This is a genomic window from Hyphomonas sp., from assembly GCF_013823385.1.
GTDB lineage: Bacteria > Pseudomonadota > Alphaproteobacteria > Caulobacterales > Hyphomonadaceae > Hyphomonas.
Genome location: NZ_PNMA01000002.1, coordinates 56,499 through 110,028 on the forward strand (window position 1 = coordinate 56,499; position 53,530 = coordinate 110,028).

Below are 53,530 nucleotides of genomic sequence, written 5' to 3' on the forward strand. Positions count from 1 at the left end.
AACTCCAGATCGAGTTCAACTTCCGGCGCAATGATCAGCCGGAAGCGATGCTCATTCGAGTCGGCCTCAACAAATTTGAAGCTAGGGAAATTCTGTTTCACAAAACGCTTCAATGCGCTCGGAAGGTTTACTCGACCTACACCGCGTCCGCCAAACACGGCGTCCATGCGTTTGCCGCTACTGTCACTTGTCAGGTTGGGAAAATCCGCCCGACGATACTCCAGTTTTCGCATTTCCGCACAAACTGCAGCGTGTATCTCCAAGCAAACGGATTCGCCCAGCTCCACGCCCATGCTTTCCCCCAGTCCGAAAGGTCATATCGCTAAACTAGACGCAATCGCGAGTTGCGCAACTCCGCGCGATGGGAGTCAAGCGGCACCGGCGTTGCCATGATCGACGGCAAGATGCAGGACGACGCCACCTGGAAACAGGCCAAGGTGATCTCCGATCTGGCCGATCTGGTGGCCGCGAAAGACCCCGACCTTGCCGCCGCCTATGCGGGCTGAATTGGCCCTCGCCAAACGCCGCAGAGACGCATAGCTTCACCCTGACAAACCCTGCCCAGACGGGTCAGGAGCAGACAGGAGCATGCCATGTTGAGGACACTCGCGGGACTTTTCGGAACAATCCTGGTCATTTCAGGACACGCTCAGGCCGATGAAGTCTGGACGACGCCCGTGGGCGAGATTGTCTATGAGGCTGACCTTGAGACGGGTGAAGCGGTCCTCTCCTTTCCGGGCGAGAGCGGCGAGCGCCTGCTGGGTATCTTTCCCGGCCTGGCGGGGGTCAGCGAGGGCCGCGGCTATTTTGCTGGCATCTGGATCGATCCGGATGCCGCCACCGAAGGCCCCTGCCCCGGCGCGATGGCCGACCCGGTGAATGGCGGAATAACCTATAGCTGGGGCCGGATGGACCTGATCTTCACCGAGCCGGACTTTCCGGCTGGGTTCGTCGTTGTGAAAGGGGCCTGTTTCGACCCCCCGACAGACTATCTGATCGCAGAACCGATGGTGGGAGAGTAGCGCGATGACGGGTTCCGGTCACACGATTGCCCTGAGCGGCTGGTCTCCCAACACGCAGGCCTGGTTGGACTGGATGCTGACCGACCATTCTGCACAAGGCCTCGCGAAGATCCTCGCCGAAAGCGTGGTCTTCAAAAGCCCCGTCGTCCACACGCCGCAGGAGGGCAAGGCCATCACCATGGCCTATTTGCTCGCCGCCGGCGAGACGCTGGGCAATGACAGCTTCCGCTACACCCGCGTGTTCGATTGCGGCGACCGCGCCGTTCTGGAATTCGAGACGATGATGGACGGCATCCTCGTCAACGGCGTGGATATGATGGAATGGAACACCGAGGGCCAGATCACGGATTTCAAGGTGATGGTCCGCCCACTGAAGGCCATCCAGATGGTTCACGCCGCGATGGGCGCGATGCTGGCGAAGATGAAAGCGGGTGCATGAAGGCGCCTGTGCTTGAGACCGGGCGTCTGGTACTGAGAGCCGCCGAGCCCCGTGACATTGACGCCTCGGCTGCCATGTGGGGCTCTGACGAGGTTACCCGTTTTATCGGCGGCAAGCCGCGCTCGCGTCAGGATGCCTGGTTTGGCCTGCTGCGCGGCATTGGCCTCTGGGAGATGAAAGGCTTCGGCTACTGGGTGGTCACCGACAAGGCGACCGGCGCCTATCTCGGCGAAGCCGGCTTTGCCGATTTCGAGCGCGGCTTGCCAAGGGATCTCATCTGGGGGCCGGAGGCAGGCTGGGCCTTCGGGCCGCAGGCCTGGGGCAAGGGCTTTGCCACCGAAGCCGTCCGCGCGATCCATGACTGGCTGGACGGAACAGAGTTCACCAGCAGCTGCTGTGTGATCGAACCGGACAATTCCGGATCAAGGCGCGTGGCAGAAAAGCTCGGCTACACCCATACCGGCGAAACCCTGCTGGGCGGGGTGACCGTCTACACCTACCGGCGCGGGGCCTGAAAGGCTTCGGGGCTGCCGGTCTCGTCATTGGCGCCCAGCGGCTTCCACGCGCGCAGAAGTTCGAGGAAGGCCTGGTCCGGCAGGCCGGGGCTGTAGAGGAAGCCCTGCGCCATGGTGCATCCGCGCCGCCGCAGGAAGTCTGCCTGCTTGGTCGTCTCCACGCCTTCAGCCACCGTTTTCAGCCCCAGCGTTTCGGCCATCGCCAGGATCATCTCGACAATCGCCGGGGCCTGACGGTCTGTCTCCAGCGCGGAGACAAACTGCCGGTCGATCTTGAACACATCGAAGGGCAGCTGGGTCAGCGTGGCGAGGTTTGAGTGGCCGGTGCCGAAATCATCGATGGCGAGTTTGGTGCCCATCGCCCGCAGCGGCGAGATGAATTCGGCCACGCGCGCCGGATCAGACACCGCCATGCTTTCGGTGATCTCCAGCTCCAGCCGCCGGGGATGAAGGCCGGAGCGGCGCAGCGCGCCCATCACGGTTTCGGTCAGGTCATTGCGCTGGAACTGGCTGGGCGAGACGTTGACGGCGACAGTCACGTCATGGCCCTCAAGTTCCCAGGTACGCGCCGCTTCACAGGCCGCTTCGAGGATCTGCTTGCCGATCTCTTCGATCAGGCCAGCTTCCTCCGCCACCGGAATGAACGCAGCCGGCGAGATCAGCTTGCCATTCGAGCGCCGCCAGCGCGCCAGCGCCTCGGCGCCGACAATCCGGCCCGTGGCAAAATCGATCTTCGGCTGGAACACAGCCTTGAACTCGCGGTTCTCCACCGCGTCGCGCAGCTCTGCCTCAAACCGGTAGCGCCCCTGCACGATGCGGGTGAGGCGCGGGGTGAAGAAGCGGAAGCCAGACTGGGATTCGTTCCGTACAAGGCGCAAAGCGAGCTTGGCATTCTGCATCAGCTTCTGCGGCGAATCGGCGTCTTCCGGCGCCATCACGATCCCGCCCGAGAGCGACATGGTGACCGGGCGGCCAAGGATCGTGAACGGCTCATTGAAGGCATTGCGGATGGCGCGGGCAATTGCGATCACATGTTCACGGCTGCCGGCATTCGGCATGAACAGGGTGAACTGATCTGCCGTCAGCGCCGCCAGCATGGAGCCGCGCAGCGCCGAGGCGGAAGGATCGGGCACATCGCTCAGCGCCTTGGAAATCCGCTGGGCGGCGGCATGGATCATCATGTCGCCATGCCCTGCCCCCACCTGTTCCACCAGATGCGCAAACCGGTCGATATCCAGGAGAATGAAAGCAGCCGGCCGCTCGAAGCTGGCGCTGGGGAGGAGTTCCCCGATGCGTTTCTCCGCGGCGATGGCATTAGGCAGGCCGGTGCGGCTGTCGCGATAGGCGATCTTGCGAAGGTAGTCATTCTCCCGTTTCAGCTTGCGCACCGTGCGCGTGGTGGCCACGCGCAGGCGCCGCAGCTCCGGAAACTGCAGGGAGTAGAGGTCTGCGTCTACATCCCCGCGGGTCGACAACATGTAAGCGGTAAAGCGCAGGAACACGTCCTGCAGAGGCCGCGCCAGCAGGTAGCAGACGCTGGCCGATGTGATGATCGTGAACAGCAGCATGGCGATGATGACTGGCACAGGCACCGAGAAGCCCACCGGCGTATTCTCGCCTCTTGTGCGGAAAATCACCTCAATCGCAACGATGAGGACGAACAGGAAAATGGATAAAACCCCGCCCGCGATCCCGGCAAATGCCGGAATGGTGAGGCTGCCGGTCAAACGGCCGATGAGGCTTGCCTGCTTCAATCCATTGCCCGCCACGGGTGCCCACTCAGTAATTCCCGCAGAAACTGCCCTATAGATGTTTAGGAATCCGTGAACATTGATGCGCTAGCTGTAGCGCCTCCGGCAGTTTATATGGCCTTCCATGACCCAGACCCGCACCGCAGACGTCACCCGCAGCACAAAGGAAACCGATATCTCGGTTTCTGTTAACCTCGATGGCACCGGCAAGGCCGACATCGAGACGGGAATCGGCTTTTTCGATCACATGCTGGACAGCCTGGCGCGCCACTCGCTGATCGACCTGAAAGTACGCTGCAAGGGCGACACCCACATAGACTTCCACCACTCGGTCGAGGACACCGGCATCGTCATCGGCCAGGCGATTTCAAAAGCCCTCGGCGATTTTGGCGGCATCACGCGCTTTGGCCATGCCTATATCCCGATGGACGAGACGCTGACCCGCGCCTCGATCGACCTGTGCAAGCGGCCCTATCTGGTCTGGAAGGTCGACTTCCGCCGCGACAAGATCGGCGAGATGGACACCGAACTCTTCAAGGAGTTCTTCCATGCCCTGGCGGGCAATGGCGGCATGTGCCTGCACATCGAGAACATCTATGGCGAGAACAACCACCACATCGCCGAAAGCTGCTTCAAGGCCACCGCCCGCGCCCTGCGCAAGGCAATCACGGTAGACCCGCGCCTTGGCGGCAAGCCTGCCAGCACCAAGGGCAGTTTGTAGTCCATGCCTACCATGCATGGACATATTGCGGGCGTGATCTAAGCGACGCGCGCTGAGGTGCTTGTTTCGACGAGAGCAGGCATCCGGTCGCGCGCGCAGGCGCCGTCTTCGGGTCGGAAACGACTGCGCAAACCGGGCTGCCGTCCGCGCCGCTTGCAACACCTCAGTTTCACTGCGCGACATCATGAAGATGTCGCGATCATTCGCAGGTAGAGGTTCAATGCCTCCGCTGCTGCTTGTCGAGGGTCACCGCTAACGCGCCATTCGCGGAAGTGGCGATCAACAGCCATGCGAGCAAGTCCATAGACGAAAGCACGCGCGTTCACGACAAGGTCATGGGCGGACGCGTCGCCGCGAATCGCGCCGGCAGCTTGGCCGATTGTCACTTGCTCGAGCATCAATTTGTAGATGGCGTCGTTCTGCTCGACCAGCGTCTTTGAACTATGGAAATCAATGAGCGTTCGCGAGCTGATGATCTGGAAATGGGTTGGGTTGCTGAGCGCCCAGTTCAGATAGCCCCGACCGATGGCGCCCAGCAGCGCCACTGGGTCACCGCTCGTCTGCGCTGCCAACGAAGCGTTCACCGCCTGAGTCAACCGCAGCATGGATTGCTCAGCGACTGCCTTCAGGAGTTCGGATTTAGTCTTGAAGTGCCGGAACGGGGCTCCGGGCGATACACCGACCTTCTTCGAGACCGCGCGCAGCGAGAGCTTCTCAACACCGTACACCTCTATAAGTTCGACTGCCGCATGGACGAGTGCGTCCACCAGACTGCCATGATGGTAGCTGCGATCAGTTTGCCTATCGGTCGGTGCGGGCGACTTGTCCATAATCAACCATACCACCTCGCTGTATGTAATCATCGATTATTTTTCATTGACAGTCGCTCAACCGCGAAGTAATCACCGATTACACTCAAACCGTGGATCATAAGACATGCCCGAAGCGCCCCCGTCCGCAAGGCTGCCTGAAACCGGCTTCTGGCTGTCAGGCGTGCTTTCATTGGTTCTCGTCGGCGCTTGCCTAGCCGCCTATTTGCAAGGGGGTGGCTCGCTCGAAGCGGTCCGGTTCATCGGACGGTGGACCATTCGGGTTGCGGTCGTCCTATTTTCGCTGGCTTTCATGGCGGCAGCGTTGGCTTCCTTGTTGCCAGGTCGAACCACGAAGTGGCTGCTCGAAAACCACCGAAACATCATGGTCGCGTTCTCGGTTGCTTTCGCCCTGCACCTATGTGCGATCGCTAGGTTCTTTTCGCTGGATCAAGGACTGTTTTGGTCGGTTAGCCCTGTTTTCTTGATCGTACTGCGAGGCATCGGCGTCGCTTTCATAGTGCTCACATTGTTCGCATCTCTAGGAGGCGGGCGGCGCGAGCGTTGGACTTGGCTGACCGCGCTCGGGTACTATTACGTCTGTGGCGCATTTTTGGCCGGCTTTGCCAAGCGGATACCACAAGATCATTTCTACATTGCGCCGGTCGCACTGTTGTCGTTGGCGTTGGTGGTGAATTTGCTGTCGGTGGTCAAGCAGCGCAATATGCGAGCGTCACAGCGGTCAATCGGGTCCAGCGACCACGAATGAGCTGCTTTCAGCGAAGTCGGATCGACGGCACATATCCATTCCGGCCCGCCGCTTAGCGCCTCAAAGTACCGACGCGTCCACCACGGCGTCGATCAGCGCAGGCTCGGCCGGCACCTGTCCGTCGAGCATCAACATGGCGAGGCCATGCACCAGCGCCCAGGATTTCAGCCGCCGCATCTCCCGCAGGCGCGCGGGCATATCCGGGCCATAGAGATCATCCAGCGCGCGCACCAGCATCGTCATGCCGTCTTCAGGTCTGCCTTCGGCGCAGGGCTCCGGAGCGCGGACAGGGCCCGCTCCCGGCTGTGCCATCATCAGCCGGAACAGCGCAGGATGGGCGAGCGCAAACTGCACATAGGCCCGCCCCATGGCCACAAAGGCCGACAGGGAATCCCCCTTGCCAGTCATCGCCTCCCGGAACGCTCCGGCCATCATCCCATGGCCTTCCATGCAGAGGGCGCCCAGAAGGGCCGCCTTGTCCGGAAAGTGGCGATACACCGCCGTCGCCGACACCCCGGCATTCCGCGCAATCTCGCGCAGGCTGAGCGCGTCTGCCGGGCCTGACCCGATCAGCTTCAGCCCTTCCGCGACCAGCGCCGCCCGCAGGTCGCCATGATGGTAGCGGTTTTTCTCCGCGCCCATGTTGACAGTGTTATCATTCTCGGTCATGTTGTCACCGTAAACATTGTTCCCGTCATCCGCAACCTGTCTGCTTCAGAGGAGCCCCCCATGCCCAGCCCCGTCGAGACCGCCATCCGCAGCGTTGTTACCAAAGGCATCATGGGTGTGGCGGGCTTCAACCGCGCGCACCGCAAATCCAGCGCGCCCAATCCTTACCTCACCGGCATCCATCAGCCGATGGAAGCCGAATACACCCTGACAGACCTGAAAGTGACCGGGGCCATCCCGCCTGCGCTGAATGGTCTCTACCTGCGCAATGGCCCCAACCCTTTCAGCCCGCCCAATCCGGCCACCCATCACTGGTTTGTGGGCGACGGGATGCTGCATGGCGTGCGCCTGGAGGGCGGCAAGGCGCTCTGGTATCGCAACCGCTGGGTCCGCTCACCGGAGATCAGCGAGGCTCTGGGCGAGCCGCCCGCCCCCGGCCCGCGCACACCCGCTGGTTCTGAAAGTCCGAACACGAATGTCGTCGCCATGGCCGGGCGCATCTGGGCACTGGTTGAGGCCGGCGGCCTGCCGGTGGAAGTGTCCGACACGCTGGAAACCCGTCTGCGCAGCGATTTTGGCGGCCTGCTGCGCAAGGGCTTCACCGCCCACCCCCACCTTGATCCGCTGACCGGCGAAACCCACGCCATCTGCTATGGCGCGCAGGACCACACCACGGTCTGGCATACCGTCATCTCCGCAGATGGCACCGTCCGGCGGCACGAACCCATCGCCGTGGAAAACGGCCCCTCGATCCATGACTGCATGATCACCCGCAACTATGTGATCGTGATGGACCTGCCGGTCACCTTCTCCATGGCCGCGCTGATCGGCGGGGCGTCCTTCCCCTATCGCTGGAACCCGAAGCATACCGCCCGCATCGGCCTCCTCCCCCGCGAGGGCAAGGGCAGCGACATCATCTGGTGCGCCGTGGAGCCCTGCTACATCTTCCACCCGGCAAACGCCTATGAAACCGAAGACGGCAAGGTGATCATGGATGCCTGCGTGCATCAGGATATGTTCGTGGACGGAAAAACTGGCCCCGACGGCAGCATCAGCGCCTTTGAGAGCCTGGAGATCGATCCCGCCAGCCGCAGCGTCACCCGCAGGATCATCGACGACGCCCCGCAGGAATTTCCGCGCCCGGATGAACGCCGCATCGGCCAGCCCTACCGCTATGCCTACACCGTCGCCCTGCCCGCCCATGGCGATCCGGGCTTCCTGGGCGACCCGCGCCTCTTCAAGCATGACCTTGGCGCCGGCACGCGCGAGGTCCACGATTTCGGCCCCGGCCACATGCCCGGCGAATTTGTCTTCGTGCCCGCCCATGAAACCGCCGCCGAGGATGAAGGCTGGCTCATCGGCTATGTCATCGACACCGCGGCAGACACCACCGACCTCGTGATCCTCGACGCGCAGGACTTCACCGGCCCGCCGGTGGCCAGCATCACCCTGCCCCACCGGATTCCCCCCGGCTTCCATGGCAACTGGGTGCCGCTCGGCTGACAGCGCCCGGCGCCTGTGTCGCAAACGCGCTTGATTGCCATGGCCCCCCGCCCCCGCTAAGAGCGCGGCCATGACCCGCGTGGCCCTCATCGATTACGGTTCCGGCAACCTGCATTCCTGCGCGCGCGCGCTCGCCGCCGCCGCAGGCGACGCCGCCGCCGTAGAGGTCACCGCCCGCCCCGAAGACATCCTCGCGGCCGAGCGCATCGTGCTGCCGGGCGTTGGCCACTTTGCCGATTGCGCGGGCGCGCTGCGCGCCATTCCGGGCATGGTTGAGGCCCTGGAAGAGGCCGTACTGCGCAAGGGCCGGCCTTTCCTCGGCATCTGCGTCGGCATGCAGCTGATGGCAGACACCGGCCTTGAGGATGGCGAAACCGCCGGTCTTGGCTGGGTGCATGGCATTGTCGAGGCGCTGGAGCCGGCGCCCGGCCTGCCCGTGCCGCATGTCGGCTGGAACGAGCTGATGATCCCCGCGCCCCACCCCGTTCTCTCGGGCCTCGGCGAGCGGCCCCACGCCTATTTCACCCATTCCTACGCCTTCCGCCCCGAAGACCAGGGAGAGGTCGCCGCCTGGACTGACTACGGCGCCCCGCTCGCCGCCGCCATCGCCCGCGACAACCTCTTCGGCACGCAATTCCACCCCGAAAAAAGCCAGCGCCTCGGCCTGACGCTGCTGGCAAACTTCCTGGAGTGGAAACCTTGACCTTCTAGCCCCCTCTCCCCTGGGAGAGGGGGTTGGGGGTGAGGGCGCGCAACACCGCCCCGCCGCCCCCGGCCAGACTGTACCACCCCCTCACCCCTGCCCCTCTCCCGAGGGAGAGGGGTTCAAGCAGAAGACGCACCCCATGACCTTCACCCTCTATCCCGCCATTGACCTCAAGGACGGCGCCTGCGTGCGCCTGCTGCGCGGGGAGATGGACGCGGCCACCGTGTTCAACACCGATCCCGGCGCCCAGGCCCGCGCCTTCCATGAGATGGGCTTCACTCATCTGCATGTGGTGGACCTCAACGGCGCCTTCGCCGGCGAACCGGTGAACAGGGCGGCCGTCGAGAGCATCCTCAAATCCACCCCCGCCCCGGTTCAGCTTGGCGGCGGCATCCGCACGCGCGCGCAGATCGACGCCTGGCTCGAGGCGGGCATCTCCCGCGTCATCCTCGGCACCATTGCCCTGCGCGATCCTCAGCTCGTCAAGGACGCCGCCCGCGCCCTGCCCGGCCGCATCGTCGTCGGCATAGACGCGAAGGATGGCATGGTCGCCGTGGAAGGCTGGGCCGAAACCAGCGACATGCGCGCCACCGAGCTCGCCAAGGCCTTCGAAGGCTGCGGCGTCGCCGCCATCGTGGCGACAGACATCGGCCGCGACGGCCTCAAGACCGGCGTCAATGTTCCGTTCACGGCAGAACTCGCAAACGCCGTCTCCATCCCCGTCATCGCCTCCGGCGGCGTCAAAAGCGTAGACGACATCCGTGCCCTGAAGGCCAGCGGCGCCCCCATCGCGGGCACGATTTTGGGGCGGGCGCTTTATGATGGGGACATTGTGGCGAGTGAGGCGATTGGGGCGGCTTCACATTAAACACTAGTCAAGATTTGAGAGAGCTTCTTTTATCGCTGGAACGTTCTTCAATCTGATGGCTTCATTCAGAGCTTTCCATTCTGCCGCCTTATCTCCAAACCAGCCAGTTTCTCCTATTGCCTCGATCATCTGCTCCACTGTTCGAGATTTACGAAGCGGCCTTGGAGCAAAAAGCTGGATTCGCTGGATTGCAGCTTTGATGCCATCCGTATCTGCGGCCTCAGCCTGCAGCATTGGCCCTTGAGCAACTTGTAGAAGTTTTCTCTTCACTCGCTCCAATCGACCGAGATCCTCCTGAGAAAACTCTGGGGATGGGCGCACCGACCTAAAGCCGAACCGCTTTGTATTTGTCCAATTTGAATTCAGTTCGGTTAGAAGAACACTGTCACGAACTGATAAGTAAGTCTTATAAAGATCACCGAATTCTTGGCGGAGCCGCGCTGCCTCCTCCTGCGCAGCAAGCCCAGCTACAAATGCAAAAGTCCTCTGCGCTTGAAGACGTCGCCAGTTCTGAGAGAATGCAAATATTATCGGAGTAACTACCAAGACCGCAAAGGCAGTCGAGAAGTTTGAACTTAGCACGAACCAGCCCATCGCACGCGCGGTGCTTAGTTCAAAATCGTTTATGGACGCATCGCAAAACAAAAGCCAAATGGTCATAGCAAGAGAGGCTATCAGAAGCCCCCACGCCAACCATTTGAGAATTTGCCTATCTGCCTCTTTGAAGGCACTCCATGTTTTTATCTGACCGCGGAGATCGCTGGCGTTCTCAGGTCTGGTTAAAAGCACGCGTTCGTTCTCTTGAATAAGACCCGAATGATGCTCAAAGTCTTTCGCACGAAGACCGTCTCTTGAGCCAAACACCCCTGAAGCTGCGCAAACGATCATTGTGATGAACAGCCAAAGCCAGCGCTCAAAAAGTCCCGCTTCATCCCATTTTGACTTGCTATGTGTGTCAGAGATTTTTTCAGCGGTTATCTCTTTTCCATCCTGTTCCTTCGCCCTGTCGACACACGTCGCCAAGCTTTCTGTAACCGGATCATTTCCCACAGGTAGTATCTGCACGTTCAAATTGGCGCGCGGCAATAACTCTCGAGCCACAGAGCAGAAATCTAGGCCGCAGTCGGGTGTTTGGTGCCCGTCTGTAATGATGAAAACATCAGCGGGATTGTCGCCTATCTGCGTAACAGCAGATGCGAGAGCATTCCCCAACGGGGTGTAATCGTTGTTTCCAGAAACAACGAATTCCCGAACACTGTCTGATGCAGGCACCGGGTTTGCGATTGTGATCGGATGAGAGCAGAAATCCCGATTAGGAGCTTTGAAATAGGTTCTCGAAACTGGGGCGTTGGGGTTGATCGCTTTTATTTTTTCTAGGGTTTTGGAGACTTCCAATTCAGCCTTGTTTGCAATCGTCCGTTCATTCATCGAGCCACTTGCATCTATGAGAAAGTAAGTGACCCTCTCCGCAGGCGCGTGTGCATCAACTACCTGCGCCAGCGAAACCGAAGAGAATGCCGCGACAACAGCGACAAGTAGGGCGAACCTGCGCATGTAACACTCCGAATACGGAATCATGTTCGCAGAATGTTCTGGCCGATTCCTGGATTCGTTCAAGTGGAATCTGCTGCTAGCTATTATCGAAGACGGCGCGACTGAGGAGGGCGGAGAGGCTTTCCTGGCCCGTTTCGCGGCAGAGGCCGAGGCTGATGGTGACCCTGCGGGTCAACACGTTAGCAAGCCCCTTCGTAGGGTGGGTTAGGCGAAGCCGTAACCCACCATCAGATCGTGCGGCTTGAAAACGGTGGGTTACGGCTTCGCCTAACCCACCCTACGGGCACGGAACAGCCCCTCCCCTCAACCTTGGCACGCATCTCGCATAGCGCCTGCCATGACCCCGCAGCGCCCCAAACGCCCGTCTGAGAAAACCGCGCAGGATCTGGCGCAGGAGGCCGGGTTTCAACTGCTGGTGGGCCAGATGCGCCAGGCCCGCGCCGCGCAGGCGCGCTTTGCCGGGCGGATGGCGGCGGTCTTCACCGGTGCCGGCATCGCCGCTGTTTACCTCTTCGTCTCCAGCCTCTCCAAATAGGCCGCGCCCCCACGCCGCCTTGCCAGGCGCGCGCTTTTCTGGTGCCCTCCCCTGCCTCCCCCTGAAGTTGTCCGCAGGTTTGCCAGTGAAACGTCCCCTCGCCTTCCTGATGGCCGCCGCGCTGCTGGCGATGCCGCTTGCCGCCCCCGCCGGGGCGCAGGGCGTGCTGGTCGCCACAGCGGCGGAGTTGACCGCGCAGGCAGAGACGCTCCAGCCGGGAGACTGGGTCTGGGCGCCTGCCCTCTCCCCGGCCGGCCCGGTCACCGTCTTCGTGGACCTCACCCGCCAGACCGCCACCGTCTATCGCAATGGCGTGCGCATCGGCGTCTCCACCATCTCCTCGGGCAAGCCCGGCCATGAAACGCCCACCGGCGTGTTCGTCATCCTCCAGAAGGACGCTGACCACCGGTCAAACCTCTATGACAACGCGCCCATGCCCTATCAGCAGCGCCTCACCTGGGATGGCATCGCCCTGCATGCCGGCGGCCTGCCCGGCTATCCGCAAAGCCATGGCTGCATCCGCCTGCCGCTGGAATTTGCCAAACGCCTCTTCGGCGTCACCGAAATGGGCGGCACGGTCATCGTTTCCGGCATCGCCGGAGAGCCCGCGATCACGCCCGCCGCGGGCCTGCTGGCGGCCGAAGGCCCCGGCGGCGTGCCGCTGGACCATGCCCCGCTGGCCGGCGACGAGCTTTACCGCTGGATGCCGGAAACCGCCGCCGATGGCCCGCTCACCCTCGTCATCTCGCGCCGGGATCAAACCCTGGTCGCCCTGCGCGGGGGCGCCGAAATCGGCCGCGCGCGCGTCTATGTCCCGCAGGAAGAAACCGCCACCCATGTGCTGATGCTCAGCCAGGCCCCCGGCGGCGTGCTACACTGGATCCAGTTGGAATTGCCCGAAGGCAAGCCCGGCGCGCCGGTGGCGGTCCTGCCTCCTCCGTCGCCGGATGAACTGGCCGATCAGACGCTGCTGCCGCCCGCCTTTGCCGCGCTGCTGGAACCCCTGCTGCTGCCGGGCACAACCATCCTGATAACGCCTGACGCCCTCGAGGAAGGCTCCGGCGGCCAGCAGCTCACCATTGTGGATGCCATCGGCTGAGCGCCGGCAAATTCGGCCAGCGCCCGAAAGTCTTCCTCAGCGCGCCGAAGAAAGCGGCCGCCGCAGCCGGCGCCGCGTGCGCAGGGCGTGCGCCATGTCGCTTTCCCCGCTACTGGGCACGCTGCTGCCCACATCCAGCCGGGACAATCCCGCCGCCAGCCGGGCGAGCGTTTCGGCCTCGTCATTCTGCAGTCTTGCGGCGGTTTTCCGCTCTGTCTGTTTCATGTCCATGTCTGTCTCCTGGTGCTTACTTCGTCAGTTCGCTCGGTCGAGATCAGCCTCCCGTGACGTCAATATAGGTCAGCGCGCCGCCCCTTCCCACCCCGCACAACCTTAAGGATTGTTTGCATTCGCCCCGCTTTGGCGGCAAAGGAGCGCCATGCTGAAAACGCGCATCATCCCCTGCCTCGATGTCAAAGACGGGCGCACCGTGAAGGGCGTCAACTTCGTCGACCTGAAAGACGCCGGAGACCCCGTCGCCCTTGCCCGCGCCTATGACGCGGCCGGCGCCGACGAGCTCTGCTTCCTCGACATCACCGCCAGCCATGAAGGCCGCGGCACGCTGCTGGAAACCGTCAGCCGCACGGCCGAGGCCTGCTTCATGCCGCTCACCGTGGGCGGCGGCGTGCGCTCAGTGGAGGATATGGTCGCCCTGCTGCGCGCGGGCGCCGACAAGGTGGCGATCAATTCGGCCGCCGTGGCAGACCCGGCGCTGATTTCCGCCTGCGCCGCCAAGGCGGGCCGCCAATGCGTCGTCGTCGCGATTGATGCTCGCGCGGTGGATGACCACTGGGAAATCTTCACCCATGGCGGGCGCAAGGCCACCGGCATCAACGCCGTGGAGTTTGCCCGCGAAGCGGCCAGGCGCGGCGCCGGCGAAATCCTGCTCACCTCGATGGACCGGGACGGCACAAAGTCCGGCTATGACATCCCGCTCCTCAAAGCGGTGTCCTCCGCCGTCACCATCCCCGTCATCGCCAGCGGCGGCGCGGGCAGCGTGGCAGACTTCGCCCCCGCCGTACTTGAAGGCGGCGCCAGCGCCGTCCTCGCCGCCTCCATCTTCCACTTTGGCGAAGCCACCCTGGCAGACGCCCGCGCGGCGCTGGCCGACGCGGGCGCGCCGGTGCGCACCCTCTAAGCCCCTCTCCCGCGGGAGAGGGGTTGGGGTGAGGGCATCCCGCCCCATCCGCCCTGCACAAACTTTAGAGCTCAGCTCCCCCTCATCCCCAACCCCTTCTCCCCGAGGGGAGAAGGGGCTTTGAGGGTTACTCCGAAAACACCGGCTTGCGTTTCTGCATTTCCGCCATCACCGCTTCCATCTGGTTGGGTGTACGGATCACTTTCTTCTGCTCGTCGCTTTCCATCTGCAGCAGCTCGGCATCGGTGCTGTCGGCCATCGCGTTGAGCAGGCGTTTGGCGCCCTGCATGGCAGCGGGGTTCTTGCTCGCCATCAGCTTGGCCAGCCACAGCGCGTCTTCCAGCGGCGTCTCGGAAACCTTGGTGGCAAAGCCCAGCGCATGGGCCTCGGTGCCCTTGAACTCGCGGTTGGTGTACGTCAGCTCACGGAGCACATCGTCACGCACATTGCCGCGCCAGAGCGGGAAACCTGCCATGTCCGGCACCAGGCCCCATTTCATTTCCATAATCGCGCAGCGCGTATCGGGGTGAATGATGCGAATGTCGGCGCCCGAGAGAATCTGGAAGCCACCGCCAAACGCCACGCCATGGGCCGCCGCGATCACCGGCACCGGCAGCTCGCGCCAGCCCCAGGCCACATATTGGGCGAGGTTGGCAATGCCATGGCTGCGGTCGCCCAGATTGGAGGTCACATTCCCCTGCCCCGGCTTCTTGTCCTCGCTCGCGGCAAAGTTCGAAAGGTCGAGGCCGGCACAGAAGGCCCGCCCCTCGCCCGACAGCACCACCACACGCAGGCCCTTGGTGGCCTTCAGCGTGTCGATGGCTTCGGCAATGCCGGCAAACATCGCGCTGTCGAGCGCATTCATCTTGTCGGTACGAGTCAGGCGCACATCGGCAACGCCGTCATCCAGCAGGGTAATCGAAACGCGGTCTTTCATCTGGGCTTCCTCCGGAACTCTCACGATGAAGCTGGCGCCCTTCCGCTGGGGACGTCAAGCGGGCGCGCGACGCGAAAGTCCCCTCGCCCCGCTCGCGGGGAGAGGGGGTTGGGGGTGAGGGCCCCTTGCCCCTTCTCGCCCCGCTTCGATGGCGTTAAAGAAACCCCATGACCGCCAAAGCCCCCCTCGCCTCGCCTGCGCGCCTCAGCGCTGCCCTGACGCATCTTGCTGAAACCATCGATGCGCGCGCCCTTGAGGGGGACGCCGCTTCAAGCTGGACCGCGAAACTCCTCGCCAGGGGCCCGGACGCCGCCGCCTCCAAGGTGGCCGAGGAGGGCGGGGAGCTGGCAGAGGCCGTCCGCCGCGAGAGTGATGAGCGCGTGGCGAGTGAAGCGGCGGATGTGCTCTACCATGTCTTCGTGGCCCTCCGCGCGCGCGGCGTCGCGCTCGATGCTGTGGCCGCCGCCCTGGAAAAACGCCAGGGCATTTCGGGCATCGCTGAAAAGTCTGCCCGCCCGGCCAAGGACTGAAAAAACTCCAACGGCGTTGGAGTTTCTGGGGTCACGGTTGGAGTTTTTTTGGAGGGCCGTTGGAGTTTTTTCGCGCCCTTATCCACGGGATAAGCGGGCGCCTCCCCAACCCCCTATCCAACACCCTACATGTCCTTCGGAGGCTTCAGGCGGCGCTTGGTCTGATGGGCCTCGGCCTTCTCGCCATCGGGCTTCTCGCCGCGCATATAATGGCGCTGCCAGCGTTCCTTCATGGCGTTTTCCTCGCCCGATTTGAGCCGCGTGTTGAAGTCCGCCCGGCTCTCGCGCCAGCCTTCATATTCCTTCACCAGCTCCGGATTTGTCTTCAAAAGCTTGCGTTCCGGGGTGATCTCTTCCAGCCGCTTGTGTTCCATAAGCGTAATGAAAGCAAAGGGTTCGCCCTTCTTGAAGATCACCTCGCCCGGCCGCGTCATCTGCCAGTTCATGGTGAAGGGAAAGGGCAGCCAGTCGGTCTCCACAAGGCCCGTCAGCGGCGCAATGCCGTCCTTGGGCCAGTTGGGCGCGCCCGTCACCCACACGCCCCAGCCCGGCGGCGTGCGGAAAAGATGGCCGGTGTGGAAGGTCACGATGCCCCGCATGAAATGCGCGTCCGCAAAGCTGGGGATAGCGCGCGGATCGCCCGTCGTCAGAAGCTCGATGTCCTCATTCCGCGGCCCGCCATTCCATTTGATCTTGATGTCCATCGGGCAGAGAATTTCCCATCCCGTGGAGTTCGCCATCGTCAGCGGCAGGCACCGGTAGGGGTGGCGATCGGTGAAGGCATCCATCCAGTCCCGGTCAGACCGGCCAGGCACGATCTCGGGCGCAACGTCGTAAATCTTATAACATTCAAGGCGCATGGGCTGGGTTTCCGCTTCCTGGCTGCTTGACGGCAAGGCAAAGTCCTGCCCCAAAGGACACCATGCCTGCAAGCCCTGATGACCTCTTCGCCTATCTCGCCGCCCTCGGCATCGCCCACGCCACCACCTGGCACGAGGCGATGTTCACCGTCGAGCAGTCAGCCGCCCTGAAGGCAGACATGCCGGGCGCCCACACAAAAAATCTGTTCCTGAAAGCCGCTGACGGCGACCTCGTCCTGATCGCGGCCGAGGCCCACAATCAGCTGAAACTGAACCAGCTGCACCGGAAGATCGGCACAAAACGCCTCTCCTTCGGCGCGCCCGAACTGATGACGGAAGTGCTCGGCGTCACGCCCGGCTCGGTGACCGCCTTCGCCCTGATGAATGACCGCCCGGCCCGCGTGCGGTTCCTTGTCGACGCGGTCCTTGCTGGGGCAGACATCGTGAATTTCCACCCGCTGACCAATACGGGCACCACCGCCATCAACCAGGCCGATTTCCGCCGCTTCGTGGAAGCCACCGGTCACAGCTTTGAAATCGTGGATTTTTCCGAGCTATGAAGCGGAAAATCCCGGCCAGCGGGTGGCTGGCCGGGATCTGAAAACTGGACAGCGTGGTCCTCGTTACGCTTTCGCGTGGGCCGTCTCCGGCTTGATCACGCCGCGATTGAGCAGCTCTTCGGCAATCTGCACAGCATTGAGGGCGGCGCCCTTGCGCAGATTGTCCGACACGCACCAGAAGGCGAGGCCATTGGGCGTGGTGGGGTCATTGCGGATGCGGCTGATATAGGTCGCCCACTCTCCCACACACTCTTTCGGCGTGATGTAGAGGTCTTCCTTGGGATCATCGACCACCATCAGGCCGGGGCTTTCGCGCAGCAGGGCGCGGCATTCATCGGCGGTCATATGGCCGATGGTCTCGATGTGAACGGCTTCGGAATGGCCGACAAAGACCGGCACGCGCACGCAGGTGGCGACCAGCTCGATGCTCTCGTCGACGATCTTCTTCGTCTCGACGCGCATCTTCCATTCTTCCTTGGTGTAGCCGTCCTCCATGAACACATCGATCTGCGGGATGAGGTTAAAGGCGATCTCCTTCGGGAACACCTGCGGCGCGGGCTCGTCATTGACAAAAATGCCGCGCGTCTGGTTCCAGAGCTCGTCCATGGCTTCCTTGCCGGCGCCGGAAACAGATTGATACGTCGCTACGACCACCCGTTTGATGCCAACAGCATCATGGATAGGCTTCAGCGCCACAACGAGCTGGGCGGTCGAGCAGTTGGGGTTAGCGATGATGCCCTTTTTCTTGTAGCCCATCACGGCGTCAGCGTTCACTTCCGGAACGACCAGCGGCACATCCGGGTCCATCCGCCACTGGGACGAGTTATCGATGACAATCGCGCCGGCCTTGGCGATCTTCGGTGACCAGACCTTCGAAACAGAGCCACCGGCCGACATCAGGACGAGATCGACCTTGCTGAAGTCGAACTGTTCGAGGTCATGGCATTTCAGCGTGCGGTCGCCATAGGAAACTTCCTTGCCGATGGAGCGGCGCGAGGCGACGGCATAGACTTCATCGGCCGGAAACAGCCGCTCATCGAGAATATTGAGGAGTTCCCGCCCGACATTGCCTGTGGCGCCGACAACCGCGATGCGTGTGCCCATGATAATCTCCTCTTATGCTTGCTCGCGGGCTATATGGCCCATCTCGCCCGCATCTTAAAGCGGCTTGTGCAATTCCCCCGCGTCGGGCAGGACAGGCCCGGGCTTAACTGGGTGGAGCTGGCAACATGCTCGACGAGATCATTCGCAAATATATCGCCGCCTATAATGAGCGGGATATCGACGCCATGCTGTCCTATGTGACCGAGGATGTGGTGTTCGAGAACATCTCCAACACCGGCCAGTCAATGCGCCTGGAAGGCAAGGACATGATGCGCCAGGTGGCGGAAGTTTCCGGCAATGCCTTCTCCTACCGCCGCCAGCGGCTGATCAATCTCGTCTCCGGCGCCGGCAAGGCCGCTGCAGAAATCGAATTTGAAGGCCGCGCCGCCGTTGACCTTCCGACCGGCGTGAAAGCCGGCCAGTCGGTCAAGGTGCGCGGCGCGAGCTTTTTCGAGTTCCGCGGCCCCCTGCTCTGCCGGATTGCTGATTACAGCTAGGCCGGGAAGCGGGCGTCATATTCCGACCGCAAGCGGACCCAGTTGTCCCAGTGAGGCGCTGGTTTGGTGCCGCCAAGTTTTGCTTCCAGAACATCCACATGCGCATGCCAGCCGGCGGAGACGCTGAGCAGGACGTCGCGCGTCGGCGGGCGGCGGTGGGTGATGGTGAGGAGCGTATCCGCTCCCTTCTCGGCCAGTTCGAACAGGACATCCGACTGGACACCCCAGCTGATGAACAGGCGGCGCGGCGGCTCCACTTCGAGGATCTTGCAGGTCATGCGGTTTTCAGCGCCCATGCCCTCTGGCCGCGCGCCCGGCGGATCGGTCAGCTCATCATTGCGCCAGATAAATTCAAACTCTGTGCCGGGGGTAAGGTCCATTTCGCCCGAGGCGAGCCATTGGCGGCGCAGTTCGCTCTGCGTGAGATAGTCCCAGACGCGGGCGACCGGGCCAGGCAAAAGGCGCTCAAGCTTGAGGACCGTCGGCTCAATGAGTTGGCCGTAGGCGGAGGGTTTCGTGGTCTGGGTCATGATTTCTTTCCTTTGGGAGGCAAAGCGCTGGCATCTACCTCGCGCAGCAGGCGTTCGAGGGTATCGAGGCGGCCAGTCCAGAAACGTTCATAGAAGGCAAGCCAGGACGAGGCCTCCGCGAGGGGGCCGGGTTCAAGATGGCAGACATGGGTGCGCCCGCGCACTTCGCGGCGGATAAGCCCCGCCCCTTCCAGCGCCTTGATGTGTTTCGAGGCCGCAGCAAGCGACATTTCGAACGGCTCGGCAAGCTGGCTGACGGTGCGGGAACCTTCGGTCAGATCACGGAGCATGTGGCGGCGGGTAGCGTCTCCCAAGGCGTGGAAGACGGCGTCGAGGCGGGGAGCATCTAGTTCAACCATGTGGTTGAATATAGACGCCTCACCCCAATAGTCAACCATTTGGTTGAATTTATATCAGCCCGCCGCTTTCAGCATTGGCCGGCGCAATTCCGGGCTGAGCCCTTCGCCCATCAGATCAATGAAGTTTTCCGAATAGAAGCCGGTGATCTGGGACGGCGTGCATCCGGCAAGCGTTTCATCAAACCGTTTCAGCGGGTTCCGGCCGCCCTCGACATGCGGATAGTCCGACGAGAAGATGCAGATCTCGTCGCCAGCATTCCGGATGATCCAGCCGGCATCCTCATGCGGATAAGGCGCAGCGCGGAACTGGCGGCGCACGATTTCGGAAGGTTTCGCAGAGAGCTTTTGCAGGCGCTCCTCATTGCGAACGAAAGCATGCGCGGCCGAGTCCATGGACCGCATCCATCCGGGCACCCACGCGGCGCCAAGCTCGATCGCGCCCCATTTCAGCTTCGGGAAGCGGTCAAACACGCCGTCGAAGATCAGCGTGGCAAGCGTCTGCATCGCGGCGTTGGGAATGGGCATATAGGAAACGGAGGTGAAATTGTCGTCGCCGCCATGGAAATCCGGCACCGGCGGAAGCCCGTTCTCCTTGTAGACCGGGTTCATTTTCTCCTCTCCGCCCACATGCAGCAGGATCGGCAGACCCGCCTCCTCTGCCATGCGCCAGACCGAATCAAGACCGATATGGCTGGGCGAATGCTTCTGCGGGCAGAGCGAGGGAACCATCAGCGCCTTGGCGCCCAGCCTTATGGCAAGTTTCGCCGTTTGCTCCGCCCTCTGAAAATCCTCCAGCGGCACATAGGCGACCGCCAGAAGCCGTGGGTCGACCACGCAGAAGTCCGTCATCATCCGGTTATGCGCATCAGCCGCTGCGTAGCAAAGCTCCATGTCGTCTGACTGGTCGAGCCCGAAATTGCCGAGGCAGAATGTGGTGAAGACAAGCTGGCTCGCAAAGCCGAGCCGGTCGAGTGCCGCTGGCCGGTCTTCGCGCCGGAATGCGCCGAGCGCCTCATAATTCTTCTTCAGCAGGATGGCCTCGCCCGCCGCTGCCCGGTAGGCGGCGTCTTCATGCCGGGCGCGTTCCTCATTCATCCAGCGCGCGTGGGAATGTTTCTCTTTATAGACCGGCAGCGCGTGATAGCGCTCCAGCAGTCGGCGTTCGAAATAGGGATCGAGCACATCCGTCATCTCCATCAGATGACTGTCAGCATCATGGATCAGCCGCCCGGCAGCATAAGACATCGCTTGGTTCCTCCGCTCTTCTTTTGAGCGGAGGATGTCACAAGGCAGATGGAATGTCCAAATCCAGACCAGGCCGTCAGATCAGAGCGCGGCGAGGATCGCGTCGGCCATCTGTCGGGTTGTCAGGTCCCCGCCAAGGTCGCGCGTGCGAGCGCCCCTGTCGAGCGCCTTGCCAACAGCCGCAAACAGCGTGTCAGCGGCTTTTTCCTTGCCGAGGGACCAGCGCAGCGCCATTTCCAGCGACAGGATCGCCGCGCAGGGGTTGGCGATACCCTGGCCAGCGATGTCAGGCGCCGATCCATGGACCGGCTCATAAAGGCCCGGCGTGCCCGGCGTACCAAGTGAGGCCGACGGCAGCATGCCGATGGACCCTGTCAGCATCGCCGCCTCGTCGGAGAGAATGTCGCCGAAGAGATTGTCCGCCAGGATGACATCAAACTGCTTCGGCGCCCGGACAAGTTCCATGGCGCAGGCATCGGCGTACATATGGGAAAGCTCCACACCGCCGCCGAGCGCGGCATGGGCGAGTGTCACTTCCTGGCGCCAGAAGAGACCCGATTCCATGACATTGGACTTCTCGACCGAGGTGACACGGGCCTTGCGGCCACGGGCGATCTCGAAAGCCACGCGGGCGACGCGCTCGATTTCCGGATGGGTATAGACGGCAGTATCATAACCCCGGCGCAAGCCGCCCTGCTCATCAATGCCGCGCGGCTGGCCGAAGTAAACGCCGCCCGTCAGTTCCCGGACGATCATGATGTCGAGGCCCTCGACACGGTCCTTCTTCAAGCTGGAGGCTTCCACCAGCGCCGGAAAGCAGAAAGCCGGGCGCAGGTTTGCGAAGACATCCAGACCCTTGCGCAGGGCAAGCAGGCCTGCTTCCGGCCGCTTGTCGCGCCCCACGCTGTTCCATTTGGGACCGCCCACGGCGCCAAGCAGAACCGCGCTCGCCTTGCGAGCGCGGTCCAGAGTTTCTTCAGTCAGCGGCGTCGCGTGCGCATCGAAGCTGGCGCCGCCAACGAGCCCCTCCTCGATCTGCACATCGGGCACAAGCGCCTCAGCAATACGCCGCGCCTGCGCAACAACTTCGGGGCCAATGCCGTCGCCCGGCAGCAGAAGGAGGGTCTGTTTCATGGGAAATCAACGCCTGCAATGTTTCAACATTGCGGCGGGTCTTACTGCCAGGCAGCCGATTAATCAAAAAGAATTCGGATCGACATTCTGTTTTGCGCTTGCGCTGGCGGCTTCGGCCTGAGCGGCCTGTTCCTGATCACGCTTTGCCCAATCGGAAACCGTCCGGCATTCACGCTTGGCAATTTTAGAGCCGGTAATATCGAGCGCGCGGCACTCTCTCTCTTCATTTGCGGCCATGCCGTCTGGTGTGCCGGCGCACGCAACTACTGAGAGCATGGCGATGAGTGGCAAACTGCGCAGTGTAGAACGAACCATAATTCCCCGCTTTCTGAGTGAAAAATATTGTAGGAAACACAGTTTGCCAGGGCAACGGATAATCGTTGCTTCCTTCCTTTTATGGACTGGAAAATTATTCCAACGGCGAACCGGACCCGCACTGCCGGAATATTCATCAGCAAGTTGCCAAAAGCCGCCAGGCCACTGCTCTTGAAAAATCAGCGCGCCCGTTCCAGCCAAGGCGTCGACAGGCGGCGCTGATCTTCGAACCGGTCGATCTCGGAGGCCGCGGTCAGCGAAGCGCCGATTTCATCAAGGCCTGCAATCAGGTTCGATTTGCGGCCAGGATCAATGTCGAAGCGATGCACCTCGCCCGAGGGCGTCGTCACCGTCTGGGCCTGCAGGTCTACCGAAAACACATGGTTGGGACCGCCCGCTTCCGCCACGAGTTTTTCGCAGACCTCTGCCGGAAGACGGACGGGCAGGATGCCGTTCTTGTAGCAGTTATTGTGGAAGATATCGGCAAAGGACGGCGCGATGATGCAGGTGATGCCCTGATCTGCCAGCGCCCAGGGGGCATGTTCGCGCGAGGAGCCGCAGCCGAAATTCTCGCCCGCGATCAGAATGCTCGCCTTGGCGTATTGCGGACGGTTGAGCACGAAGTTGGGGTCTTCGGAGCCATCGGGCCGCGTTTTCAGCTCATAGAAGAGGCCCTTTGCCAGACCGGTACGCTCGGTCGTCTTCAGGAACTGTTTGGGGATGATCATGTCGGTGTCGACATTGGACATGGGCTTGCCCTTGTCCATGAGCGGCGCGGCGGTTCCATCAAGGCGTGTAAAGGGGGTCATGGGCTGAGCTTTTAAACCGTCTCGTGGGCAATGAACAAGGTCGGCACGTTCATAGTACCGTTGCGGATGGTGAAGACCCGGCTGCCGGGCTTCCTGCCCTTGCGGATTTCAGAAATATCAAAGCCGCTGCCGGAGAGGCGCTTGTGAGCCGCCTCGATATCCTCGACCGCCCAGGTCAGCCCCCAGAAGGTATCGGGCCGGGAGGTATCCTCAGGCTCGGACAGTCGCCGCGCGACCTCAATCGTCAGCCCGCCCGTGCGGAAAAAGATCAGGCGCACGCCCCAGTCCGGGTTGGTCCGGTCCATCGCCAGCCGCAGCCCGAGCTTCGCGCCATAAAAGGCGAGCGCCCGGTCAGGGGCAGCGGTGTTGACCACCGCATGATCGAGGCCGTGGACCGCATCCGCCGCCGCGGGCGCCGGTGAAAGCACGCCCTCCCCCGGCTCGACGATGAACACCTTGATCCCGCCAGCTTTCTCGTCGGGGAGGCGCAGGCTCTGCGACTGGCGCTGCGCCCCAGTTTCAGAATGCGTGGACTGTCCTTGCGTGACGGCACCTGGCTCGAGCCCCCGGCGAAGGAACGTCTCGCGGTCTGCCGTAAGGCCATCGCTGCCGAAGGCGAGCGTCGTCAGCCCCGGCCCGTTCGCCTCGATCAGCTCTGCAAGACGATCACCCAGCGGCCCCTCCCCGGCCGGGGCCAGCAGTTCGAGCGAGGTATTGCCAAGGCGGAACAGGGCCGAAGCGCCACCCCCTTCCACCTCTGCCCGCCAGTCTGCCTTCCGGCCCAGAAGCCGTTCATAGACCGCCACGCCGGAGTCGATTTCCGGGCAGAGCAGCACCAGATGGTCGAGTCCGGTAATCACGGCGCTTTTACACTGGCTTGTGGCAGGCAATCCTGCGGCCCCTTGAACCCGGCAAGGTCTTCCACACGGCCCATCCATTTGCGGACATTGCCGACCCCCTGCAGGTCGATCTGGGCCTGACCGGTATAGGCGGTGATGCCATAGATATCGAGGTCAGCAATCGTAGCGCCGCCGCCGACCAGCCAGCTGCGCCCGGCAAGCAGGCCGTCGAGCTCCTTCAGCGCGCCAAGCGCCGATTGCAGGTTTGCCGCCTGAACCTCCTCCGGAAACTTGAAGAAACCCAGCTTCACCGCCCGCGTGCGATAAATGCCAGTGGTAAGTGGGCCTGCGCCCCAGAACTGCCATTCGCGCGCGCGCAGGCGCTCAGAACGATCCTTGCCGCCGAACTGGCCTGTTTCATCGGCGAGGTAATCAAGGATCACCGAAGACTGGGAAAGACAGATGTCTTTCTCATGATCATCCAGCACCGGCACCTGACCATAGCGGTTCTTCGCCAGGAAGGCGTCCGCCTTGTGCGCGCCGGCCCGCAGATCGACATGCTCGTAATCATGCGGCGTATTGGTCAGGCGCAGCATCAGGCCGACCTTGTAGGTCGGCCCCGACGGCCACATTCCGTGAAGTGTGTAGCGCGCCATCGGGTTCCTCCAGTGATGTGTCTGCTGGCGGCACTTATCCACCAGCTGCCGGAGATTGGCGAGCCCTGCCGCTGCGAAGCCCCTGGCCGGTCAAACCCCGTCGAAAAGGGCGGTCGAAAGGTAGCGCTCGGCAAAGCTCGCCAGGATGACGACGATGGTCTTGCCCGCCATGTCCGGCCGCTTGCCGATGCGAACGGCCGCGGCCGCCGCGGCGCCCGACGAGATGCCGCCCGGGATTCCTTCGGTCTTTGCGAGCTTGCGGGCTGTCTCGAACGCCTCATCGTTGGAGACCTTCACGATCTCGTCGATGAGACCGGTATCGGCATTGCCCGGGACGAATCCGGCGCCGATGCCCTGGATCATGTGCGGGCCGGGCGCGCCTCCGGAGAGGACCGGCGAGGCTTCCGGCTCGATCGCGAACATTTTCAGGCTGGGCTTGCGCGGCTTCAGGACGCGGCCGACCCCGGTGAAGGTGCCGCCCGTGCCGATGCCCGAAATTATGGCATCAACGCCGCCGGCAGTATCGGCCCAGATTTCCTCGGCAGTGGTCTTTTCGTGGATCGCCGGGTTTGCCGGATTGTCGAACTGGCTGGGGCTGACCGCGCCGGGAATTTCGGCAAGCAGTTCCTTGGCGCGCGCGATGGCGCCGCCCATCCCCTTCTCTTTCGGTGTCAGCACCAGCTCTGCGCCGAGATAAGCGAGCATCTTGCGCCGCTCGATCGACATCGATTCCGGCATGGTGAGGATCAGGCGATAGCCCTTGGCGGCGGCGACAAAAGCAAGGCCAATGCCGGTATTGCCCGACGTTGGCTCAACCAGCACGCCGCCGGGCTTCAGCTTGCCGTCTGCTTCAAGGCCCAGGACCATCGCCAGACCGATCCGGTCTTTCACACTGGCGAGCGGATTGAAGAATTCGAGTTTGAAGAGAAGATCTGCCCCGACGCCTTCGGCCTTGGCGAACTTCTCGGCGCGAACCAGCGGCGTGGATCCGACCGTTTCAAGGATCGAGCCATAGACCCGCCCGCGTGGGCCATCCAGCGTAACACCGCCCTCAAGCTTGACTGTTCCGGTCATGACTTTCTCCCTTCAGATCTTTTCTGAAGGGAGAATATCGGGCCGCGCAGCCGGAATGGCAACCAAGGCAGCGTTTAGCGTATCTAAAGGCTGATCAGCAGGTCGCGCAGCTGCCGCCCACGGATTCCAGTAGTCGGGCGTCCTTGTCCATCGCCGGGTTGGCGGTGGTCAGCAGGCGGTCTCCCACGAAGATCGAGTTGGCGCCGGCCAGGATGCAGAGCGCCTGACCTTCCGGGCTCATGGTTTCGCGGCCCGCCGAGAGGCGCACCCAGCTTTTCGGGAATACGATGCGGCAAACCGCAATCGCGCGGGCGAGTTCCAGCGTGTCGAGCTCTTCGCTGTTTGCCAGCGGTGTGCCTTCGATGGGCACCAGCTTGTTGACCGGAACGCTTTCCGGATGGGGGCTCAGCAGGGAGAGTTCATGAATGAGGCCCACCCGGTCAGCGCGCGACTCGCCCATGCCGAGGATACCGCCGCAGCAGAGTTTGATGCCGGCCTGACGCGCGCGGCCCAGCGTTTCGATCCGGTCGTCAAACGTCCGTGTCGTGACGACCGTGCTATAATACTCTCGCGAGGTGTCGAGGTTGTGATTGTAATAGTCAAGGCCGGCTTCTTTCAGCGCTTCGGCCTGGCCTTCTTCCAGCATGCCGAGCGTCACGCAGGTTTCGAGGCCTTCAGCTTTGACGGCAGAAATCATTTCGGCGACTTTGGGCAGGTCACGGTCTTTCAGGGAGCGCCAGGCGGCGCCCATGCAGAACCGGTCAGCGCCATTGGCCTTTGCGCGGCGGGCGGCGTCGACGACCTCTTCCACCGGGAGCAGTTTTTCAGCCTTCAGGCCCGTCTTGAAGCTCGCCGACTGGCTGCAATAGCCGCAATTCTCGGCGCAGCCGCCGGTCTTGATCGACAGGAGCTGGGATTTCTGCACGGCCCCATCTGCCCAATGGGCAGCCTTCACGGCAAGCGCGCGCGCAAAAAGCTGATCGAGGGGCAGATCATAAATGGCCGCGATTTCCTCGCGGGTCCAGTTCTGGCGGGGGGTGAGGTCAGAAGACGTCATGAAATGATCCTGATCAGTTAACAGATTATCCGAGGACGCCGTTGATGGCGGCCCGGGCAGCCAGTGCGGGGCTCATCAGATGGGTGCGCCCACCCCTGCCCTGCCGGCCTTCGAAATTGCGGTTGGATGTGGAGGCGCAGCGCTCACCCGGCGAAAGAATGTCCGGGTTCATGCCGAGGCACATGGAGCAGCCCGGTTCCCGCCACTCAAAGCCAGCTTCCATCAGAATGAGATCGAGCCCTTCGGCTTCCGCCTGGGCGCGCACGAGGCCAGAGCCCGGCACCACCATGGCGCGCACGCCCGGCGCCACCTTGTTGCCTTTGGCAACTTCGGCGGCGGCGCGCAGATCTTCGATCCGGCTGTTGGTGCAGGAGCCGATGAAAACACGCTGCACCGGCGTTCCGGCAATCGGCTTGCCGCCTTCAAGGCCCATATATTCCAGCGCGCGCTCGCAGGCGGCCCGCTTGACCGGATCGGCAAAATCCTCCGGCTTCGGAATAAGGCCGGAGAGGGGAATGCCTTGTTCCGGGCTGGTGCCCCAGGTTACAGTCGGCTCGACTTCTTCGCCCTTGATGTGGATCACCGTATCGAACACGGCACCTTCATCAGAGAACAGCGTGCGCCAGTATTTCTCGGCGACCTCCCAGGCCCCGCCCTTGGGCGAAGACCGGCGGCCCTTCATGTAGTCGAACGTCACGTCATCCGGCGCGATGAGGCCTGCGCGGGCGCCGCCTTCGATGGAGAGGTTGCAGAGCGTCATGCGGCCTTCCATCGAAAGCGCGCGGACAGCTTCGCCGCGATATTCGATGACATGGCCCGTGCCGCCCGCTGTGCCGGTGATGGCGATGACATGCAGGGCGAGATCCTTGGCCGTCACCCCGTCGCGCAGGCGGCCGGAGACTTCCACCGCCATATTCTTCATCTTGCGGGCGCGCAGGGTCTGCGTGGCCAGCACATGCTCGACTTCCGAGGTGCCGATGCCATGGGCCAGCGCGCCGAACGCGCCATGGGTGGAAGTGTGGCTGTCGCCGCATACGATGGTCATGCCCGGCTGGGTGCGCCCCTGCTCCGGGCCGACCACATGCACGATGCCGTTATTGATGTCGCCCATCGGAAAGAATTCGATGCCGTGTTCGGCAACGTTCCGCGTCAGCGTTTCAAGCTGGTTGCGGGCTTCAGGGTCTTTCACGCCGGCAAGGCCGAGGGACTGGTTCTCGGTCGGGGTATTGTGATCGGCAACGGCCAGCGTCAGCTCCGGGCGGCGCACCTTGCGGCCGGCGGATTTGAGACCTGCAAAAGCCTGAGGCGTCGTCACCTCATGGATCAGGTGAAGATCGATATAAAGGAGGCTCTCGCCCGACTGCGCGTCGGTGTGGACGACATGGGCATCCCAGATTTTGTCGTAGAGCGTCTTAGGGGACATTTCGGCCTCTCACTTTCGCGGCGCACCATAACGCTGACGCGCACATAGGGAAGCCTTGCCCATGCGAAAACGCCCTCCACGAAGGGAGGGCGTTTCACATAGCTGATATGTTTCAGCCAGAAGCTTACGCTTCACCGCCCTCGGCGGGAGCTTCTGCAGCGGCGGCGGCTTCAGCCGCAGCGGCCTCGGCAGCAGCAGCGTCAGCCTTGGCCTTGTCGGCGCGGGCCTGGGCAGCGGCTTCCTTGCGGTTTGCCTTCTCTGCGTCTTTCTGGCGGCGGCGCTCGGTTTTCGAGACAGCGACTTCCTGCACCTCGATGCCGTGACCGGTCGTACGCTCGGCGATACGGGCGCCTTTGCCGCGCAGGTCGCGCAGATAGTAGAGCTTCGCGCGGCGGACGCGGCCCTTGCGGAGCACTTCGATCGAGTCGATCAGCGGGGACACCAGCGGGAAGACCCGCTCAACGCCTTCGCCGAAGGAGATCTTGCGGACCGTGAAGCTCTCATTGATGCCACCGCCGGAGCGGGCAATGCAGACGCCCTCATAGCGCTGGACGCGCTCACGGTCGCCTTCCTTGATCTTCACGTTCACGGCGAGGGTATCGCCGGGCGAGAATTGCGGAATTTTCTTGTCGCCGAGGACACGGGCCATTTCGGCGGTCTCAAGCTCTTTAATCAGGTTCATCGCCAGTCTCCGGCGCAGTAGGGGTCGGGGTTTCGGAGTAAGCGGCGTATAAATCGGGGCGGCGCTCAAAAGTCAACGCCTTTGAGCGGCTGATTCGCCACTCTTCTATCCGCCTGTGGTCGCCGGACAGCAAAACTTCCGGGGTCTTGTGGCCTTCCCACTCTCTGGGGAGGGTATATTGGGGGTATTCAAGCAGGCCATTCTCGAAAGATTCCCCTGTAATTGAAGCAGAATTTCCCGCCACGCCGGGCAGAAGACGGATCGCGGCCTCCAGCATGGCCATGGCGGCGACATCCCCGCCTGCCAGGACGAAATCGCCGAGAGAAACTTCCTGCATATCCCGCGCTTCGATGGCGCGTTCGTCCAGCCCTTCAAACCGGCCGCAGAAAAGGATGACGCCCGGCCCGGCGGCCCACTGGCGGGCCATTTCCTGGTCAAACCGGCGTCCGCGCGGGGACAGATAGATGACAGGCCGGGACACTTCCTGGACAGTTTTGGACAAATCCGGACACTTCCGGACACTATCGACCGCTGCGGCGGCCACATCCGGACGCAGCACCAGCCCTGCCCCGCCCCCGGCGGGCGTGTCATCCACCTTGCGATGCCTGCCGAGGCCGAACTGGCGCAGATCGACCGTTTCGAGATCCCAGATGCCTTCGGCGCGCGCCCGCCCGAGGATGGAGGCGCCGAGGGGCCCCGGCCAGGCTTCCGGGATGAGGGTGATGGCAGTGGCCTTGAACATGGGCGGGGTTTAGCGGCGCTCGGACCGCCAGACAAATACCTTCTTTCCCAGGATACCCAATCAGCCACAAATATCGTTTCGGTTTCAGAACGATCCAGCCTAGGGTATATATTTGTATTATGGGAAGTTGGGGAGGCTGGGATGACGGTGAAAAGTGGTACTATGGCCCTTTGCGGGCTGATCATGCTGGGCGGGTGCGCGACGGTAAGTTTTGCCCCGCCGCGGGAATGGGCCGACGCTGCTGGCAAAGCGAAAACCCTGGATACTGGCCTGACCATTCTAGGTGATGCGACAAATGAATATTCGCAAGCTGCGAACGAACTCGCAAACGGCCGGCAGCTTTTTGATGTGCCGCTGTTTTTGGCCGCCGTGGGCGGCGCCACTGCGGTTGCGCTGGGGGCTAATGCCGATGTGGCTATTGGCGTCGGCGCGGTGAGCGCGTTGTCGACTTCCGGAAAAACATACTATCAGCCAACGGAGCGCGCCGCGATCTACACAGATGCGGTTTCAGCCTTCGCCTGCATGCAGCGAGAGACAATTGGCCTAAATGAGAACTGGACCAACGGGCTGAAACTTCGCGGGCTGTCCGACGCATCGCTCAACAACGAGCAGCGCGCATTTGAGCTTCTGATGAGCGCGATCTACGAAGTTGAGGGGACGGTCCGCACTCGCCTGGCGCAAAAAGGAAGTATCACGGACGCTGCGTCCATTGCCGCGCTGGTTGGCTTATACCAAGCCCAAATAGATGAAGCGGCGAAGAAAGACACGGCCGCACCCAGCGGGTTCGTTGCGCTCAACGCCAATGAATACCGTATCAATCTGGAAGCCCTGGCACCAAAGCTCTCGATTTGCGCGCTTCGGGCGCGGGGGTGACGTACTGCCGCTTAGCCTTCGTTCTTCTGATCCAATTTGGCATTCAGCGGCACAGCGCCGCCGCCATTGCCGAACATCAGTTCGCGGCCGGCAAACGTGCCGCCGGTGAGCTGGAGGGCGAAGCGTTCCTCGTCGCGGCGGCGGACTTCTTCGATGGCATCGGCGATGGCGTCTTCCGGCTCCCCGAGCCGGTCGAGCGCGGCATGGGCGAATTTGAGGGCGGATTCGAAGGTTTCGCGGACGGGATAGTCGACCCCGGCCTTGACCAGTTCGAGGCCGTGATCGCGGTCATAGGCCCGGGCGAGCAGGAGGGCGCCTGGAAATTCGTGGCGGACAAGCTCCACAATCTTCGTGGCGGCGGCCTGATCATCGACGCAGACCAGCACGAGGCTGGCATGATGGGCCCCGGCCGCATGGAGAATGTCGAGCCGGGCGCCATCGCCATACCAGACCTTGAAGCCGAACTGCCCTGCGACACGGATCATCTCGGGGTCGTTATCAATCAGCGTGATGGTGTAGCCGCGTGCCAGAAGGGGCTGGCTGACCACCTGGCCGAACCGGCCAAAGCCGATCAGCAGGGCCGTGCCGCGCGCGTCATGCGGGGTTTCGACGCCCGAAGCATCGACCTCAACTTCCGGCATCAGCCGGTCATGGATGAGGACGAAGAGCGGCGTCATCAGCATCGACACAATGATGATGGCCGTCAGCATGGCGGAGCCTTCCGGATCAATGATGCCGACAGCGAGCGCGGCGGCATAGAGGACGAAGGCGAACTCCCCGCCCTGGGTCATCAGGACTGTCCGCTCGATGGCTTCGCGGTGGCCAGCCTTGAACAGGCGGGCTACGCCATAGACCCCGGCGGCCTTGAGCAGGGTGAAGGCGACGACGCTGATGGCGATGACCTGCCAGTTGGCGGCAACGACGTTGAGATCGAGCGACATGCCGACGGCGAGGAAGAAGAGGCCGAGCAGCACGCCGCGGAAGGGTTCGATGTCGGCTTCAAGCTCGTGCCGGTAGGACGATTCTGACAGGAGCACGCCGGCCAGGAAGGCGCCCATCGCGGTGGAGAGGCCGCCAAGCTGCATCCACCAGGCCGCACCGAGCACGAGGAGCAACGACGCGGCCGTCATCACCTCACGGGCGCGGGCCGCAGCGAGCACGCGGAAGATGGGATTGAGGAGGTATCGGCCCGCCAGGACGAGGCCGAGAATGCAGCCAAGACCGATGGCGACGCCCTGCAGGCGCTGGCCCAAAGAGACCTCCCCGCCTCCCGGCGCCAGGAAGGCGACGAGCGCGAGCAGCGGCACGATGGCGAGATCCTCAAACAGCAGGATGGAGACCATCTTCTGCCCGCGCGGCTTGGCAAGGTCTCCCCGCTCCTGCAGCATCTGCATGACGATGGCGGTGGAGGTGAGGACAAAGCCTGTGCCCGCGATCAGCGAGGTTTGCGCCGGATAGCCGAGCGCCATCCCGACCCAGCAGAGCAGCAGGATGCAGACGCCGACCTGGGCCAGGCCGAGGCCGAAGATTTCCTTCCGCATGGACCAGAGGCGGGAGGGCTGCATCTCCAGCCCGATGATGAAAAGGAACATGACGACGCCAAGTTCGGCGACATGCAGGATGGCCGTAGGCTCTGTGAACACACGGAAGCCGAAGGGCCCGATGACGAGGCCGGCGGCGAGATAGCCGAGCACCGAGCCAAAGCCGATCTTCTTGAACAGGGGCACGGCCAGGACGGCAGCCCCGAGCAGAATAACGACTGGGGCGAGATCCACCGCATGGGCGGCGTGTGTTTCAGCGGCCATCAGTTTCCCCTGCGGTCTGCCTGAGGGGTAAGTCTTAGAGGGATTGGCGCGCGGCGCAACGCCTGCCTCGCCAGGCGGGCGGCCCGCGCAGCATGGGTGGCAGGCGCCCCGATTTGCGGTTATGAGGCGGGGGTCTCCACAAGGCCAACCCATGAGCCCAGCGCCTCAGCTTACCGTTCTGATCCCCTTCTTCAATGAAGCCGGAAACATCCATCCGGTGATTGATGAGGTGCATGCGGCCCTTGCCGGGATCGATTTCGAGATTGTCTGTGTCAATGACGCCTCCGCCGACGCGACCGGCGCGGAACTGGCCGAAGCCAGGGCGCGCCATCCGGAGACGGTGACCGTGCTGACCCATGTGCAGCGCCGGGGAAAATCGGCCGCGCTGTTCACCGGCCTCAAATCCGCGCGCGGGGACTGGGTGCAACTGCTGGATGGGGACGGGCAGAACGACCCGGCCGATACCGCCCGCCTGTGGCGCGAGATCATCGCGCCGGGCGCGCCGCCACGCCTGGGCATCATTGCCGGCAAGCGCAACAGCCGGAACGATTCAGGCTTCAAATGGGTGCAATCGCGCATCGCCAATGGTGTGCGCCGGTTTGTGCTTCAGGATGATGCCAAGGATACCGGATGCGGGTGGAAACTGATCCGCACGTCAGCGTTCAGAGACCTGCCCTTCTTTGCCTCGATGCACCGGTTCCTCCCGGCCCTGATCAAACGGGCCGGGTGGGAGGTGCGCGAAGAACTGGTGAATGATCGCCCGCGCCTGGCCGGGCAATCCAAATATGGCTTCCTCGGCCGCCTGGGCGCGGGGGTGTTCGACCTGATCGGCATGTTCTGGCTGATCCGGCGGGGCGGCTATGGAATCGCCGCCGAGTGGGATGATCCGCGCGCGAACGGTTAATCCGGATCGCGGCGGGGGCCATCGCCTCTGGAAATGCCGCCGCCCCGGCCTTCTCCACCACGGCCGCCCCGTTCTACACGCGGAGGTGGCGCCGGCCGGGATACGGCTGTCGGCGGCGGTGGCGGCGGGGAGGCTGACGCCGCAGGGGCGGACGCGGCGCCGCCATCGCGGCGGCCACCATCTCCACGCCAGCTGCCTTCGCCGCCACCACCCCGGCGGGGCGTATCGGCGACCGGGCGGCTGCCCCCACCATCGGGCGCGCCGAGGAGGGCGCCATCGCCGCCAGGCCTGCGGCCTTCACCGCGAGACCCACTGCCGCGATCCGGACGGCCTGAGGGGGGAGAGCTGATCACGGGTGGGGAGGAGGGCGTTACAGTGCCGGCATCGCGGCTCCCCCGCCAGTCGCTTCTTCCGCCTTCACGGCCGTCGCCTCTGCTGCGGCCATCGCCGCGCCGGGGATCAGTCGGGATTGTGCTGGTCTCAGCGCGCGGGGGACGGCCGGTGCCTGTGCGTGGGCTATCTGACCGGGGCGCGTCTGCGCGGGGGCCGTCTCTGCGGGACCCATCCGTACGCGAACCATCAGTGCGCGGGCCATCGCTGCGCCATCCGTCACGGCTGCCGCCGGTCCGGCCGCCATCACGGCCGCCCCGGTCCCGGTCACGGTCGCGGTCCCAGCCATCGCTGCCCCGGCCCGGGCTGCGGCCAGGGTCTCCGCGCCAGTCAGGCTTGCGGCGCCAGTCGTCCCGGTGGCCGCGGCGGTCCCAATGCTTGTGGCTCGAGCTCCAGTGCGTTTTCCAGTAGGTGTTGATAATGACCGGACGCGGATGAACGCGGTAGGTGTAGGAGACATAGCGCGGGCCACCGACGGGGCGCCAGGCAAAGCCATAGGGATCATAGCCCCAGCGCGGATCGTAATAGCCAAAGCGCCAATAGTCGGGCGAATAGCCGTAATGCTGGACACTTATACGGACGGTGCTGGAATAGCCGTAATTCCAGGTGTCATAGCCATAGGACTGGTTGTGCGCGTAGCGGATGTAGCCGTTATTGTCGCGCGTGAACATGAGGCCGTGCTGGGCCTCGGTATATTCGAAAATCGGGCGGATGGAGGAGACGCGGCCGTTGAGGTCAAACCAGCCGAGATCGGGCACATCTTCGCGGATGAAGACGCAGCGGCCGGTGAAGTCTGCATGTTCGCAAAGCTCCCACTGTCCGGCGAGCACCGCGACGGAGCGGGCGCGGTCGTTGAAGGCAAGGTCGTGCAGCGAGCCGAAGGGGTCGAAGGCTTCGCGCACGTCGCCCTGGAAATTCTGCGAGGAGAAGAGGGCGATGGCGGCCGGGGGCTGGTAGTCGTCATAATAGCCACCCTGCGCGAAGGCCGGCAGGGCAGCAGCAGCCGGAAGCGACAGAACAAGCGCGAAATACCGGATCGAGACCCGCATGAGGGCTCCTTTCGTCCATTACGCCCTCAGAATGACATGGGCGACCTGAATGGCCCGCAACAAACTGCAATTTTTGTGCAGCTCGCCTGTCAGGCGTCCTCGTCATCCGGATTGGCCCAGAGGGCGAGTTCGGGGATGACGATGCGGCGGGCGGCCATGTCGATCACCGGCACATCGGCCCGGGTGAACGGTACGTATACGGTGGCCTGAGCGCCGGGGATCTCGATCTCGAGGAGATCATCCGAGCCGAAATTCTGCACCGCGCGGACACGGCCTTCCGGCGTGTCCCCGACAGTATAGACGGGCATGCCGATCAGGTCTTCGAAGTAGAACTCGTCATCATCGGCTTCCGGCAGCTGGTCGCGGGAGACATGAACGAGGCAGCCGCGCAGCGCGTCCCATTCTTCCTTCTGGAGGTTTTCCTTCGGGCGGACGATGAAATGATCCTTGCCGGGGCGGGCGGAAAGGGGCGTCACGAGCACCTTGCCGGCCTCGTCCATCAGAGGGCCATAGGTGAAGAGGGCGTCCGGGTCGGCGGTGAAACTCTTCACCCGCACCTCACCGCGAACACCATGGGCGCCCTTCAGGACGCCCATGGGAATAAGTCTGTCAGTCTTTGCTTTTGCGCTCATGGCGCGCTTGTTAGCGGCAAACGACGTCGGAGAGAACGGGGCCAGGTGCTTTATAGACCGCTTCATAGAAGCCCATGCTCTGGCAGAAGCGGGTGGCAGCGCCCGAGCCGTCATTGATGCGGCGGCCATTGGTGGTCGGCGTGGGGAAGAACACCGTCTGCTCGCCCCGGAAACCGCCGCGCGTATCCTGCACCGGGCCGGTGACCGGCGGGATGGGACGGCGCCACGGGCCTTCGCGGCGCACATCATAGCGGCGGAAGGAGGTGATCTTGTCGTTGAGGCCGAGGCTGGCGAGATTTCCGGTGGACGCCTCAAGCAGTTCGCACTGGCCGCGATAATCGGCATGCTCACAGACGAGCCAGGTGCCCCGGTTGATCATGATGGAGCTGGCCGCGTCATTGAACCGGTATTGGGAGAGGTCTGCCACGCCTTCGTCAAAGCCGACAAAGGCGCCGCCATAATTCCCGTCAGCGAAGAGGGCGATGTCATAGCTGCGCGGGCCTTTGTCATAAGGCAGGCGCTTGGCCGAGGAGATGGCGCCGGAGAGACCGATCTCCCCGAGATTGCGCACGGTGCGGTCGATATATTCGCAGCGGCCCTTATAGTTGCCATCGGCGCAGACCATCCAGACGCCGCCGCGCACCTCGATGCTGCGAGCCTGGTCGTTGAAGTGGATGGTGTTGAAGTTGGGCTGGTCGCCGGTGAGTTCCACCGCATTGCCGCGCAGGTTCGTATCCGAATAGAGCGTGATGCCGGGCGGGCCGGACGGTGTATCCGGGCGCCCGCCGCCGCCCCGCTGGGCGAGGGCAACAGGGCTGATCGCAGCGGCGGCAAGGCCGGCGGCCAGAAGCAGGCGGGACAGGGCGGACGTGGACATGAGCCAGGCTCCTTTTGATCTTCAGGGCCAGCTTTGGCACGGATGATCTGAACAGTCCGTGCAGCCGGCGTTGGCCTGCGTTCAGCCGGGGCAGAAAAGAAAAGACCGGCGCCCCGAAGGGACGCCGGCCGTTTCAGGAGATGGCAGAGGCCGGGAGCTTAGCCTTCGCTGGCTTCCTCGGCAGGGGCCTCGGCGGCCGCAGCGCGGGCAGCGGCTTTCTCGGCGCGCTCTTTGGCGCGCTCCTGGGCTTTCTTGCCCGGCTCGGCTTTCTTCGGGTTGTTGCCAGCGGTCCATTTGGCGACCGGCTTGCCGTCGACTTCGACTTTCGAGAGGAAGCGGGCGACGCGGTCAGTCGGCTGGGCGCCTTTCTTGATCCAGTCGGCGGCTTTTTCAGCATCGACCTTCACGCGGTCCGGAGAGTCTTTTGCGATACGCGGATCATAGGTGCCGATCTTCTCGATGAAGCGGCCGTCCCGCGGGGCGCGGGCGTCAGCAACGACGATAGAATAGAAGGGGCGTTTTTTCGAGCCGCCACGGGCGAGCCGGATTTTGAGTGACATGGGGATCTCCTGTAAGTCTTGTCTCTCGGGGTTTCTTATTCGGCCTCTTGGCCGCGGATCTGTTCATGATGGCGGATGACTTCCGCCACGATGAAATTGAGGAATTTTTCGGCAAAGGCCGGATCAAGCCCGGACTCCTTGGCCAGATGGCGCAGACGTTCAATCTGCTGGGCCTCGCGGGATTTGTCCGCAGGCGGCATATTGTACAGCGCCTTCAGCTTGCCGACCTGCTGGGTCAGCTTGAAGCGCTCGGCGAGCGTATGGATGAGGATCGAGTCCAGATTGTCGATGGACGCGCGCAGCTGGCCAAGCTGGAACTGGGCGAGGGCCTGATCAGGGTTGGTCATTTCTTCTTGTTCCCTCCAGGAAGACCGGGAAGGCCACCGGGCAGGCCCGGCAGGCCGTTGCCGCTGAGGCCGGGCAGACCGCCGGGGGGCAGCGCGCCGCCGCCCATTTTCGCCAGATCAGACTGGGAAATACCCGCCTGCTGCGCCATGCCGAGCAGGTTTTTCATGCCGCCCTTGGTGCGCATCTTCTTCATCATGGTGGCCATCTGAAGATGCATCTTCAGCAGCTTGTTGACGTCCGACACCTCAACCCCGGCGCCGGCGGCAATGCGCTTGCGGCGGGAGGCGTTTAGGATGGCCGGCTTGCGGCGCTCCTCGCGCGTCATCGAATAAATGATCGCCTCCTGACGTTTCAGGATACGGTCATCAACGTTCGCGTTGGCCATGGCTTCCTTGGCTTTGCGCACGCCGGGCATCATGCCCATGATGCCGCCAAGCCCGCCCATGCGCTGCATCTGGCGCAGCTGGTCGGCGAGGTCTTCCAGGTCAAACTCGCCCTTCTTGAGCTTGGCCGCCATACGCTCGGCCTTCTCGGCGTCGTAATGTTCGGCGGCCTTTTCGACGAGGCTGACGATATCGCCCTGACCGAGGATACGGCCGGCAACGCGCTTGGCATCGAAAGCATCGAGGCCATCGAGTTTTTCGCCAACGCCGAGGAATTTGATCGGCAGGCCGGTGACCGCGCGCATGGAGAGCGCGGCGCCGCCGCGGCCATCGCCGTCCATCCGTGTCAGGACAAGGCCGGTCAGCGGCAGGCGTTCATGGAAGCGGCGGGCGGTTTCCACCGCGTCCTGACCGGTGAGCGCATCTGCCACCAGGAGGACTTCGGAGGGGTTCGCGATGGCGGCGATCTCTGCCGCCTCAGCCATCATCTGCTCGTCAATCGAGGTGCGGCCGGCAGTATCGAGGATCAGGACATCATAGCCGCCGATCTTGGCCGCCTGCAGGGCGCGGCGGGCGATGTCTGCCGGAAGCTGGCCGGGGATGATCGGCAGGGAGCTGACGGTCTCACCCGCTTGCCCCGCCAGGATCGCCAGCTGTTCCATGGCCGCCGGACGGCGCACGTCGAGCGAGGCGAGGAGGACTTTCTTCTTGCCGCGATCGGCCAGGCGTTTGGCGATCTTGCCGGTGGTGGTGGTTTTACCCGAGCCCTGAAGGCCCGCCATCATCACGACCGCCGGGGGCGTATCAACGCGGAGGTGGTTTTCCTCCTCATCGGCGCCGAGCATTTCAACGAGGGCATCATAGACGATCTTGATGACCTGCTGGCCGGGTTTCACCGAGCGGATGACCTCTTCGCCAACGGCGCGGGTTTTGACCTTCTCGACGAATTCCTTGACGACGGGCAGGGCCACATCGGCCTCAAGGAGGGCAACGCGGATTTCGCGCAGGGCTTCGCTGACGTCCTTGTCGGACAGCGCGCCACGGCCGGTGAGACCGTCGAAAATACTGCCAAGGCGTTCGCTCAGTGCATCGAACATACCGCGTTACTCCTCATTCTGCGCGCAATAGACAAAAGCCCCGCTGAGCGAAACTTCGCCGGGCGGGGGCCCCGCTGGCCTCCCGTTCCTGTCATATAGGAACTTGTGCCGGTCAGGGCGCGCTTATGAACTGCGCGGAATTTGGGCGGCCTAAAGCACGCCGCAATCCACAGGTCAAGCTTTGGCGGCCTCCAGGGCCTCCACATGCTGGCGGAGGCTGGCGATCGTGCGGTCTATTTCCGGGCCGATCAGGGAGAAGGCCGCCACATCGGCCCAGAGGCCGTTGGCCGTGCGCATATAGTGGCGCAGCGTGCCTTCGCGGGCCGCGCCGAAACGTTCCACCGCCGCGATGGCCTCCTTGTTGGCGACATTCACCAGGAATTCGATGCGCTGGAAGCGGCAATCGCGGGCCCGCTGGATCAGGGCCAGGGAGGTGGCCGCCGAGACGAGGCCGCCGCGCATTTCGGGGGGATGCCAGCGGTATCCGATGCGCAGGCGCCGGTGCAGCCGGGCAATATTCATATAGGCCACCACCCCGGCAAAGGCGCCATCGGTGGTGCGTTTGACCGCAAAGGGCACCATCCGGCCATCGCGGGCGTCCTGCAGGGTCTGGTCGAAATAGGCGTTGAAGCTGGTGCCGGTATCCATCAGCGGCATCCAGTTCCACATGGCCTCGATGGCGCCGGAAGCCGCAAGAATTTCCCGGTGCGCCTCGCTCACACGATCCAGGCGCACGTTTGCCACCACAAGTCCGGGCGCATCGAGCTTCATGGCAGGGAGTATGCCACAATCGGGATGCGGCGGCAAAAGAAAGCCAAGAAGAAACGGGCCGGAATGACCGGCCCGCCCTCGAAAGTCTGCCGGCGGAGGGCCTGCGCCCTGCTGGGATTAGTCAGCCGCCGCCTTCGGGAAAAGCTGACGGGTCAGATAGGTATATTCCAGCGCCGAGCGCTTGGCCCGGGCGGTCTGGTCAGCGGCGGCGGCGTGGCCGCCATCCATGTTCTCGAAATAATAGAAGGGCAGGCCTGCCTCCTCAAAGCGCTTGGCCATCTTGCGGGCATGGCCGGGATGGACGCGGTCGTCCTTCGTCGAGGTGACGAAGAAGGGCGTGGGATAGGGCTTTGCCGCATCGAAGTTCTGGTAGGGCGAGATGGTTTCGAGGAAGGCGCGCTCTTCGGGCACTTCGGGCGAGCCATATTCATCGACCCAGGAGGCGCCCGCCAGCAGGAGATGGTAGCGCAGCATGTCGAGCAGCGGCACCTGAACGACGACAGCATTCCAGAGATCCGGGCGCTGGTTGAGCATCACGCCCATCAAGAGGCCGCCATTGGAGCCGCCCATAATGCCGAGATGTTCGGGGCTGGTGATCTTCCGTTCAATGAGATCTTCGCCCACGGCGATGAAATCGTCATAGATGCGCTGACGGTTCTGTTTGAGGCCCGCCTGGTGCCAGTTGGGGCCGAATTCGCCGCCGCCGCGGATGTTGGCGAGGACATACGCCCCGCCCTCTTCCAGCCAGAGACGGCCGCTGACCGGGCTGTAGCCGGGTGTCATCGACACCTGGAAACCGCCATAGCCGTAAAGCAGCGTGGGCGTCGTGCCATCGAGGGTCATGTCTTCGCGGTGGATGATGAAATAAGGCACGCGGGTGCCATCTTTCGAGGTGGCGAAGAACTGTTCCACCTTGAGGCCGGTGGCATCGAACTTGGCCGGGAGGGATTTCAGCGGGGTAACGGCGCCGGAGCCGACATCATAGGTCAGCAGTGAGCTGGGGGTGAGGAAGTCTTCATAATTGAGGAAGACGGCGGTTTCATCCTCATCGGCAAAGGCGATGCCGACCTGGCCTGTGCCGGGGAGTTCCACCGGAGATGTGGTCCATCCGCCTACGGACGGCTCGATACGCAGCACCTTGCCCACGACATTATCGCTGATGGAGAGGAGCGCCGCGCCCTTGGCGATGGCGACACCGTTGACGGCCTGGGTTTCCGACGGGCGGAAAGCGAGGGTTACCGGCGGCAGCGTGCGGGTTTCCAGGAACGCGGCAAGGTCGAAGGAAAGCAGGTCGCCGGCCTTGAAGGCATCCTGGCCTTCGGGCGTCCAGTCCTGCTCGATGGTGAAGAGGAACTGGCCCTTATAGATGCCATTGGGCGTGGCTTTCAGGGGCAGCGGCCAGCGGACAGGCTCGGTCTCCCCTTCCGGGAACCAGAAATATTTCTGGGTAAAGAAGGTTTCCGCCTGCACCGCGCCCTGCAGGACGCGGCCATCTTCCAGTTTCATCGTCATCGGCCAGACGCCGACATCGGTTTCCTTGCCGCGGAAAAGCTCGACCGCCTCTTCCACCGGTGTGCCGCGTTGCCAGCGCTTGACGATGGAGGGGTAGCCCGATTCCGTCAGCGTGCCTTCGCCCCAGTCCGTGGCGATCAGCAGCGTATCGGGGCCCGCCCAGGCGATCCCCTGCTTGGCTTCGGCGGTGACGAAGCCACCTTCAACGAACTGCTTTGTGGCGAGGTTGAATTCGCGGTTGATCACGGCATCCTTGCCGCCGTCTGACAGCGAGACCAGGCAGCGCCATTCGCCGCCCGGCGCCGGGCGCAGGCAGTTGGCACCCTTGTAGACCCAGTTGGCGCCTTCATCGGCCGACAGCTTGTCGAAATCGACAATCGTTTCCCAGACGGGCGTTTCGGTGGCGTAGCTGGCCAGCGGCGTGCGGCGCCAGAGGCCGCGAACGTTCTTTTCGTCCTGCCAGAAATTATAGACATAGCCGTCGCGCACGCTGCCATAGGGAATGCGCTCGGACGAGTTGAGCACTTCGAGTGCCTCGGCCTCAAAACCGGCATAGCGCGGATCGGCCTGAAGCTCGGCCAGCGTCCGCTCGTTCTGCGCTGTTACCCAGGCAAGCGCGTCTGCGCCCTCAACCTCTTCCAGCCAGAGATGGGAGGCTTCATCAAAGGGAACAGCGGCGGGGGAAGTGTCAGCGGTCAAATTCGTCTCCGATTGGGGGCCTGAAGCACAGGCGGCAAGAAGCAAGGCGCTCAGCGACACGAATACGGTGCGCATGAATTCTCCTATTTCTGAATATATGGGCCGGCAGCCTGGGCATATGAATGCCCCCGGACCCTCTCAAAAGATAAGGTTTGATACCGGCGGAGCGAAAGCTGTGCAACCGGCTTCCCCGCCGCATGACGCCAGCTCAGGGCAGGCGTTCCAGCACGATGCTTTCCAGAATGATGGCGCGCGAACCTTCAGGCGCCGCCGGGCGGATGGCGATGTAGTCGACCCCCTGCTCACCCTGAAGTGGGGGCACATCATATTCGAAGCTTACCTCTGTGAAGCCCTGCCCCAGATCCAGCGTCTGCCAGCCCGAATCCCCTGCCCGGCCAGCTGAATAATTCATCTCGACCTGGCTGGCGCCCCTGGCGTCTGCAGGGCGCACACGGGCGGTAACGCGAATGCGGCGCCCGGCAAACTGCATCTCGACATCGGCCGCGATCCGGAAATGCGGGTTGAGTTCCGGGGCAGCGATCAACTCGTCTGCAGCCGCCTCGATATAGAGGAAATAGGTGCCCTTGTCCCGGATCAGCTGGGCGCTGGCCTCGGTGCCCTGTACGATCTTGTTGAGATAGGTGTCGTCAATCACGATGCGCGAATAGTCCACGCCATCTCCCGCTACGGCGCCCGTCGGCAGGCGGCCAATGCCCGGCTGGATTGCCAGGAAAATCATCATCACGGTCAGCAGAGCCGCGAGCGGGAAGAAAAACTTGTCGCGCATCGGCGCTCCTGCATTGCCTGTCGGGCGCTGGCCAATCTGTCAGGCTCCTGTTAGCAGGTGGACGCAGATATTGGCGAGCCAATTGCAGCGTTAGTCCGGGGGGAAGGCAACACCTTATGTCTGTATCAGCGCTTCAGAGGCGGGCCCGTGAGGCCAGAAGCTGGCTGTTTGACAGCTGCTTCCCGCTTTGGGCGGATCACGGCGTGAATGAAGCCGGCCTGTTTCCCGAAGCGCTGACCATGTCGATGGATGAAGTGCCTGCCGACATCACCCGCGTGCGCGTGCAGGCCCGGCAGACCTATATGTTTTCCGAAGCCTGGAGAATGGGCTGGAAGCGCGACACGGCCGCCCGCCTGGTGAATGCCGGCGTGGCAACACTCGCCGGCCCGGCCCTCAATGCACAGGGGCTGCCGGGGCGTGTGCTTTCCTGTGCCACCGGCCAGCTGACCGACCCGGCCTTCGATCTTTATGACACTGCCTTCGCCCTATTTGCGCTGGCAGAAGCAGCCCGCGGCCCCGGCCCTGCCGAGCCGGCCCTGGCCGCCGCCCAGGGTATCCTTGCCAGTCTGGAGCGGGAAGCGCGCGACAGCGTGAATGGTGGCTATGCCGAGACCCTGCCCTCCCCTGCCCAACGCCAGCAGAACCCGCACATGCACCTGCTGGAAGCCTGCCTGTCGCTGCACGCCCTTCAGCCGGGCGGCGGGCATATGGAGCGGGCCGAAGCGCTGTTTGCTCTTTTCGAAACGAAGTTCACGGCCGGAGAGCGGGGACTGCTCGGCGAATTCTTCGCGCCCGACTGGAGCCCCCTGCCAGGCGAACCCAGCCGGGTCGTTGAACCGGGCCATCAGTTTGAGTGGGTATGGCTGCTGCACGCCTATGCCCGGGCGCGCGGAGAACCGGTTTCGCCAGCGGCCGAGCGGCTTTACGCCTATGCGCTGACGACGCTGGATGTGGATGGGCGCGCCATCCAGTCAGCCGCGCGCGGTGGCGCGCCGGTGGACGCCTCCCGCCGCACCTGGCCGCAGACTGAAGCCCTCAAGGCCCACCTTGCCATGCTGGAGTCCCGGCGGGACGAGCGCTACGCGGCGGCCGCCTGCCGCAGCTTTGACATCCTGATGGACGAATATCTCACCGAAGACGGCGGCTGGATTGATCATTTTGGCGCCGATGGCGCGATCCTCTCTTCCAGCATGCCCGCCTCTACCGGCTATCATGTGGTGCTCGCCTTTGCAGAGCTGATCCGCGTGATGGGCGCTTGATATTCGGCAGATTTGCAGGAAAGAGAGCGGCAAAACCCGGCAGCCTTGAGCCTGGCTGCCCAGAAATTGAGGAACGTCATGACCAAGCTCGTCCTGATCCGGCACGGCCAGTCTGCCTGGAACCTTGAAAACCGCTTCACCGGCTGGTGGGACGCAGACCTGACGGAAAAGGGCGAAGCCGAGGCCCGCAAGGCCGGCCAGATGCTGGCCGCGCTCGACGCCGATTTCCGCGCCGGCTTCACCAGCGTCCAGACGCGCGCCATCCGCACGCTTTGGCTCGCCCTCACCGAAATGAAGCGCGTGTGGCTGCCCATTGAGAAAGACTGGCACCTCAACGAGCGCCATTATGGCGGCCTCACCGGCCTCGACAAGGCAGAGACGGCTGCCAAGCATGGCGAGGATCAGGTTCACGTCTGGCGCCGCAGCTATGACATTCCGCCCCCACCGCTGGAAATCGGCAGCCCGCATGATCTCACCCCGGATCCGCGCTATTACGGCATCGACATTCCGAACACGGAAAGCCTGAAGACGACGCTGGAACGCGTGCTGCCCTATTGGGAACAGCGCATCGCGCCTGAGCTGATGGCGGGTAAGGACACGCTGATCGCCGCGCATGGCAATTCGCTGCGCGCGTTGGTGAAGCATCTCTTCCAGGTGCCGGATGACCAGATCACCGGCATCGAGATTCCAACCGGCAATCCGCTGTTGATCGAGCTGGATGCCAATCTCAAGCCAATTTCCGTACGCTATCTCGACGAAAGCCGGGCCCAACCGCTGCCGCCGCTGCCATGAGCAAGCGGCGTGACCGGCGGATGATGGGGCGGGCCTTTCAGCTTGCCCGTCTCAATCAGGGGCTTACGGGCAAGAACCCTTCCGTGGGCTGCATACTGGTGGACCCGGCCGGGCATATCGTTGGCGCGGGCGTCACCGGCACCGGCGGGCGGCCCCATGCCGAAGAGATCGCGCTGGAAGAGGCCGCCGGGAAAGCCAAAGGCGGCACGGCCTATGTAACGCTGGAACCCTGCCGGGAGCGCTCCAGCGGGGCGGCTTCCTGCTCACGCAAGCTTGTGGATGCGGGGATTGCGCGCGTGGTGGTCGCCATCGAAGACCCCCACCCCACCGCGCGGGACGGGCTGGCGATCCTCCGCGAAGGCGGCGTGCGCGTGGAAACCGGCCTTGGAAAACACGCCGCCGCGCGGCTTTACCGCTGGTTCTTCGCGGCGTCTCAGGAACACTGATCAGCCGGCGAACGGCCCGGCATGGGCGCGCACGCGCTCATAGAAAGCAGCCGAATCACGCTGGAAGGCGGCCTTGTTGAACTGCGCCTCATAGCTGGCGCGGCCACCTTCAACCAGCCGGGCGGCAAGGGCCTTGTCGGTGATCACGCGGGTCAGCGCATTGGCGAGGGCATCCACATCATTCTTCGGAATGAGGAGGCCATTGATACCGTCTTTGACATAAGCCGCCGGGCCAACCGCATCAGCGGCCACCAGCGGGCGCGAAGCGGCCCAGGCATCCACCGTCACCGTGCCGAAGGGTTCATAGCGCGAAGGGAAGGCCACCACATCGCAGGCTTCCAGCAGCGCGCCGCGATCATTCCGCCAGCCGAGGAAACGCACCCGGTCATCCAGGCCAAGGCGTGTGCAATGGGCTTTGAGGTCTGCTTCCAGCGGCCCCTCCCCCGCGATCCACACATAGAGCCCGGGCACCTTGGCAGTGGCGTCGAGCAGCGTGTCGAGCCCCTTCTTCTCATGCAGGCGGGCCAGGGCGAGGGCCACGGGCGCATCTGCCGGTGTGTTGAGGGCGGCGCGGTCTGCGGGCGCGGAGCCAGTGAAATCCGCATACGTATGAATGATCCCCGAGCGATCTTCCGGCACGCCCTGCTCGCAGATATGGCGCAGAAGGTCGATGGTGAGGCCGACATGCCATTCGCAATGGGTGAAGCGGGCCAGCTTGTAATAGCCGCCATACCAGGCAACCGAGCGGTTGCGGTAAGCCTTGGGCGCGAACTGGCCGGCACGGCCCATCCAGTATTCGATCACATCCGGCTTGAACGCCTTGATGGCCCGGCCAAGAACGCTGCGCGTGGGGAAGGGCCAGGCATTGTTGAAACTGGCGGTATCGACGCCGATGCCGGCCTCCTTGAACTTGCCGATGCGGAACTGATTGTCCGGGCGTGTCACGACATGCTGGGTGTATCCGGCCTCGGCAAGGGCCAGCACCGATTCCAGCATGATGTTCTCTGCGCCGCCTTCAGCTGCGCCCGCCATGACATGCATCACCCGCATTTTTCGTCTCCCGGAACCGTATTCCTGTTGCAACAGCGCATACCGGGGAACAGCGATTGCGGCAAACTATGCTTGGCAGCGGGAAATGAACTGCCTAGAGAGACCCCATGTTTCCCGAGAGATTTTTCTGATGGCTGGCTACAGACTCTTTGGCGCTGACACGTCGCCCTACTCTTTCAAGGTGCGCGCGGCGTTGCGTTACAAGGGGCTCGACTTTGAATGGGTCGCGCGCTGCAGCGCCAATGAAGCCGAATTCCGCGAGCTGGCCAGGACACCCACCGTGCCGCTGCTGGTCTCGCCGGAAGGCAAGGTGAACCAGGATTCCACGCAGATCCTGTCGATCCTCGACAAGGCCCATCCGGAACCCGCGATCCAGCCGGAAGACAGCGCGCTGGCACTTCTGTCGCTGATCCTTGAGGATTATGCGGACGAATGGCTGAACAAGGCGATGTTCCAGCAGCGCTGGGGCCAGATGCCTGACCGGGACGCGGCCTCCATCCGCGTGCTGGTGCAGCTCAATGGCGGCAAGCGCCCGCGCGCCTACAAGACCCCGGCCAAGCAGATTGCCGAGCGGATGCTGGCGCGCCTGCCGCTGGTGGGGGCCGAAGCCCAGAATGCCGGCGCGCTGGAAGCCTCCTATCGCCGCTTTGCGCTGCGCCTGAACGACCATCTGAAGGAGCATCTGTTCCTGCTGGGCGGGCGCCCTTCTGCGGCTGACTTTGCGCTGGCCGCGCAGTTTCAGCAGATGCTGACCGATCCGACCCCCGCTGCCTGGCTGAACGACCGGGCGCCTTTCGTGGTGGCCTGGTGCGAGAATATGGCGGACCCCAAGGCGGGCGGGCCGTTTGCCGAGCTGGACGCGCTGAAGCCCACGCTGCTGGCGCTGTTCGAGGAAGATGTGGCGCGCGCCTATCTGCCCTGGGCAAACGCCAATGCGGCGAGCGCCGGGCGTCAGGCCAGGCGGTTTTCGGTGACGCTGGAAGGCGGCGTATTCGAGCAGGCGACGCAGAATTATGCCGGCCGCTCTTTCCAGAAACTGCGCGACCGCGTGCGCAGCGCCAAGGAGGCCGAGGGCCTGGATGCCTTCCTGGCCGAAGCCGGAGCGGCGGCGTTTTTTGCCGAGCCGCGCGCCAAGGAAAAAACCCCCGCAGCCTGAGCTGCGAGGGCCTTCGTTCCGTCGCCTCACGGCAAACGCTGTAAGCTGATTTAAGCTGCGTTGTCTGTGGCGGACTTCTTGCCGATCAGTTTCGGACCCTTGGCGGGGACACCGGTCCCGATTTCGATCTTGCGCGCTTTCTTCTCTTCCGGGATCTCCCGGATGAGGTCGATGCGCAGCACGCCATGCTCAAGACTTGCCCCGGTCACGAGAACGTGATCGGCCAGCTGGAAGCGGCGGATGAAGCTGCGCTGGGCGATGCCGCGATGGAGGAAATTGCGGCCATTGCCATCTTCGGTTTCGCCTTTCTTGCCGGCGACCGTGAGCAGGCCTTCCTTGGTTTCGATTTCGAGGTCAGCCTCGGTAAACCCGGCGACGGCGATCTCGATGGCGAAGGCGTTTTCGTCTACTTTCTCGATATTATAAGGGGGATAGCCCTGCGTCCCGTCGAGGCGGGAGGCCTGATCAATCATGCCGGCGAGACGGTCAAAGCCGACCATGGTGCGATACAGGGGGGTGAGATCGATATTGCTCATTTAACAGTCCTCTCAAAAGCAACTGTGGTTGGAGTTTTTCGGAGGGGAAGCGAGACCCCAGCCCGTTGACGTGGCGCTGGCACTTCTTCCGGCCCCGGCCCGCTCTGCGGCACCGTGACAAGCCCTATGTGGGTAGCGTAGGAGGGGTATCAAGACCCCTGGGATGGAGACGTTTGATGAAAAAACTGATGCTGATGGCCGCTTCTGCGGCGATGCTGGCCGCCTGCTCTCAGGCAGCGCCGCCGGCAGAAGCGCCCGCAGACGGCGCCGGCGCCGAGACCGCCACAAGCGAGGCCGCCCCGGCCGTGAGCCTGGCCGATATCGTCAATTCCGACCTGCGCTCGGCCGAGGAAAAGGCGCGTGACCAGTGGCGCCACCCGGTGGAGACGCTGGAATTCTTCGGCATCGAGGCAGATGACAAGGTGGTCGAGATCTGGCCGGGCGGGGGCTGGTACACCAATATCCTGGCGCCCTGGCTGGCCTCGGGCGGCGGCACGCTGGTGGCGGCCGGCTTTGACACGGCCTCGGTGGAAGATCCTGAGCGCCGCGCCCGGATGGAGGAGCGCCTGGCCGAATTCAAGAACGCCTATGCCGATCCGCGCTTCGGAACCATTGAATATTCAGCGTTTTCTGCCACCTCCGGCCCGCTGACCGAGGCCGGCACGGCCGATGCCGTGCTGACCTTCCGCAACATCCATAACTGGATGGCGGGCGGCTATACCGAGAAATTCTTCACCGACGCCTATGCCGCGCTGAAGCCCGGCGGCACCCTGGGCGTGGTGGAACACCGCCTGCCCTCGACCGCGATGCAGGACCCGACCGCCTCCAGCGGCTATGTTCACGAGGACTTCGTGAAGGGCCTCGCCACCGCCGCCGGTTTTGAATTCGTGGAAGCGAGCGAAATCAACGCCAACCCGGCCGACACCGCCGACCACCCCTTCGGCGTGTGGACCCTGCCGCCCAACAGCGCCACCGCCGGCCGCGACGGGGTGACCATCGAGGGCTTTGACCCGGAGAAATACAAGGCCATCGGCGAGAGCGACCGGATGACCCTTAAATTCCGCAAGCCGGACTAAGGGCCACTTCCCTTCCCCAACCCAAAGCCCGCCCGGACCCCCGCGGCGGGCTTTCCTTTTGGGGGACAAGCGCCCGGAAAAAACTCCAACGGAAACTCCAACGAGGAGGGCAAAAACTCCAACGGGGCTTCAACTGCATTTGGATATAACGACGATCGAAAGTTTGAACCGGATGGGGTGGAAGGCAAGCGCCTTGCGGATAGGCGGATGGTGCGGCCGGTATCGCATATTCAGATGGTGAAGCGCTTTAAGTGCTGGCATGCTAAACAGAATAAAACGTGAACATGGGGAATCGACTCAGGGTTGCGAATCCGCTCCTATGAGTTGCCGCCGAATCGCCCGCCAGCGACCGGGGCTTATGTTCAAACGTTGGAGTGCGATTGGTCTTGGTTAGAACCCCACCTTTTGGAGCCGGGACTCAGGGTCAATTAACTCTGCAACACAAGGAGTTCTCAGTGACCGAGAAGAGCCCTTCGCAACAAGGAATTGTCATAAAAGGCAACACCTTCAAGCATGTCGGAACCGCCGCTCTTATCGACGGACGTACAGACGTTTCGTACGAAGACAACGTTCACATCCATACACAACGGGGTCTGGTGGTTTCACGGGAACCAATCGAACCTGATGGCCAAGTAATCGAAGGCTTCTACAAACGCGCCGCAGCAGGCTGGATAAAGCCAATCGTGATTACCGCAGTAGGCGGCGTTATTGCTGGCTTGGGCCTGATTTTCTTTGGTGCTGGATCTGGATAGCGTCACTGCTAACCGTTTGGGGGCGGAATTTGGCGCCCGCCCTTTCTTGCGGCGGTGACGGCGATACCGACTTGGTGGTATGTATTCTTCGATAAGCATCCACCCGTGGCTCAAATCCCAAGCATCGAGTCAGATCGCGCCACCTAGGTCGGATAGAGGCTGGGAAGCCGAAATCCGGCGCGCACGGGCGCCGTATTGGGTGATGGCGGATTTCGCTTTGCTCTATCCGCCCTACGGGTTGGGAACCGGCTTTGCCTTCCGCTTGACGGCAATACCGACTAGTTGGTATGCTTCCCGTCAAGGAGCACCCACCCATGGCCCGGAAGGCGAATCCGCAGACGCGGGACAATCTGATGGAGGCCGCTTTCGGGCTGGTGCGCCAGCAGGGGCTCTCCGCGACGAGTGTGGATGAGATCTGTGCGGCCGCTGGCGTGTCGAAGGGCGCGTTCTTTCATCATTTCCGCAGCAAGGAGGAGCTGGCCGCCGCCGCCGCCCATCACTGGAGCGAGGTGACCGAGGCCTTCTTCGAGACCGCGCCTTACCATGACGCGGCTGATCCGCTGGCCCGCGTGCTCGGCTATATCGACTTTCGCCGCGAGATGATGAGCGGGGAGATTGCCGAATTTACCTGTTTTGTTGGCACGATGGCGCAGGAGGCCTGGGCGACGAGCGCGCCTGTGGCGGCCGCCAGCTGGGACAGCATGCGCCGGCATGGCGAGCGGCTGGTGCCCGATATTGAAGCGGCGATGGCCGCGCGCGGCATTACGGGCGGCTGGAGCGCGCAGGGCCTGGCGCTGCATATCGTGGCGGTGACGCAGGGCGCGTTCATCCTGGCCAAGGCGAGCGGAGACGCCGCGCCCGCGCGGGAGAGCCTGGATCATCTGCGCCGCTATGTGGCGCTGCTGTTTGCAGCCCCTGCCCTACCCGCAACAGAATAACCGGAGGAAACGCCATGCTATCGGCCATTCATCTGCACCGTGTGCTGACGGCCAATCCGCAGAAGGTGTACCGCGCCTTCATCGCGCCTGATGCGATGGCAAGCTGGCAGGAAGGCCTGGAGAAACTGGCCTGGCCGGCGGGGCCGGGGATCAATCAGTAGACGGAGCGCGCGATGCGGAAGATAACTCTACTCGAATACATCTCGCTGGACGGGGTTATCCAGGCGCCGGGCGGGCCGGGGGAAGACAGCGATGCGGGCTTTGCCCATGGCGGATGGGCCGCGCCGTTTGATGATCCGATCCTGGACGAGGCCGTGGAGACCGCGCATGCCGACCGCTTTGACCTGCTGCTGGGGCGCAGGACGTATGACATCTGGGCAGGCTACTGGCCCCATGCGGGCGAAGGCCCGCTTGCCACGAAGTTCAACGGCGCGACCAAATATGTGGCGACCCACCGGCCGGAAAGCCTCAGCTGGGGGCCGGCAGAAAGCCTGGGGACGGACATTGTGGCCGGTATCCGGCGCATAAAAGAAACGCGCGGGCCGGACCTGCTGGTCTGGGGAAGCTCAAGCCTCGCCGCCGCGCTGCTGGAACACGGGCTTGCAGACGAGGTGGTGCTGATCGCCGTGCCGGTGCTGATTGGCACGGGAAAGCGCATCTTTCCCGACGGCACCCCGCCCAGAGAGCTGAAGCTGATCCGGACACGGACGGGAGAGACCGGGCTGATGATCCACACATTTGAACCTGCCGGGCCGCTGCGCACCGGACGCTATACCTAGAGGAGACGGCCCATGACCGGAACGATTAGCACGGCAGAACCGAAATTCGCCCTGACCCATGAGCGCGTGATGGATGCGCCGGTGGAGAAGGTGTGGCGCTGCTGGACCGAGCCTGCCCTGCTGGAGCAGTGGTTTTGCCCCAAGCCCTGGTATGTGAGCGATGCGCGGATGGACCTGCGCCCCGGCGGGGAAAGCTATAGCGTGATGAATGGTCCGGATGGGGAGCGGTTTGAGACTCTCGGCGTGTTCCTGGAAGTGACGCCGATGCGGCGGATCGTGACGACGGATGCCTTCCTGCCGGGCTGGATCCCGTCGGAGCGGCCGTTCATGACCTGCGAGACGGTGTTTGCCGATGCCGGGGAGGGCCGCACGCATTACATCTGGCGCGCGCTGCACTGGAACGAGGAAACGATGAAGGAACATGAGGCCATGGGCTTTCATGAGGGCTGGCGGATGGCGGCCGATCAGCTTGAAGCCCTCGCCAAGGGATTGTAAGGGCGCGGGGAGCTTTGGAGGCCCCTGCCCATGCGCGTTCTGTTTGCCACCCGGATCGAGGAAGTGAAGCTTGGCAGCGACGCCCTGCGCGAGGGGCTGGAGCGATGCGCGTGGCTGCTGGAAGAGGAAGACGTTGCGGGGAATGAATGGTGCGAGGCGGAGGGGTATGATGGGTATACGTCCTATGCCTCGCTCGACGACCTGCCGGCACGCTTCCCCGAATTTGCGGAGCTGAAGAAGCATCTGGACAAGGCGGCGGCGAAGTTTGCCCGCGATCACCATTGGGACATGGAGGGGCTGGCGCTCAGCCTTGATGCGATCTGGGTGAACATCCTCGGCGAAGGCGGGCATCATTCGGGGCACATACATCCCGGTAGTGTGATCTCGGGCACCTATTATGTGCGCGTGCCGGATGGAGCCGGGCGCATCAAGTATGAAGACCCGCGCCTGGCGATGATGATGGCTGCCCCGCAGCTGACGGACGGGGCGCCGGAAGACGCGCGGCGGTTTGTGTATGTGGCGCCGCGCGAAGGCCATTGCCTGCTCTGGGAAAGCTGGCTGCGGCATGAGGTGATGCCAAGCCGGACGGACGAGGCGCGCATCTCGGTGAGCTTCAATTATGGGCTGAAGCGCAAGGGCTAGGCGAAAAGCAGGTCCAGCCTCAGGGCGCCCCAGATCAGATGCCACCAGGCATAATAGCCAAGCCGCATCAGCAATGATGGCAGGAAGCCCCACACCCGCAGGAGGTGGAGGGCGAGCAGGTTGAAGGCGAACACGTGCAGGAAGGTAAAGCCGCTGATGGGCGAAAATGCCCCGGCATGGCTGATCTGGAAGAGGGGCTCAACAAGGGCTGCGGCGAGCGCGGCCGGCAGCCAGGGCAGGGGCCGGCCGGCAGGACGCGTCAAGGCGCGGCGAAGACCGGCGATCAGCGCAGCCGGCAGGATATGGAAACAGATGACGGCGACCACCGCCATTGCGGGGTAGAAGACCGCCCCCGCCCCGCCGGTGAGGTTGATCCCTTCCGGAAAGCGAAAGGCAAGGTCTGCCAGCGTCACGGCCACGCAGAATGGAAGGGCGCAGGCGAGGGCGAGAATGGCCTGGATGGCGGGCCGGGGCCTGCTGCCGGCAAGTGCCCATCCGCCGGGCGCGCGCAGGAGGCGCAGGCCGAGGAGGCCGGCGCCGGTAATGGCCAGGACGATCGGCAATGGGTGGAGCCCGCCGAAGAAGCGCGCGGTGCTGCCGGGCGCGATGTGGTGCAGCACGCCGAGCAGGATGGCTGCGCCCAGACCTGCCGAGAGGAGGTGCCAGCGCTCGCCTGTCATCTTTCGCCCCCCAATGACGCCGCCTTGTTCATACTACCCCGGCCGGGAATTTCCGAAGTCTCAAACTCAGATCAGGCTAACGCAATTTGCCCCTTGACGAATTCCATATTTCGACGATATTGGAAATATGGAATCGAAAACCGCTCTTGCTCAACTCTCTGCGCTGGCTCAGGCAAACCGGCTGGCCCTCTTCCGTCTGCTGATCAAGGCGGGCCGGGACGGGCTGCCAGCGGGGGAAATTGCCGCCGCGCTGGGCGTGCCGCCCAATACGCTGTCCTCACAGCTGACCCTCCTCTCCCATGCCGGGCTGATCGAGGGCACGCGGCAGGGCCGGTCGATCATCTACAAGGCTCAATACGAGGCCATCAGCGGACTGATCGTGTTCCTGATGGAAGATTGCTGCCAGGGGCGGAGCGAAGTTTACGCCCCTGTGCTTGAGGCGGCGCAGTCGCGCTGCTGCTGACATTCCGGGAAGAAAGGAAATCCCATGAAACGCCTGCATGTTCACATTGCAGTGGATGACCTGTCACGCTCCGTGGCGTTCTATTCCACCCTGTTTGCCACCCAGCCTACGGTGCTGAAGGATGATTATGCCAAATGGATGCTGGATGATCCGCGCGTCAACCTTGCGATCAGCGCGCGGGGCGCGGCGGCCGGTGTCGAGCATCTCGGCATCCAGGCGGAGAGCAGCGAGGAGCTGGCCGAAGTCTATGCACGCCTGAAGGCAGCCGATGCGCCGGTTCTGGAAGAAGGCGCGACGGTGTGCTGCTATGCCAAGTCAGAGAAAAGCT

General features: G+C 63.2%; 63 protein-coding genes and 2 pseudogenes (2 of these 65 only partly in view). 30 read left to right on the forward strand and 35 right to left on the reverse strand.

Going from position 1 to position 53,530, the window contains the following annotated elements:
- Positions 1 to 293, reverse strand: partial view of a hypothetical protein gene (locus tag C0456_RS02085; RefSeq protein ID WP_291047764.1) — the start only. The gene continues 880 nt to the left of window position 1, outside the view; only the first 293 of its 1,173 coding nucleotides appear in the window; it begins with the start codon at positions 291 to 293; the stop codon falls past the left edge of the window.
- An 81-nt stretch (positions 294 to 374) separates the two neighbouring features.
- Between C0456_RS02085 and C0456_RS02090 the strand changes: the two are divergent.
- The 4 genes and pseudogenes from C0456_RS02090 to C0456_RS02105 all read left to right on the forward strand — a co-directional run.
- Positions 375 to 506 (forward strand): annotated as a pseudogene (locus C0456_RS02090) (CoA ester lyase); the annotation flags it as partial.
- Between the two features lie 87 nt (positions 507 to 593).
- Positions 594 to 1,022, forward strand: a complete 429-nt coding sequence (locus C0456_RS02095; protein ID WP_291047766.1) for a hypothetical protein — start codon at positions 594 to 596, stop codon at positions 1,020 to 1,022.
- A gap of 4 nt (positions 1,023 to 1,026) precedes the next feature.
- On the forward strand, positions 1,027 to 1,461 hold the full coding sequence (locus C0456_RS02100; protein ID WP_291047767.1) for a nuclear transport factor 2 family protein: 435 nt from the start codon (positions 1,027 to 1,029) through the stop codon (positions 1,459 to 1,461).
- Entirely contained in the window at positions 1,458 to 1,976 is a 519-nt protein-coding gene (locus tag C0456_RS02105; protein WP_291047768.1) for a GNAT family N-acetyltransferase, read from the forward strand. The genes C0456_RS02100 and C0456_RS02105 overlap by 4 nt, the downstream gene beginning before the upstream one ends.
- On the opposite strand, the gene C0456_RS02110 is transcribed toward C0456_RS02105, so the two are convergent.
- A complete protein-coding gene (locus tag C0456_RS02110) occupies positions 1,958 to 3,730 on the reverse strand; it encodes a bifunctional diguanylate cyclase/phosphodiesterase (protein ID WP_291047770.1) in 1,773 nt (590 codons plus the stop codon). The genes C0456_RS02105 and C0456_RS02110 overlap by 19 nt on opposite strands.
- A 121-nt stretch (positions 3,731 to 3,851) precedes the next feature.
- Between C0456_RS02110 and hisB the strand changes: the two genes are divergently transcribed.
- A complete protein-coding gene (hisB, locus tag C0456_RS02115; RefSeq protein ID WP_291047771.1) occupies positions 3,852 to 4,448 on the forward strand; it encodes an imidazoleglycerol-phosphate dehydratase HisB in 597 nt (198 codons plus the stop codon).
- Positions 4,449 to 4,630: 182 nt separating this feature from the next.
- On the opposite strand, the gene C0456_RS02120 is transcribed toward hisB, so the two are convergent.
- Positions 4,631 to 5,311 carry a TetR/AcrR family transcriptional regulator gene (locus C0456_RS02120; protein WP_291047773.1) on the reverse strand — a complete coding sequence of 227 codons (681 nt, stop codon included), beginning with the start codon at positions 5,309 to 5,311 and terminating at the stop codon, positions 4,631 to 4,633.
- A 73-nt stretch (positions 5,312 to 5,384) separates the two neighbouring features.
- Between C0456_RS02120 and C0456_RS02125 the strand changes: the two genes are divergently transcribed.
- Positions 5,385 to 6,026 (forward strand): hypothetical protein, encoded by a 642-nt coding sequence (locus C0456_RS02125; protein ID WP_291047774.1) that lies wholly within the window; start codon positions 5,385 to 5,387, stop codon positions 6,024 to 6,026.
- Positions 6,027 to 6,086: 60 nt separating this feature from the next.
- Here the strand turns inward: C0456_RS02125 and C0456_RS02130 are convergent, their stop codons facing one another.
- Complete coding sequence (locus C0456_RS02130) at positions 6,087 to 6,695, reverse strand: TetR/AcrR family transcriptional regulator (RefSeq protein ID WP_291047775.1); 609 nt, start codon at positions 6,693 to 6,695, stop codon at positions 6,087 to 6,089.
- Positions 6,696 to 6,755: 60 nt separating this feature from the next.
- Between C0456_RS02130 and C0456_RS02135 the strand changes: the two genes are divergently transcribed.
- The 3 genes from C0456_RS02135 (at position 6,756) to hisA (ending at position 9,772) form a co-directional block, all read left to right on the forward strand.
- A complete protein-coding gene (locus C0456_RS02135) occupies positions 6,756 to 8,198 on the forward strand; it encodes a carotenoid oxygenase family protein (RefSeq protein WP_291047776.1) in 1,443 nt (480 codons plus the stop codon).
- Between the two features lie 70 nt (positions 8,199 to 8,268).
- The gene (gene hisH / locus C0456_RS02140) at positions 8,269 to 8,901 is read left to right on the forward strand and encodes an imidazole glycerol phosphate synthase subunit HisH (protein ID WP_291047777.1); all 633 of its coding nucleotides are present in this window, start codon (positions 8,269 to 8,271) and stop codon (positions 8,899 to 8,901) included.
- Positions 8,902 to 9,043: 142 nt separating this feature from the next.
- Entirely contained in the window at positions 9,044 to 9,772 is a 729-nt protein-coding gene (gene hisA / locus C0456_RS02145; protein WP_291047778.1) for a 1-(5-phosphoribosyl)-5-[(5-phosphoribosylamino)methylideneamino]imidazole-4-carboxamide isomerase, read from the forward strand.
- Between the two features lie 3 nt (positions 9,773 to 9,775).
- Here the strand turns inward: hisA and C0456_RS02150 are convergent, their stop codons facing one another.
- Positions 9,776 to 11,350: a vWA domain-containing protein gene (locus tag C0456_RS02150; protein ID WP_291047780.1), complete on the reverse strand. Its 1,575-nt coding sequence runs from the start codon at positions 11,348 to 11,350 to the stop codon at positions 9,776 to 9,778.
- Between the two features lie 313 nt (positions 11,351 to 11,663).
- Between C0456_RS02150 and C0456_RS02155 the strand changes: the two genes are divergently transcribed.
- Complete coding sequence (locus tag C0456_RS02155; RefSeq protein ID WP_291047781.1) at positions 11,664 to 11,861, forward strand: hypothetical protein; 198 nt, start codon at positions 11,664 to 11,666, stop codon at positions 11,859 to 11,861.
- Between the two features lie 85 nt (positions 11,862 to 11,946).
- Positions 11,947 to 12,960 (forward strand): L,D-transpeptidase family protein, encoded by a 1,014-nt coding sequence (locus C0456_RS02160; RefSeq protein ID WP_291047782.1) that lies wholly within the window; start codon positions 11,947 to 11,949, stop codon positions 12,958 to 12,960.
- A gap of 36 nt (positions 12,961 to 12,996) precedes the next feature.
- Here C0456_RS02160 and C0456_RS02165 read toward each other — a convergent pair whose 3' ends face one another.
- Positions 12,997 to 13,191, reverse strand: coding sequence for a hypothetical protein (locus C0456_RS02165; RefSeq protein ID WP_291047783.1), 195 nt, complete (start codon positions 13,189 to 13,191; stop codon positions 12,997 to 12,999).
- Positions 13,192 to 13,339: 148 nt separating this feature from the next.
- Here C0456_RS02165 and hisF point away from each other — a divergent pair, with 148 nt between their 5' ends.
- Complete coding sequence (gene hisF, locus C0456_RS02170) at positions 13,340 to 14,098, forward strand: imidazole glycerol phosphate synthase subunit HisF (protein WP_291047784.1); 759 nt, start codon at positions 13,340 to 13,342, stop codon at positions 14,096 to 14,098.
- 127 nt (positions 14,099 to 14,225) lie between these two features.
- On the opposite strand, the gene C0456_RS02175 is transcribed toward hisF, so the two are convergent.
- A complete protein-coding gene (locus tag C0456_RS02175) occupies positions 14,226 to 15,035 on the reverse strand; it encodes a crotonase/enoyl-CoA hydratase family protein (protein WP_291047786.1) in 810 nt (269 codons plus the stop codon).
- 167 nt (positions 15,036 to 15,202) lie between these two features.
- On the opposite strand from C0456_RS02175, the gene hisE reads away from it, so the two are divergent.
- A complete protein-coding gene (gene hisE, locus C0456_RS02180; protein ID WP_291047787.1) occupies positions 15,203 to 15,565 on the forward strand; it encodes a phosphoribosyl-ATP diphosphatase in 363 nt (120 codons plus the stop codon).
- Positions 15,566 to 15,690: 125 nt separating this feature from the next.
- Here hisE and C0456_RS02185 read toward each other — a convergent pair whose 3' ends face one another.
- The gene (locus C0456_RS02185) at positions 15,691 to 16,425 is read right to left on the reverse strand and encodes a DUF6065 family protein (protein ID WP_291047788.1); all 735 of its coding nucleotides are present in this window, start codon (positions 16,423 to 16,425) and stop codon (positions 15,691 to 15,693) included.
- A gap of 62 nt (positions 16,426 to 16,487) precedes the next feature.
- Here C0456_RS02185 and C0456_RS02190 point away from each other — a divergent pair, with 62 nt between their 5' ends.
- Positions 16,488 to 16,985, forward strand: coding sequence for a prolyl-tRNA synthetase associated domain-containing protein (locus C0456_RS02190; protein ID WP_291047789.1), 498 nt, complete (start codon positions 16,488 to 16,490; stop codon positions 16,983 to 16,985).
- Between the two features lie 63 nt (positions 16,986 to 17,048).
- Here the strand turns inward: C0456_RS02190 and C0456_RS02195 are convergent, their stop codons facing one another.
- Positions 17,049 to 18,089: an aspartate-semialdehyde dehydrogenase gene (locus C0456_RS02195; RefSeq protein ID WP_291047790.1), complete on the reverse strand. Its 1,041-nt coding sequence runs from the start codon at positions 18,087 to 18,089 to the stop codon at positions 17,049 to 17,051.
- A gap of 125 nt (positions 18,090 to 18,214) precedes the next feature.
- Here C0456_RS02195 and C0456_RS02200 point away from each other — a divergent pair, with 125 nt between their 5' ends.
- A complete protein-coding gene (locus tag C0456_RS02200) occupies positions 18,215 to 18,586 on the forward strand; it encodes a nuclear transport factor 2 family protein (protein ID WP_291047791.1) in 372 nt (123 codons plus the stop codon).
- On the opposite strand, the gene C0456_RS02205 is transcribed toward C0456_RS02200, so the two are convergent.
- The 13 genes from C0456_RS02205 to trmD form a co-directional block, all read right to left on the reverse strand.
- A complete protein-coding gene (locus C0456_RS02205) occupies positions 18,583 to 19,116 on the reverse strand; it encodes an SRPBCC family protein (RefSeq protein WP_291047792.1) in 534 nt (177 codons plus the stop codon). The two genes, C0456_RS02200 and C0456_RS02205, sit on opposite strands and share 4 nt — an antisense overlap.
- Positions 19,113 to 19,475 (reverse strand): helix-turn-helix transcriptional regulator, encoded by a 363-nt coding sequence (locus tag C0456_RS02210; RefSeq protein WP_291047793.1) that lies wholly within the window; start codon positions 19,473 to 19,475, stop codon positions 19,113 to 19,115. Before C0456_RS02210 ends, C0456_RS02205 begins: the two co-directional genes overlap by 4 nt.
- A 54-nt stretch (positions 19,476 to 19,529) precedes the next feature.
- Entirely contained in the window at positions 19,530 to 20,720 is a 1,191-nt protein-coding gene (locus C0456_RS02215; protein WP_291047794.1) for an amidohydrolase family protein, read from the reverse strand.
- A gap of 81 nt (positions 20,721 to 20,801) precedes the next feature.
- The gene (gene leuB, locus C0456_RS02220; protein ID WP_291047795.1) at positions 20,802 to 21,854 is read right to left on the reverse strand and encodes a 3-isopropylmalate dehydrogenase; all 1,053 of its coding nucleotides are present in this window, start codon (positions 21,852 to 21,854) and stop codon (positions 20,802 to 20,804) included.
- A gap of 63 nt (positions 21,855 to 21,917) precedes the next feature.
- On the reverse strand, positions 21,918 to 22,370 hold the full coding sequence (locus C0456_RS02225) for a hypothetical protein (RefSeq protein WP_291047796.1): 453 nt from the start codon (positions 22,368 to 22,370) through the stop codon (positions 21,918 to 21,920).
- Positions 22,349 to 22,978 carry a 3-isopropylmalate dehydratase small subunit gene (gene leuD / locus C0456_RS02230; protein WP_291047798.1) on the reverse strand — a complete coding sequence of 210 codons (630 nt, stop codon included), beginning with the start codon at positions 22,976 to 22,978 and terminating at the stop codon, positions 22,349 to 22,351. Before leuD ends, C0456_RS02225 begins: the two co-directional genes overlap by 22 nt.
- Before the next feature lie 11 nt (positions 22,979 to 22,989).
- Positions 22,990 to 23,838, reverse strand: coding sequence for a VOC family protein (locus C0456_RS02235; RefSeq protein ID WP_291047800.1), 849 nt, complete (start codon positions 23,836 to 23,838; stop codon positions 22,990 to 22,992).
- The gene (locus C0456_RS02240; RefSeq protein WP_291047802.1) at positions 23,835 to 24,473 is read right to left on the reverse strand and encodes a glutathione S-transferase family protein; all 639 of its coding nucleotides are present in this window, start codon (positions 24,471 to 24,473) and stop codon (positions 23,835 to 23,837) included. Before C0456_RS02240 ends, C0456_RS02235 begins: the two co-directional genes overlap by 4 nt.
- 90 nt (positions 24,474 to 24,563) lie before the next feature.
- A complete protein-coding gene (gene cysK, locus C0456_RS02245) occupies positions 24,564 to 25,547 on the reverse strand; it encodes a cysteine synthase A (protein WP_291047803.1) in 984 nt (327 codons plus the stop codon).
- Between the two features lie 94 nt (positions 25,548 to 25,641).
- Complete coding sequence (gene bioB, locus C0456_RS02250; protein WP_291047804.1) at positions 25,642 to 26,604, reverse strand: biotin synthase BioB; 963 nt, start codon at positions 26,602 to 26,604, stop codon at positions 25,642 to 25,644.
- A gap of 25 nt (positions 26,605 to 26,629) precedes the next feature.
- A complete protein-coding gene (gene leuC, locus C0456_RS02255; RefSeq protein ID WP_291047805.1) occupies positions 26,630 to 28,027 on the reverse strand; it encodes a 3-isopropylmalate dehydratase large subunit in 1,398 nt (465 codons plus the stop codon).
- 124 nt (positions 28,028 to 28,151) lie between these two features.
- A complete protein-coding gene (gene rplS / locus C0456_RS20855; RefSeq protein ID WP_367179189.1) occupies positions 28,152 to 28,709 on the reverse strand; it encodes a 50S ribosomal protein L19 in 558 nt (185 codons plus the stop codon).
- Positions 28,696 to 29,451, reverse strand: coding sequence for a tRNA (guanosine(37)-N1)-methyltransferase TrmD (gene trmD / locus C0456_RS02265; protein ID WP_291047806.1), 756 nt, complete (start codon positions 29,449 to 29,451; stop codon positions 28,696 to 28,698). Before trmD ends, rplS begins: the two co-directional genes overlap by 14 nt.
- Positions 29,452 to 29,592: 141 nt before the next feature.
- On the opposite strand from trmD, the gene C0456_RS02270 reads away from it, so the two are divergent.
- Positions 29,593 to 30,324 (forward strand): hypothetical protein, encoded by a 732-nt coding sequence (locus C0456_RS02270; RefSeq protein WP_291047807.1) that lies wholly within the window; start codon positions 29,593 to 29,595, stop codon positions 30,322 to 30,324.
- 11 nt (positions 30,325 to 30,335) lie between these two features.
- Here C0456_RS02270 and C0456_RS02275 read toward each other — a convergent pair whose 3' ends face one another.
- Positions 30,336 to 32,129, reverse strand: a complete 1,794-nt coding sequence (locus C0456_RS02275) for a monovalent cation:proton antiporter-2 (CPA2) family protein (protein WP_291047808.1) — start codon at positions 32,127 to 32,129, stop codon at positions 30,336 to 30,338.
- 151 nt (positions 32,130 to 32,280) lie between these two features.
- Between C0456_RS02275 and C0456_RS02280 the strand changes: the two genes are divergently transcribed.
- A complete protein-coding gene (locus tag C0456_RS02280) occupies positions 32,281 to 33,033 on the forward strand; it encodes a glycosyltransferase family 2 protein (protein WP_291047810.1) in 753 nt (250 codons plus the stop codon).
- Here the strand turns inward: C0456_RS02280 and C0456_RS02285 are convergent.
- The 9 genes from C0456_RS02285 to C0456_RS02325 form a co-directional block, all read right to left on the reverse strand.
- On the reverse strand, positions 33,030 to 34,472 hold the full coding sequence (locus tag C0456_RS02285) for a beta/gamma crystallin-related protein (RefSeq protein ID WP_291047811.1): 1,443 nt from the start codon (positions 34,470 to 34,472) through the stop codon (positions 33,030 to 33,032). The two genes, C0456_RS02280 and C0456_RS02285, sit on opposite strands and share 4 nt — an antisense overlap.
- 89 nt (positions 34,473 to 34,561) lie before the next feature.
- On the reverse strand, positions 34,562 to 35,104 hold the full coding sequence (rimM, locus tag C0456_RS02290; RefSeq protein WP_291047812.1) for a ribosome maturation factor RimM: 543 nt from the start codon (positions 35,102 to 35,104) through the stop codon (positions 34,562 to 34,564).
- Between the two features lie 10 nt (positions 35,105 to 35,114).
- Positions 35,115 to 35,981 (reverse strand): beta/gamma crystallin-related protein, encoded by an 867-nt coding sequence (locus C0456_RS02295; protein ID WP_291047813.1) that lies wholly within the window; start codon positions 35,979 to 35,981, stop codon positions 35,115 to 35,117.
- Positions 35,982 to 36,139: 158 nt separating this feature from the next.
- Positions 36,140 to 36,541: a 30S ribosomal protein S16 gene (gene rpsP, locus C0456_RS02300; RefSeq protein WP_291047814.1), complete on the reverse strand. Its 402-nt coding sequence runs from the start codon at positions 36,539 to 36,541 to the stop codon at positions 36,140 to 36,142.
- Positions 36,542 to 36,576: 35 nt separating this feature from the next.
- The gene (locus tag C0456_RS02305) at positions 36,577 to 36,888 is read right to left on the reverse strand and encodes a chorismate mutase (RefSeq protein ID WP_291047816.1); all 312 of its coding nucleotides are present in this window, start codon (positions 36,886 to 36,888) and stop codon (positions 36,577 to 36,579) included.
- On the reverse strand, positions 36,885 to 38,369 hold the full coding sequence (gene ffh, locus C0456_RS02310; protein ID WP_291047818.1) for a signal recognition particle protein: 1,485 nt from the start codon (positions 38,367 to 38,369) through the stop codon (positions 36,885 to 36,887). Before ffh ends, C0456_RS02305 begins: the two co-directional genes overlap by 4 nt.
- 174 nt (positions 38,370 to 38,543) lie before the next feature.
- Positions 38,544 to 39,140, reverse strand: a complete 597-nt coding sequence (locus C0456_RS02315; protein ID WP_291047820.1) for a GNAT family protein — start codon at positions 39,138 to 39,140, stop codon at positions 38,544 to 38,546.
- Positions 39,141 to 39,257: 117 nt separating this feature from the next.
- Positions 39,258 to 41,426, reverse strand: a complete 2,169-nt coding sequence (locus C0456_RS02320) for a prolyl oligopeptidase family serine peptidase (protein WP_291047822.1) — start codon at positions 41,424 to 41,426, stop codon at positions 39,258 to 39,260.
- A gap of 133 nt (positions 41,427 to 41,559) precedes the next feature.
- On the reverse strand, positions 41,560 to 42,138 hold the full coding sequence (locus C0456_RS02325) for a hypothetical protein (protein WP_291047824.1): 579 nt from the start codon (positions 42,136 to 42,138) through the stop codon (positions 41,560 to 41,562).
- Positions 42,139 to 42,254: 116 nt separating this feature from the next.
- Here C0456_RS02325 and C0456_RS02330 point away from each other — a divergent pair, with 116 nt between their 5' ends.
- The 3 genes from C0456_RS02330 to C0456_RS02340 all read left to right on the forward strand — a co-directional run bounded on the left by C0456_RS02330 (position 42,255) and on the right by C0456_RS02340 (position 44,635).
- Positions 42,255 to 43,397, forward strand: a complete 1,143-nt coding sequence (locus C0456_RS02330) for an AGE family epimerase/isomerase (RefSeq protein WP_291047826.1) — start codon at positions 42,255 to 42,257, stop codon at positions 43,395 to 43,397.
- Between the two features lie 78 nt (positions 43,398 to 43,475).
- Positions 43,476 to 44,189 carry a 2,3-diphosphoglycerate-dependent phosphoglycerate mutase gene (gene gpmA / locus C0456_RS02335; RefSeq protein WP_291047828.1) on the forward strand — a complete coding sequence of 238 codons (714 nt, stop codon included), beginning with the start codon at positions 43,476 to 43,478 and terminating at the stop codon, positions 44,187 to 44,189.
- The gene (locus tag C0456_RS02340) at positions 44,186 to 44,635 is read left to right on the forward strand and encodes a riboflavin biosynthesis protein RibD (protein ID WP_291047829.1); all 450 of its coding nucleotides are present in this window, start codon (positions 44,186 to 44,188) and stop codon (positions 44,633 to 44,635) included. The genes gpmA and C0456_RS02340 overlap by 4 nt, the downstream gene beginning before the upstream one ends.
- On the opposite strand, the gene C0456_RS02345 is transcribed toward C0456_RS02340, so the two are convergent.
- A complete protein-coding gene (locus C0456_RS02345; protein WP_291047831.1) occupies positions 44,636 to 45,685 on the reverse strand; it encodes a glycosyltransferase in 1,050 nt (349 codons plus the stop codon).
- 130 nt (positions 45,686 to 45,815) lie between these two features.
- On the opposite strand from C0456_RS02345, the gene C0456_RS02350 reads away from it, so the two are divergent.
- The gene (locus C0456_RS02350) at positions 45,816 to 46,841 is read left to right on the forward strand and encodes a glutathione S-transferase family protein (protein WP_291047832.1); all 1,026 of its coding nucleotides are present in this window, start codon (positions 45,816 to 45,818) and stop codon (positions 46,839 to 46,841) included.
- Positions 46,842 to 46,891: 50 nt separating this feature from the next.
- On the opposite strand, the gene C0456_RS02355 is transcribed toward C0456_RS02350, so the two are convergent.
- Positions 46,892 to 47,377 carry an Hsp20 family protein gene (locus C0456_RS02355; RefSeq protein ID WP_291047833.1) on the reverse strand — a complete coding sequence of 162 codons (486 nt, stop codon included), beginning with the start codon at positions 47,375 to 47,377 and terminating at the stop codon, positions 46,892 to 46,894.
- Between the two features lie 176 nt (positions 47,378 to 47,553).
- Between C0456_RS02355 and C0456_RS02360 the strand changes: the two genes are divergently transcribed.
- From C0456_RS02360 to C0456_RS02390, 7 genes and pseudogenes are all read left to right on the forward strand, one after another.
- Positions 47,554 to 48,453 (forward strand): hypothetical protein, encoded by a 900-nt coding sequence (locus tag C0456_RS02360; RefSeq protein WP_291047834.1) that lies wholly within the window; start codon positions 47,554 to 47,556, stop codon positions 48,451 to 48,453.
- Between the two features lie 455 nt (positions 48,454 to 48,908).
- Entirely contained in the window at positions 48,909 to 49,205 is a 297-nt protein-coding gene (locus C0456_RS02365) for a hypothetical protein (RefSeq protein WP_291047835.1), read from the forward strand.
- A gap of 314 nt (positions 49,206 to 49,519) precedes the next feature.
- Entirely contained in the window at positions 49,520 to 50,143 is a 624-nt protein-coding gene (locus C0456_RS02370; RefSeq protein WP_291047837.1) for a TetR/AcrR family transcriptional regulator, read from the forward strand.
- A 14-nt stretch (positions 50,144 to 50,157) separates the two neighbouring features.
- Positions 50,158 to 50,250: pseudogene (locus C0456_RS20860) on the forward strand (polyketide cyclase); the annotation flags it as partial.
- Positions 50,251 to 50,316: 66 nt separating this feature from the next.
- A complete protein-coding gene (locus C0456_RS02380) occupies positions 50,317 to 50,922 on the forward strand; it encodes a dihydrofolate reductase family protein (RefSeq protein ID WP_291047840.1) in 606 nt (201 codons plus the stop codon).
- 12 nt (positions 50,923 to 50,934) lie between these two features.
- Positions 50,935 to 51,417: an SRPBCC family protein gene (locus C0456_RS02385; protein WP_291047842.1), complete on the forward strand. Its 483-nt coding sequence runs from the start codon at positions 50,935 to 50,937 to the stop codon at positions 51,415 to 51,417.
- A gap of 30 nt (positions 51,418 to 51,447) precedes the next feature.
- Positions 51,448 to 52,059: a TIGR02466 family protein gene (locus C0456_RS02390; protein ID WP_291047844.1), complete on the forward strand. Its 612-nt coding sequence runs from the start codon at positions 51,448 to 51,450 to the stop codon at positions 52,057 to 52,059.
- On the opposite strand, the gene C0456_RS02395 is transcribed toward C0456_RS02390, so the two are convergent.
- Positions 52,056 to 52,739 carry a hypothetical protein gene (locus tag C0456_RS02395; RefSeq protein WP_291047846.1) on the reverse strand — a complete coding sequence of 228 codons (684 nt, stop codon included), beginning with the start codon at positions 52,737 to 52,739 and terminating at the stop codon, positions 52,056 to 52,058. The genes C0456_RS02390 and C0456_RS02395 overlap by 4 nt on opposite strands.
- 127 nt (positions 52,740 to 52,866) lie before the next feature.
- Between C0456_RS02395 and C0456_RS02400 the strand changes: the two genes are divergently transcribed.
- Positions 52,867 to 53,202 (forward strand): helix-turn-helix transcriptional regulator, encoded by a 336-nt coding sequence (locus tag C0456_RS02400; protein ID WP_291047848.1) that lies wholly within the window; start codon positions 52,867 to 52,869, stop codon positions 53,200 to 53,202.
- Between the two features lie 24 nt (positions 53,203 to 53,226).
- Positions 53,227 to 53,530 carry the 5' portion of an ArsI/CadI family heavy metal resistance metalloenzyme gene (locus tag C0456_RS02405; protein ID WP_291047850.1) on the forward strand. Its footprint extends 176 nt past the window's final position, so only the first 304 of its 480 coding nucleotides appear in the window; it begins with the start codon at positions 53,227 to 53,229; its stop codon lies off the right edge, out of view.

Coding starts and splice junctions, on each gene's coding strand:
- hisA (WP_291047778.1), top strand. CDS start 9,044: ATGACCTTCACCCTCTATCCCGCCATTGACCTCAAGGACGGCGCCTGC.
- C0456_RS02285 (WP_291047811.1), bottom strand. CDS start 34,472: ATGCGGGTCTCGATCCGGTATTTCGCGCTTGTTCTGTCGCTTCCGGCT.
- C0456_RS02100 (WP_291047767.1), top strand. CDS start 1,027: ATGACGGGTTCCGGTCACACGATTGCCCTGAGCGGCTGGTCTCCCAAC.
- cysK (WP_291047803.1), bottom strand. CDS start 25,547: ATGACCGGAACAGTCAAGCTTGAGGGCGGTGTTACGCTGGATGGCCCA.
- C0456_RS02360 (WP_291047834.1), top strand. CDS start 47,554: ATGAAAAAACTGATGCTGATGGCCGCTTCTGCGGCGATGCTGGCCGCC.
- C0456_RS02280 (WP_291047810.1), top strand. CDS start 32,281: ATGAGCCCAGCGCCTCAGCTTACCGTTCTGATCCCCTTCTTCAATGAA.
- C0456_RS02340 (WP_291047829.1), top strand. CDS start 44,186: ATGAGCAAGCGGCGTGACCGGCGGATGATGGGGCGGGCCTTTCAGCTT.
- C0456_RS02390 (WP_291047844.1), top strand. CDS start 51,448: ATGCGCGTTCTGTTTGCCACCCGGATCGAGGAAGTGAAGCTTGGCAGC.
- C0456_RS02320 (WP_291047822.1), bottom strand. CDS start 41,426: ATGCGCACCGTATTCGTGTCGCTGAGCGCCTTGCTTCTTGCCGCCTGT.
- C0456_RS02165 (WP_291047783.1), bottom strand. CDS start 13,191: ATGGACATGAAACAGACAGAGCGGAAAACCGCCGCAAGACTGCAGAAT.
- rplS (WP_367179189.1), bottom strand. CDS start 28,709: ATGAACCTGATTAAAGAGCTTGAGACCGCCGAAATGGCCCGTGTCCTC.
- C0456_RS02275 (WP_291047808.1), bottom strand. CDS start 32,129: ATGGCCGCTGAAACACACGCCGCCCATGCGGTGGATCTCGCCCCAGTC.
- hisH (WP_291047777.1), top strand. CDS start 8,269: ATGACCCGCGTGGCCCTCATCGATTACGGTTCCGGCAACCTGCATTCC.
- C0456_RS02395 (WP_291047846.1), bottom strand. CDS start 52,739: ATGACAGGCGAGCGCTGGCACCTCCTCTCGGCAGGTCTGGGCGCAGCC.
- gpmA (WP_291047828.1), top strand. CDS start 43,476: ATGACCAAGCTCGTCCTGATCCGGCACGGCCAGTCTGCCTGGAACCTT.
- trmD (WP_291047806.1), bottom strand. CDS start 29,451: ATGTTCAAGGCCACTGCCATCACCCTCATCCCGGAAGCCTGGCCGGGG.
- rpsP (WP_291047814.1), bottom strand. CDS start 36,541: ATGTCACTCAAAATCCGGCTCGCCCGTGGCGGCTCGAAAAAACGCCCC.
- C0456_RS02370 (WP_291047837.1), top strand. CDS start 49,520: ATGGCCCGGAAGGCGAATCCGCAGACGCGGGACAATCTGATGGAGGCC.
- hisB (WP_291047771.1), top strand. CDS start 3,852: ATGACCCAGACCCGCACCGCAGACGTCACCCGCAGCACAAAGGAAACC.
- C0456_RS02315 (WP_291047820.1), bottom strand. CDS start 39,140: ATGAAGCTCGATGCGCCCGGACTTGTGGTGGCAAACGTGCGCCTGGAT.
- C0456_RS02210 (WP_291047793.1), bottom strand. CDS start 19,475: ATGGTTGAACTAGATGCTCCCCGCCTCGACGCCGTCTTCCACGCCTTG.
- C0456_RS02095 (WP_291047766.1), top strand. CDS start 594: ATGTTGAGGACACTCGCGGGACTTTTCGGAACAATCCTGGTCATTTCA.
- C0456_RS02380 (WP_291047840.1), top strand. CDS start 50,317: ATGCGGAAGATAACTCTACTCGAATACATCTCGCTGGACGGGGTTATC.
- hisF (WP_291047784.1), top strand. CDS start 13,340: ATGCTGAAAACGCGCATCATCCCCTGCCTCGATGTCAAAGACGGGCGC.
- C0456_RS02130 (WP_291047775.1), bottom strand. CDS start 6,695: ATGACCGAGAATGATAACACTGTCAACATGGGCGCGGAGAAAAACCGC.
- C0456_RS02355 (WP_291047833.1), bottom strand. CDS start 47,377: ATGAGCAATATCGATCTCACCCCCCTGTATCGCACCATGGTCGGCTTT.
- C0456_RS02325 (WP_291047824.1), bottom strand. CDS start 42,138: ATGCGCGACAAGTTTTTCTTCCCGCTCGCGGCTCTGCTGACCGTGATG.
- bioB (WP_291047804.1), bottom strand. CDS start 26,604: ATGACGTCTTCTGACCTCACCCCCCGCCAGAACTGGACCCGCGAGGAA.
- leuD (WP_291047798.1), bottom strand. CDS start 22,978: ATGACCCCCTTTACACGCCTTGATGGAACCGCCGCGCCGCTCATGGAC.
- C0456_RS02195 (WP_291047790.1), bottom strand. CDS start 18,089: ATGGGCACACGCATCGCGGTTGTCGGCGCCACAGGCAATGTCGGGCGG.
- C0456_RS02175 (WP_291047786.1), bottom strand. CDS start 15,035: ATGAAAGACCGCGTTTCGATTACCCTGCTGGATGACGGCGTTGCCGAT.
- C0456_RS02295 (WP_291047813.1), bottom strand. CDS start 35,981: ATGTCCACGTCCGCCCTGTCCCGCCTGCTTCTGGCCGCCGGCCTTGCC.
- C0456_RS02105 (WP_291047768.1), top strand. CDS start 1,458: ATGAAGGCGCCTGTGCTTGAGACCGGGCGTCTGGTACTGAGAGCCGCC.
- C0456_RS02305 (WP_291047816.1), bottom strand. CDS start 36,888: ATGACCAACCCTGATCAGGCCCTCGCCCAGTTCCAGCTTGGCCAGCTG.
- C0456_RS02150 (WP_291047780.1), bottom strand. CDS start 11,350: ATGATTCCGTATTCGGAGTGTTACATGCGCAGGTTCGCCCTACTTGTC.
- C0456_RS02185 (WP_291047788.1), bottom strand. CDS start 16,425: ATGCGCCTTGAATGTTATAAGATTTACGACGTTGCGCCCGAGATCGTG.
- leuC (WP_291047805.1), bottom strand. CDS start 28,027: ATGTCCCCTAAGACGCTCTACGACAAAATCTGGGATGCCCATGTCGTC.
- C0456_RS02155 (WP_291047781.1), top strand. CDS start 11,664: ATGACCCCGCAGCGCCCCAAACGCCCGTCTGAGAAAACCGCGCAGGAT.
- C0456_RS02190 (WP_291047789.1), top strand. CDS start 16,488: ATGCCTGCAAGCCCTGATGACCTCTTCGCCTATCTCGCCGCCCTCGGC.
- C0456_RS02125 (WP_291047774.1), top strand. CDS start 5,385: ATGCCCGAAGCGCCCCCGTCCGCAAGGCTGCCTGAAACCGGCTTCTGG.
- C0456_RS02270 (WP_291047807.1), top strand. CDS start 29,593: ATGACGGTGAAAAGTGGTACTATGGCCCTTTGCGGGCTGATCATGCTG.
- rimM (WP_291047812.1), bottom strand. CDS start 35,104: ATGAGCGCAAAAGCAAAGACTGACAGACTTATTCCCATGGGCGTCCTG.
- ffh (WP_291047818.1), bottom strand. CDS start 38,369: ATGTTCGATGCACTGAGCGAACGCCTTGGCAGTATTTTCGACGGTCTC.
- C0456_RS02330 (WP_291047826.1), top strand. CDS start 42,255: ATGTCTGTATCAGCGCTTCAGAGGCGGGCCCGTGAGGCCAGAAGCTGG.
- C0456_RS02215 (WP_291047794.1), bottom strand. CDS start 20,720: ATGTCTTATGCTGCCGGGCGGCTGATCCATGATGCTGACAGTCATCTG.
- C0456_RS02205 (WP_291047792.1), bottom strand. CDS start 19,116: ATGACCCAGACCACGAAACCCTCCGCCTACGGCCAACTCATTGAGCCG.
- C0456_RS02120 (WP_291047773.1), bottom strand. CDS start 5,311: ATGATTACATACAGCGAGGTGGTATGGTTGATTATGGACAAGTCGCCC.
- hisE (WP_291047787.1), top strand. CDS start 15,203: ATGACCGCCAAAGCCCCCCTCGCCTCGCCTGCGCGCCTCAGCGCTGCC.
- C0456_RS02350 (WP_291047832.1), top strand. CDS start 45,816: ATGGCTGGCTACAGACTCTTTGGCGCTGACACGTCGCCCTACTCTTTC.
- leuB (WP_291047795.1), bottom strand. CDS start 21,854: ATGAAACAGACCCTCCTTCTGCTGCCGGGCGACGGCATTGGCCCCGAA.
- C0456_RS02385 (WP_291047842.1), top strand. CDS start 50,935: ATGACCGGAACGATTAGCACGGCAGAACCGAAATTCGCCCTGACCCAT.
- C0456_RS02400 (WP_291047848.1), top strand. CDS start 52,867: ATGGAATCGAAAACCGCTCTTGCTCAACTCTCTGCGCTGGCTCAGGCA.
- C0456_RS02240 (WP_291047802.1), bottom strand. CDS start 24,473: ATGGCGCGCTACACACTTCACGGAATGTGGCCGTCGGGGCCGACCTAC.
- C0456_RS02345 (WP_291047831.1), bottom strand. CDS start 45,685: ATGCGGGTGATGCATGTCATGGCGGGCGCAGCTGAAGGCGGCGCAGAG.
- C0456_RS02200 (WP_291047791.1), top strand. CDS start 18,215: ATGCTCGACGAGATCATTCGCAAATATATCGCCGCCTATAATGAGCGG.
- C0456_RS02135 (WP_291047776.1), top strand. CDS start 6,756: ATGCCCAGCCCCGTCGAGACCGCCATCCGCAGCGTTGTTACCAAAGGC.